Origin of the sequence: Streptosporangium sp. NPDC000095, assembly GCF_042899335.1 — a bacterium.
In the GTDB taxonomy this organism is placed as follows: domain Bacteria; phylum Actinomycetota; class Actinomycetes; order Streptosporangiales; family Streptosporangiaceae; genus Streptosporangium.
Window position 1 is genome coordinate 228,100 of sequence record NZ_JBIAZS010000003.1, and the last position, 57,408, is coordinate 285,507.

Consider the following 57,408-nt stretch of genomic DNA (forward strand, 5'->3'; position numbering starts at 1 on the left):
AAAGCATACCGACTGGTCGGTTACGTCGCCGGTGACTGGCGAATACGTGTTACTTGCGTCACCTTCGCGGCTCAGGGATGGCTGGAGCCCCCGGTTGGGTATTTCATAGTCTAAGGATCTTCAATGTGGCAGGTCCCCCCACCTTTCCTCTTATCGACCGTTCCAGCCATGGGGGGTTCGCTATGCCGGGCGGATCTATCTACGTGACGCCGGTTGACCAGGTCCACGGCCTGTCGCCGCAGGTCATGTACGAGCAGTTCTGGATCAAGGAAGTCGTCCACCGCAGGAAGGTGCGCGCGGTCAAGGCCGCGGCGGGCCTGGTGGTGGGCGTCGCGCTCGCCTACCGGTTCGGCCTGTCCCCGGTGATCCTCGGGCTGCTGGGCGGCCTGCTCGTCGCGGGCGCGGACACGTACTGGACCTGGAGGCAGTACGACGCCACCGCCGTCTGGCGCGGCAAGCGCAGGGGCGAGACCATCACCGCCAAGCTGCTCCGCCGCAAGCTGCGCAGGGCGGGCTACCAGATCCTCGAAGGCCGGGCGATACCGGGAAAGGCCTCGGTGGACCACCTCGTCATCGGCCCCGGTGGCGTCTGGGTGGTGGACAACGAGGCGTGGGACCCCGACACCGAGATCGCTCGCTACGGCGAGCGGTTGTTCCTGGGCGAGAAGTACGGCACGAAGGTGGCCAAGGCGCTCGTGGAGGTCGCCGATTCGCTGGCCGAGGTGCTCTCCCGCGAGTCGGGCATCCCCGTCACCATCGAACCCCTCATCGCCGTGCACGGCGGGGAGATCAGGCGGTCGGTCACCGCGGAGGGGATCACCCTTCTCAAGCCCCGCCTCGTCTCGCGCTGGATCCTGCAGGGTCCCCGGGCCGATTTCGACGAGGCCCAGGTCGAGGTCCTGGCCAGGACCGCGGCCCGGGTGCTGCGCCGGATGAGCTGAGCGCGCCCGGCCCGTTCTCCGGACGAGTTCCCGAGTGCGTCCGGCCTCTTCGGACAGGGTCCTCAACGCGCCCGGCCCGTTCTTCGCGCAAGGTCCTCAACGCGTCCGGTTCGTTCTTCGGACAAGGTCCTCAACGCGCCCGGCCCGTTCGTCAGACGAGGTCCTCGATGAAGGCCGCGAGCTGCTCGACGTTCCGGCACTCGTGCATCGGCACGACCCCGCCGTACGCCGTCGCCAGCGAGTCGCCGCTGTCCCACTGGTTGGTCGGCTCCGGATTGAGCCAGTAGGAGTGCCGGGCGCCGTCGGCCAGGCGCCGCAGCGTCTCCAGCGCGGGCGGCCGGTAGTTGGACCGGGCGTCACCCAGGATCAGCAGGGACGTCTTCGGCCCGACGGCGTCGCCGTACCGCTCGGCGAACACCTCCAGCGCGTGACCGTAGTCGGTCCGGCCGAACCGCACCATGTCGGCCTCCCGCGTGAGCCGGGTCATCGCCTCCACCACGTCCGCGCCCGGCACGAAGAACCGGGTGATCTCGTCCACGGTGTCCACGAACCCGAACGCGCGCACCTTGGTGAACTGCTCACGCAGCGCGTAGGTGAGCAGCAGGGTGAAGTGCGCGAAGGAGGCGACCGAGTCGCTGGTGTCGCAGAGGATCACCAGCTCGGGCTTGTGCGGCCGGCGTGGCCTGTTGAAGGTGGTGAGCGGCACCCCGCCGCTGGACAGCGAGGCCCGTACGGTCCTGCGGAAGTCGAGGCGGCCACGGTGGCCGAGCCGGTGCTTGACCGTGAGCCGGGCGGCGAGGCGGCGGGCGAGCGGATGCACCTCCCGGCGGAGCCTCGCCAGGTCGGCCTTGGTGATCCGCAGGAAGTCGAGCCGCTCAAGCGGCGGGCGTACGGAGGCGCGGGCGATCCGCTCGATCCCGGAGTCCTCGGCGATCCGGCGGCGCACCTCCCCTGAGACGGCCTCCTTGAAGCGCTCGGTGTTCTCGGTGATCCGCTGCCGGGCCACCTTCTCGGCGAGCCCGCCGCGTTCCCGGCCCGCGAGGACCTCGGCGAGCAGCCGCGCCATGAGCGTCTCGGGGGAGAGCGCCCGCATCACCGGGTAGGAGAACCAGTTCTGCCTGCCGGGACCGGCGGGCACGCGGCCGAAACGCTCCACCATCGCGCGTACGAACTCGTTCATGCCCTCGGCGCCCAGCAGCAGCTCGGCGAGCCGGTCGCGCAGCTCGGGAACCTCGGCGCTCTCCGGGGCCGGCAGGCCGGGCTCGGCCTCGCGCGGCGCGCGCAGGCCGGTCGTCGAGGCGGGGAACCACAGGTCGAACAGCGTGTCGAAGCCCGGCCGGTGCGAGGGCCGCTTGACCAACGTCGCGGCGTACGCGGCCCGCACCGACTCCCGTTCGGTCAGGTCGATCACCTCCAGCGCCCTGGCCGCGTCCAGTCCTTCGGCCGGTGACACCGGCAGCCCGGCCTCGCGCAGCGCGTGCACGAACCCCACATGCCGGTCGAGCAGGCTCACCCTCGGCCCCCCGCCTCGCGAAGAGCGCCGCCCACGCCGTGAGTCGAGCCTCTCGCGCCTCGCGCTCCGTGGAGCGGGTTTCCCGCGCCGTTTCTCGTGCCCTTCACAGAGCGAGCTCCTTGCGGGCGCGCGTCTGGTCGGAGGCGTGCTTGAGGACGACGCCGAGGGTCGCCCCGATCGCCTCCTCGTCCAGCTCGGTCCTGCCCAGCGCGAGCAGGGTGTTGGCCCAGTCGATCGTCTCGGCGATCGAGGGCGACTTCTTCAGCTCCAGGGTGCGCAGGGTGGCGACCGTGCGGGCGAGCTGCTCGGCGAGGCTCGCCTCGATCGCGGGCACCTGGGCCAGCACGATGTCGCGCTCGCGCTCCGGCGTCGGATACTCCAGGTGCAGATAGAGACAGCGCCGCTTCAGCGCCTCGGAGAGCTCGCGGGTCGCGTTCGAGGTCAGCACCACGTACGGCTTCCGTACGGCGGTGATCGTGCCGAGTTCGGGGATCGTCACCTGGTAGTCGGACAGGATCTCCAGCAGCAGCCCCTCCACCTCGACGTCGGCCTTGTCGATCTCGTCGATCAGCAGGACCGTCGGCGTCTCCGAGCGGATCGCCGCGAGCAACGGCCGCTCCAGCAGGAACTCCTCGGTGAAGATGTCGTCGTGCGTGGCGTCCCAGTCCTCGCCCTGACCGGCCTGGATGCGCAGCAGTTGCTTCTTGTAGTTCCACTCGTACAGCGCTCTGGCCTCGTCCAGCCCTTCGTAGCACTGCAGCCTGACGAGCCGGGCGCCGGTCGTCGCCGCCACGGCCTTGGCCAGCTGGGTCTTGCCCACCCCCGCGGGCCCCTCGGTGAGCAGTGGTTTGCCGAGTGCGCCCGCCAGGAAGACCGAGGTCGAGATGGAGTCGTCGGGGAGGTAGTCGGCGGCGTCGAGCCGCTCTCCGGCGTCGCTCGGTGAGGCGAACCACATGTGTGCTCCCAGGACAGGACCGAATGTTGTTCTACCTTAACCGGTGATCATCGTCGGCCGCCGTCCGCCCTCGGCCGGCGACCGTCACGATTTCAAGGCCACGCCCGATGTGCGCTATTGTTCAAGGGCTTCAAGCGCCGCTAGCTCAGTTGGTTAGAGCAGCTGACTCTTAATCAGCGGGTCCGGGGTTCGAGTCCCTGGCGGCGCACAGCGGTTCCGAACAGCGCATTCCTTGGTCATAAAGGGATGCGCTGTTCGCATTCAGCCCGCCCGTTCGCCCAGCTTCATCCGCGCATCCGGCACGAGGCCACCGCCGCGTGAAAGGATCGTGTCCATGCCCGCGCCCGGCGCCGCCCTGCCGCCCGCGCTCGAAGCACACACCCTCCTCGTCGCCGCCGTCATCGTCCACGACCAGACGCGGCAACGAGTCCTCCTCATACAGCGAGCGGCCGGAGCGAAGTTCGCCCCCAACCACTGGGACCTTCCCGTCGGCAAGGCGAGCAAGGGCGAAGTGATCACCCAAACCGCGGTCCGCGAGCTGAAAGAGGAGACCGGACTGGTCGTAGACCCCGCCGACCTGCGAGTAGCCGGTCTCATCCACTGCTCCTGGGGTGTCGAGGCGCCGAACGGCTTCGTCACCGTTGTCTTCGTCGCCGACACCTGGAGCGGCACCCCGGTCAACGCCGAACCTCGCAAACACGCACGCGTCGCCTGGCACCCGGCAGACCGGATACCTCAGGCATTCGTGTCCACCACTCGCACCGCGCTGATCAACTACCTGACAGGTGGCCCCATGGTGACCACCGAGGGATTCTGATCCCCAGTGATATCTCCTCCGGTCACAGGCCACCACTTACCGGAACGGTGACGCCTCCGCGTGCTGTCAGGCGGGCGGCGGCGAGTGGGCCTCGCCCGTTACCCGCACCGGGTGGTGTCGGCGGCATTGATCACCTTCAGGGCTCCGAGCCGCCCGGTCCGTGGCCTTCACACGGTGGTGCGCCGTTGTTTCCTTCGAGGGGGGCGAGTGTCCAGTGGTCGCCTCGCGAGGGGATGGACCTGATGGTTGAGTGTGTTCTGGTCGTCCGAAGGTCAACGCTGGACATAAACCAATCTAAAAGGTAGGAATAGTATGAAACGTCTCGCGCATCTTGAGGAGCAGCCATGACAGCCAAACTGATCGACCTGGCCGCGTACGTCCAGGAATGGCAGGACTGGCACCACCGGCACGAGAGAGCGCTGGCCGATCCCCACGGGTTCCTCGCCGTCACGAACCTGCACTGGCTGACGCCTGAACCGCAGCGCCTGCCGGATGCCCCAGGGGAGTGGTCGACCGGCGGCGAGGGCGTAGTTGTGACCCTCGGCGACGCGGAGGAGCTGGTCGTGGACGGCACGCCTGTGCGTGGCCGGTACGTGTTCGGCCACATCCCCGAACGCGCTTCGATCAATGCCGCCTGGGGTGAAGCGGTGATCGAGGTGGCCAAGCGGGGCGGGCATGACATCGTCAGGCCCAGACACCCGGATCACCCGCTGCGTGTCGCGTTCGCCGGCACTCCGGTGTTCCCTCCGGACCCGCGATGGTTGGTCGTCGGCCGCTACCTGCCGTTCGACGAGCCCCGGCCGACGGACGTCGGGGCGGCGGTGGAAGGGCTGAGGCACGTCTACGACGCGCCAGGGCGGGTCGAGTTCAAACTCGACGGGCAGACGCTGAGCCTGACGGTGTTCAACGGTCACGCGCCGGGCAGCTTGATCGCCCTGTTCACCGATGCGACCTCCGGCGTGACCACCTACGCCGCCAACCGCGTCCTGCAGCTCGGGGTGCCCGATGTCGACAACCAGGTGACCGTGGACTTCAACCGGGCCACGAACCTGCCGTGCGCCTACACCGACCTCGCCACCTGCCCGCTGCCGCCGGAGGAGAACCGGCTGCCGGTCGCGATCGAGGCAGGCGAGAAGATCCCCTACGAGCGCGGCTGACGTCCGGACGAGCGCGCCCGTGGCCTGCGTGTCCCCCGTGTCACCGGCGCCTCCGCGTCCCGTGTCACCGGAACGGCGACGCCTCCGCGTGCCGTCAGGACGGCGCGGAGGCGAGAGGGCGGCCGCCCGTTACCCGCACAGGGTGGTGTCGAGGGCCTTGATGACCTTCATGGCTCCGGCCTCGCTGCTGGGCAGGGCGGTCACCGCGAGCGCGGACGCCCGGCCGTCTGTGGTGGCGGCGTTGCGGGTCTCGTAGCCGTCGATGTCGCCGCCGTGGCCCCATCCGGTGTCGCCGCAGCTCAGCTTCATCTTGACCACGCCGAGCCCGTACCGCCAGCCCTCGGGGAGCCCAGGGGCCTTCACCGTCTTCTTCATCTCCGCCAGTTGCGCGGACTTGAGCAGTTTGCCGTCCAGGAGGGCGAGGAAGAAGGTGTTGAGGTCGTCCGGGGTGCCGATGAGCTGGCCGGCCGCGCCGCCCCAGGACGGGTCCATCGTGGTGACGTCGATGAACTTACCCTTGGGCTCGCTCACCGTGTAACCGCGGGGGTGCGGGCCCTTGACGGTCTGGTCGCCGACGCCCGGCCAGTAGGTGTCACGCAACCCGGCACGGTCGATGACCCGCTTGGTGACCTCTTCGGCGATCGGCCGGCCGGTGACCTTCTGCACGATCAGGCCGAGCAGCAGGTAGCCGGTGTTGCTGTACTCCCAGCTCTTGCCCGGCCTGAACGACGCCTTGTGGCGCAGCGACACGTCGATCATGTCCCTGGCCTCGACATAGCGATGCTGGATCTTGGAAAAGTCCCCGTGCATGTAGCGGGTGTAGTTGGGCAGGCCGCTGGTGTGCTGGAGAAGCTGGCGGACGGTGATCTTACGCCCATCGCCGGCCTTGCCGCGGATCATCCCGGGCAAGTACTTCTCGATCGGCCCGTCCAGCTTGATCCTGCCCTCGCCGACGAGCTGCAGCACGACGGTGGCGACGAACGGCTTGGTATTGCTGCCGATGCGCACCCGGCCGTCGGCCGGCACCTCCTCCCGGGTCTCCAGGTTCCCGACGCCCGCGGTGTAGTCGGTGACGCGCCCTTCGCGGCCGCGCACCGAGGCGAGCGCGCCGGGAAACTCCTTGCCGACCAGCCCGTCGAGCGCCTTCTGCACGCCGTCGTCGAGACCGGCGGCCGAGGAGACCGACGCCCCTGCCGAGGCCGAGGCGGCGACCGGCGCGGCAGCGGCACTTACGGCGATCAGCGCGGCGAGCCCGCAGGCGAGGAAGCGGGATCGGGGAGAGGAGGGGGTGAACATTGGAACTCCTTGTTCGAGGGGGTGCTTTCCGACCTCTGAAGCATGTCGCGAGGGAGGTCATCGCTTCGATCCCGCGAACTGGAGATCCTTGGTACAGCTGGTACTACCTCATGGCCCGTTCCGCGACCGCGGCGTCTATCCGCGCAATGCTCGCCGCGGCTCCGTTCTGGCGAGGTCTGCCGAGTCGTGGCGCACGGCATCGCTCGGCCGCGGGCTTCTGAACGTCTGCGTACTCACCGGGAGCGGCGCGCCGTCCACCTTGGGCGCGCAATCGGTTGTTCCCCGTCCCGGCTCGGCGTTCGTTCGAACGACGCCCACCCGGAAAACGATCGCGGGAACGACTCTGGATATGGGGAAAGGTAGCGCCGAGGGCGTGGTCGTCGAGCCCGCGCTCCGCGCCCCGGTTGTCGGCGAAAGCAGGCCGATATCGCGGATCGGCTGATTACGATGGTTCGATGACCGAACGTCGAGCGCTGCTCATCGGTGTCCCGGAATGCGATGACACGACTTTCTCGTCCATTTCCCAGGTGGTGCGGAACGATATCCAGAAAATGCGCTCGGCGCTGGCTTCTTCTGCCTACTCGATCGATTCGATCGGTAACGACGGACAGGACCCGAGCGGAAGCCGCGTTCGCGCCGCCATCAGGAAGGCGTGCGCCGGGGCTCCGGAGCGAAGCGTTCTGCTCCTTTACTTCTCCGGCCACGGCATCAGCATCAACGGCGTCGACTACCTGGTTCCCAGCGACGCGTACCGGGAGAACGGCGTGCTCGTCCCGGAGAGTCTCGTGCCGGTGATTCCCGACCTCAGCAAGTGCCGTGCCAAGCTGGTCGTCTTTTTCGTCGACGCCTGTCGTGACGACCCGGCCGGGCGGCCGTCCGAGGGGGCCTGGGGCGGCGTCTTGCACTATCCGGCCGGTGGCTCCCAGGTGATGGTCGCGGGGTGCGAGCCCGGACAGTTCTGCCGCTACGGCGAGGATGGCAGCGTCTTCACTCGGACACTCGCCAAAGTGCTCGACCGGCGCAATCCGGCCCGGACGCTCAGCGCGGTGCTGGCCGAGGTGAGAAAGGAGATGAGCCGGACGACCGGCCTCGGCGACGACCGTGTCCAGCTTCCGAACGCCTATCCGAAGGTTATGGCGCGCCATTCGGCCGACACGGTGATCTGTGAGGGCGATCAACTGGTTTCGGCGTGGCGTCGCGCCGCGGCCGGCAACAAACTCTGGAACCTGGCCGCCGATGCCTCCGAGTCGTTGCGGGAGAAGGTGGCGGCCCTCGCGGAGGACTGCGCCAGAAAACATCTCGAGGTCGCCGACCACCTCCGTGAGAAGACCGTAATGGTGGACCACTGGTTCGACCCGAACTATCCGGAGCGGGTCATCGACTTCACCGCGCAGCTCTTCGGGGAACATGTGCCGGTTAGGCCCGAAGAAGCAGCGGCGTTGATCGCCGCCCCTTTTCTGCGGGAAACGGTGCTCGCCGAGGGAGTGTGGCTGGCGGCCGGCATTCGGCCCGGCGATTTCAAGCGCAGCTATGAGACTGGCGAGCGCACCGACCTCGAACTCACTCATGAGATGTATCCGCAGGTGATCCGGCGCGCGGAAGGGCTCGCGCGCCGTGGCCAACAGGAGGCCGCGGAGACGCTCGTCATGTGGCTGGTCCATCGCTGGCTCACAGGGGTGGACGGCCTGTGGAAGTGCGATCGGTCAGAGCGGTTCATCGAGCGGGGAGCGTCCCTGCTGTCCGGTGCCGTCTCGGAGCTCAGCCTGCGCGAGTGCCGACGGCTGATGGAAACCCTCATGCGTGCGATCGCCGCAGCGCCGGTCGACCCGAAGCTCGAAGACAGGATCGGGCTGCTGCCGGAGAGCTGGCGCGGGCATGTCGGAGTGCTCTGGCTAGCGGGGACGCTGGCCGCAGACCCCCGGCGAATGCCGACGGTGATCGCCGATCACATCGGTACCGGGCTGGAGTTGCCACTCACCTCGGTCAAAAACGCCGCCGGGCTTCTCCGCATCCAGCAGCGCAAGAGCGCTCTCGACCTCAGCCTGATCTGCGAGCACCCGGCCCAGCACGCCGCGTTCGAGGCGGTGGCCGTCGCGGCCCAGCACATCCTCGGGCGCCTCCGCTGTCTGGGCCATCTGGGGCCGGTCGAGGACGCGCTTCCGGTACGGATCACCCATGAGGGGGTGCGGGCCGACCGGCCTAGCGCTGACGGCGCTCCCGTCTACCAGGTGCCGCTCACCCGGTTCAGGCTCTCCGAGGACAAGATCCGGGAATTGCTGATGGGTCGCCAGCTCTACGACGACCCGTCGCTGGCCATCCGCGAGCTCTACCAGAACGCCCTGGACGCCTGCAGATACCGCGACACCCGGCTCGAGGGGCTGCGTAGACGCGGCAGGCGACCGGCGGTGTGGGAGGGAGCGGTGACCTTCCGGCAGGGCTTCGAGAACGGCCGCGAGTACGTCGAGTGTGAGGACAACGGTGTCGGCATGGGCCGGGAGGTGCTGGAGCAGGTCTTCGCCCACGCAGGGGAGCGCTTCGTCCACCTACAGGAGTACCGCGCCGAGCACGCGCTCTGGCAGGAACTTGACCCGCCGCTGCGGATGGTGTCCAACAGCCAGTTCGGCGTCGGCGTCTTTAGCTATTTCATGATCGCGGATGAGATCCTGCTGGTCACCCGGCCGGTGGATCAACAGGGTATTCCCTCCCCCGAGGGATTCACCGTTCAGATCGCCAGCAGCGGCAGCCTCATGCAGGTGACCCCGTCGGAGGAGATGCTGGGCGGCGGCACCCGGATCCGGCTTTACCTGACCGGCGACGAGGAAGAGGAAAAGATCTCCGTCCTGCAGACGCTGCGCCGGCTGCTGTGGATCGCCGAGTATCGGGTGGTGGCCTCGGAGCACGACTCGGCCCCTGAGGAGTGGTCACCCAGGAAGCTCCGTTACCAGGACGAGTCCGCCGAGTCGCTCGAATACGACCGTGACCTGTGGTGGGTGTCCGGCGAAGGCGGGCTCGCGGCCGACGGCCTGCGGACCAACGAGGAGATATACGGACTCGTCGTCAACCTTCGTGACGAGCACCGCCCGCAGTTCACCGTCGATCGTAAGAAGCTCCGCACCTGGCACGAGCAGTGGGTCAACGAAAGGATTGACAAGTCACTGCCGATGCTCATGGACTGGCCGGGACTGTCGCTGTCCTGGTTGTGGGATGTCACGGAATCGACGCCGGAGGTGGCCCAGCGGGTCTTCGATCACCTGGTGAGGAGCGGGACCGAGATCCAGGCCGGTGGCGGCTGGGGGCAGGGCACGACGGTCCCGGCGGCACAAGTCGGTTGTGTGCCCGAGGACAGGGAACTGTTCGACCCGAAGAACTGGCACTCCTTCTACGCGGGCTGGTTCATGACCTGGCGGTCCGGTGTCTGGAAGCGCCTTGTCGGCGGCCAGCGTACTTTCAGGCGCATCCCGAGCGCCCTGTCCGTCGAGGGGTTTCCGGTCGCGGGCCCCATCGACGGTGCCCTTCTGAGCAGGCTGAACTGGAGCACCTACGACACCCCGGTTCCCGTGGAGGAGATCATTCTCGCGACCGCGCATCCGAAACAGCGGATGTCGGATCTGCTGCGGCGAATGCGCAGGTTCGCGATCACCGGTCTGGACCTACGTCATCTTCGCTGCTGTCCGCCTGTGTCCCGAACGTTCAAGGAGGAGGACGCGCCGCTCGCTGGCGCGTTGGCGGCATGGACCCTGCTGGGCCTTTCCCACGCGCCGATCGTCGCCGGGTGGCTCGTGAGGGCGTCCGCTCACCTGGACCAGCCGTTGAAGGAGGTTCTGCGGAGAGCCGCCGAGATCGCACCCCCCGGCTGGTCCGCGCCCGAACTGGATCTGGCGAGGTTGGGTGACGAGATATGCACGACGGCGGAGACTAAGCTCGTCTCGCGGCGTCTCAACGGCAGAGCGCCGTGGATCGAGGGGGAGCTCTCGCCCGACCACATCGCGCATGCGGCGGGCGAACTCGGGCGCGACATCTCGCAGATCCTTCAGATGTGCGACCGGCTCGGACCGCTCGGGGTCGCGGTGGCGGGCCGCGACCGCTATCCGGAGACCTTCGAGCGGGTGGAGGCGGAGGCGCTGCGGCACCTCCAACACGTCGGAGACCGGTTGACCCCGATCAAGCTTATGAACGTCGCGGGAGTGGCCGGAATGAGCGTCCAGGAGGCCAGGTCGGCACTCGCCTCGCTGGAGGAGCGAGGACTCCTCCGGCTCCCGGAGATTCCTGCCGAGCTGGACCTGACACTCGACGCCGACGTGATCGGGTTCATCAACTCGACGATGCGGGCGGTTCGCGGTTCGACCCGGCGACAGGATTTCGTTCTCCGGGAGCCGTGCCTGGCGGTGGCCGGGGCGCTGTCCGGCCGGTACTGGCGGCGAGGCCCGGTTGGCCCGATCAAGGATCTCGTTCCTTTCACCGCTCCGGAGACGGAGATCACCCATGTCGATATCATCCGTCTCGCCACGATGATCTATGGGTCGATCGGCGATGCGCGGCGTGCCTTCTCCGCGGCCTATCCCGATGTGCCCCTTCCCGAGGCGGATCGCAGTTGTGACGACCTGCAACCCTGGGTGCTCTCGGCCTACCTAATCACTCCGCTCTGGAGCTGGGCCCGGCCGGACTGGAGCCTGAGCGCGGGGCACATCGTCAAAGGCGCGATGGATCTCGGCGTCACCGTCGGGGAGTTCCTGGCACTCCTGGACCCCTACCGCCAGTTCGATGCCCCGATACCCGACCTCGAGCCGGAGGCGTCCGCCGAACTGGCCGACTGGCATCCCGATCCGTATGACGCCGACATGCTCACGATCCCCGATGTGGAAACGGCGTACTTCGACGACATTGGCTACCTGGCAGAGATCGACGCGCTGCGGCTGGTGCAGATCGCGGGGCGGCTCGGGATGACCTTGACCGATGCGCATCAGCGGCTCAGCAAGATGGTCCCCCTCGGCCTGCGGCTCGACTACGCAGCCGAGGCCGTCCCCGAAGGAATCGTGTGGTGGTACGACCTGCTGTTGCTGACCGTCTACTTGGACGGGCAGGCGCCCGCGGTGAGCGGTCGCGTCGATCAGGGGCATCTGCGGCGGGTCGCGGGGGAGACCGGAGAGTCGGTCGGGTGGCTGTCCGACAGATTGAGGATCTACGCGCCGTTGTTCTCGCTCACCCTGCCCGAGGAGTCCGTTGATGGCTGAGCATCGTCCTGTCCCGTTCACGGAGGCCGAGTTCGACGGGCAGGTCACCTTCACCGTCGCGGAGATCGACAAAGGGCTGGTCGTCACGGGGAACTGCCCAGGATGCGGGGCGCGGACCTCGACGACGTTCTCGCATGGGACGCCACAGGGGACCAAGGGGGGCCTCCGGCGGAAGCCGCCGGTGCGAGCCACGAAGGTCACCGTTTACTGCGAATGCGGTTATCCGCATCCGGAACGGCCGCCCGAGGTACCGGACACCGGGTGCGGGGCGTACTGGTCGGTTGACATCGGATGAGCATCGAGCGAAAGCGCTGGGCGCAGCGCGCCCAGGCACTACGGTTCGAGCAGCTCACGATTGTTCGGAAGCAGGCCGAGGGCTGGCGGATCGGGCTTAGCGGGTTGACCGCGTTACTGAGCGCCGTGCTGCTGGTTAAAGGCCGCGACACGGTGACCGGCCTGGAAGACTGGGCCAAGGTAACGGTCGCCATCCTGTTGACCGCCGCGTTCGCGGCGCTGGTCGCGGCGACCATGCTCGCGATCAGGGCCGCCTCAGGGACACCCGGTTCGGAGATCCTGCTGACGGGCGAGGATCTCCAGGAGTGGACGCGGCACGAGGTGCGAGCCGTCGGCTGGCGGATACGTGGTGCGGCGGCCTTGACCGTTCTGGCGCTGGCCATGCTGGTGACCGCGCTGGGGTTTACCTGGTTCGGGCCCGATGCCAAGGCCGTCAAATCGATGGTCGAGGTCGTCGGCCCGGCGGGAAGACTCTGCGGGGAACTGATCGGGAGCGCCGATGGCGAGCTGATCATCAAGGAGAGGGGGCTACGGCGCGTGACGTTGAGCCGGGTGATCTCCGTCAGCCCGGTCGAGAAATGCGAATAGAGGTCCTAGAGGAACAGACGTCCAAGAGTACGGAGAACGCCCGAAGGGCGGCGACGTCACCGGGCTGTCCCACGTGGAGCGTTGGCCGTGCCGCCGTCGAATCGTGGCAGGTCTGGAAGCCAGGGGGCGATGACGCGGGTGGGCGACCACCTGCCCGTCAGCTGATGGGCAGGTGGTCGAGGTAACCGCGGACGTTGCGGCGGGTCTCGGCCACCGAGTCCCCGGCGAACTTCTCCGCCACCGCGTCCGCCAGGACCAGCGCGACCATCGCCTCGGCGACGATCCCCGCGGCCGGGACCGCGCACACGTCCGACCGCTGGTGGTGGGCCCGCGCCGGGGCGCCGGTGGTGACGTCCACGGTGGCGAGGGCCCGTGGCACGGTCGCGATCGGCTTCATCGCCGCGCGCACCCGCAGCGCCTCGCCCGTGCTCAGACCGCCCTCGGTCCCGCCGGAGCGGCCCGAGGTCCGCCTCACGCCCTCGGGGGTCGGCACGATCTCGTCGTGTGCTCTCGACCCCGGCGTACGGGCGAGCGCGAAGCCGTCCCCGACCTCGACGCCCTTGATCGCCTGGATGCCCATCAGGGCGCACGCCAGCCTCGCGTCGAGGCGCCTGTCCCAGTGCACGTGGGAGCCGAGCCCCACGGGGACCCCGTACGCGAGGACCTCGACCACGCCGCCCAGCGTGTCGCCGTCCCGGTGGGCCCGGTCGATCTCGGCGACCATCGCCTTGCTCGCGTCCGCGTCCAGGCAGCGCACCGGGTCGGCGTCCAGCCTCCCGGCGTCCGCGGGGACGGGAAGGACCCCGTCGGGGGCCTTGGCCGAGGCGAGTTCCACCACGTGCGAGACGAGCTCGATCCCGGCCGTCTCCCGCAGGTAGGAGCGGGCCACCGCCCCCAGCGCCACCCGCGCGGCCGTCTCCCGCGCGCTCGCCCGCTCCAGGATCGGACGGGCCTCGCCGAAGCCGTACTTCTGCATGCCCGCCAGGTCGGCGTGGCCGGGCCTGGGCCGGGTCAGCGGGGCGTTGCGCGCCAGCCCTTCCAGCACCTCGGGGCCGACGGGGTCGGCCGCCATCACCTGCTCCCACTTGGCCCACTCGGTGTTGCCCACCACGATCGAGACCGGCGAGCCCAGGGTCAGCCCGTGCCGTACGCCGCCGAGGATGGTCACCTCGTCCATCTCGAACCGCATCCGCGCGCCCCGGCCGTAACCCAGCCGCCGTCTGGCGAGCGCGTCGGCCAGCATGCCGGTGGTGACCGGCACACCGGCGGGCAGCCCTTCCAGGGTCGCGACGAGGGCGGGGCCGTGCGATTCTCCCGCGGTCAGCCAACGCAACCTGCTCACCGGGCCACTCCTTCACTGCTGAGGCTGAGTTCGCGGAGGTCGTCGGACACCAGGTGCTCCCCGGACACGCCGAGGTCACCGGAGCCGAAATCGGAGCCCGAGCCGAAGTCCAGGCCGGATCCGAAGTGGCGGGCGCCGTGCAGCCAGGCCACCTTGTCGTGCAGGTCGTCCACCGTGAGGGAGGACAGCATCGCGTTCCGCGCCAGTGCCTCGGCGCCCGCCGGGTGATAGAGGCGTTCCCCCATCGCGCGGGCCACCAGCTGGGTTCTGGCCGTGCGTTCGCGGCGCTCGGCGTTGTACTTCTCCAGGCGCTGGGTGAAGGCGTCCTCGTCGCAGTCGAGCAGCCTGCCGATCACCACCGCGTCCTCAAGCGCCATGCACGCGCCCTGGGCGGCGTACTGCAGCATCGGGTGCGCGGCGTCGCCGAGCAGGGCGACCCGCCCGTCCGTCCAGCGGTCGACCGGGTCGCGGTCGCACAGGACCCAGGTCCGCCACTCCTCGCCCAGCTCCAGCAGGGCGCGGGCCGTCTCGCTCAGGCCGGGGAACTCGCCCAGTACGTGGGACCTGTCCGCGGGCTCGCCCGCCAGTTCCTCGCGGGCGCCGTCGTCCCGGGTGGCGGCGAGGTTCAGGAACCTTCCGCCGCCGATCGGGTAGTGGACGAAGTGCCACTTCGGGCCCGCCCAGAGGGTGACGGTGTTCCACCGCAACTCCGCGGGGACCTTCTCCATGGGGATGACCGAACGGTAGATGGTGTGCCCGGAGATCCGTGGCCTGCCGTCCCCGACGAGCTGACGGCGGACGGCCGAGCGGATGCCGTCGGCCCCGATGAGGGCGGCGCCGGTGAAGCGCTCTCCGGTGTCCGTGACGGCGGTGACGCCGGTCGGGTCCTGTTCGTAGCGGGTGACCCATCGGCTGCCGAGCAGTTCGATGTCGCCGGACGCGCGGCAGGCGTCGAGCAGCGACTGGTACAGGTCACCTCGGTGGACCACCGCGTACGGGTCGCCGAACCGGCGCCGGTAGCCGTCGGTCAGCGGCATGCTGGCCACCCGCTCGCCCGTGGTGCCGTCCATGAAGCGCAACTCGTCGATGAAGACCGCCCGCTCGCGTACGGCCTCGCCGACACCGAGGTGGCGGAGCGCGTGGAAGGCGTTCGGTGCCAGCTGGATGCCGGCGCCCAGTTCGGCGAACGTGGGTTGGCGTTCCAGCACGATCACCCGGTGTCCCCGATCGGCGACGCTCAACGCCGCCGCGAGACCGCCGATGCCACCACCGGCAATGAGAATCCTCGCCATGTCCTCGTCATCCCTCCAGGGCCAGGCCACGGCCCGCCAGTTCGGCGACGTCGAAGATGCCCTCGGTGGTGGCCTCCACATCGAAGACGGAGCGCTGGACGGGCGGGAATCCGATCAGTTCGGCGGCCCTGGCCGGCAGCGGGACCGCCGCGGCCTCCGCCGACTCCCAGAGCAGCACGGCGCCCCAGCGGTCGCTGCTCCGGTCGGAGATCCAGAACTTCAGGCGCAGCCCGGGAATCCCGGCGAAGCGGTCCACCGCCTCGTCGCGCAGGAACGCGCGGAGCGATTCGACGGTCTGGTCCGACTCCCGTAGGTCCCACCAGACGACGACGGCCTGCATGCGCTTGACACCTCCGGAATCAAATGCCTTTATGCCGTTGTCGCCGACGACGTTTTTCCCGCATAGGAAACGGGTTTCGACTCCGGTTTTACGGCCATTCTTGTGACTGTTGTCTATTACGGTAGGTCGCCGTTAAGGGCGGGACAACGGCCCTGCGATAAGGCATTCTTTTCAGGATGTGAACGATAAGCGGGGTCGCAGAAAAAGGTTGGCGGAACGAATGTGCGGGATCCGGGGGCCTAGACACGAGGACCGGCCCCGGCAAATGCCGGGGCCGGTCCTTTTTCAGCGGTGCAGTTTCACGGAAGTCGGCGGCTTCGTCGGCGCCGTTCCATGAAAATCAGGGGTCAGCCCTTCTGCGCCGCCGCGATGGTGCAGGCCATCCGCTCGATGCTCGCCTCGTCGAACAGGTCGTCGATGTCGGCGTCGACGTCGAAGGCCTCGCGGATCCGGTCGGTCAGGCGGGCCGCGCGCAGGGAGTCACCGCCCAGCTCGAAGAAGTTGTCGAGGATGCCGATGCCTTCGAGCTCCAGCGTCTTCGCCCAGATCTGCTGCAGGGTCCGCTCGATGTCGTTGCGCGGCTCCTGGTAGGGGCTGCCGACGTCCGGGCGGGACCGGGGCGGCTCGGGGAGCGCGGTCCGGTCGATCTTGCCGTTCGTCGTCGTCGGGAGGCCGCCGACCACGTACGCCGCCGGCACCATGAACGAGGGAAGCGTCTGGCGCAGCGCCGCTCGAAGGTCCCGCACCTCGGGGACGGGCCCGGGGCGCGGCTCGATGTAGGCGACCAGCTGGACGTCTCCCTGACCGTCCTTCCTGGCCAGCACCGCCGCCTGGCCGACACCCGGCTGTGCGGCCAGGACGGCCTCGATCTCGCCGAGGTGCACCCGGTTGCCGCGGACCTTGATCTGGTTGTCGGTACGGCCGACGATCTCGATGCTCCCGTCGGTCCAGTAGCGCGCCACGTCGCCCGTCCGGTACAGCACCGGGTGGCGGACCGGGTCCATCGGGTTGGCGAGCCACTTCTCCGCGGTGGCCTCCGGCCGGCCCAGATATCCCTCCGACAGGCTCTCTCCGGCCACGAAGATCTCACCGACGACTCCCGGCGGGAGGACCTCGAGGTTCTCACCGAGCACGTACGCCTTGACGTTGGGCGTCGGCCGCCCGATCGGGGGCAGGCGGTGGGCGCGTCCCTCCTCACCGAGGTCCACGCCGAGCTGGGTGATGTCGCACGTGGCCACCACCGTCGCCTCCGCGGAGCCGTACAGGTTGAAAACGTGGAAGGGAAGGTCGGCGGAGGGCCACGACTGCACGCGCTCGCCGCAGATCCTGATGTTGACCAGCTCGGTCTCGGCGGGCCAGTGAAGCGTCCACAGCCGTTCGGCCATCGCCTTCATGAGCAGGGTGTGGGTGATCCGCTCGGAGACGAGCCAGTCGCGCAGCCACTCGGGCGAGGTCACGACCGACGGCTCGGGGATGTGGACCGTGGCGCCCGCGGCCAGGACCGAGAAGCACTCGACCTCCACCATGCCGTAGCCGGGCGCCGCCAGCCACGTCCCTCGGGACTCCTCGGTGATACCGCAGATCACGCGCATGCTGTAGATGAGGTTGCGGGCCGCGCCGTGCGGCACCATCACGGCCTTGGGCACGCCCGTGGAGCCGGAGGTGTAGCAGATGTGGATGAGGTCTGATGCCTTCACCGGCTCGCTGACGGGGGTGGTGGGCTCGTCGCGCCAGTCGGTGCCGTCGAGCGAGAGCACCGGGCAGATCCCCGACACCTTGAACTCGTGGGCCCTCATGGTGAGCACCACCACGGCCGAGGCGTCCTCGATCATGAAGCGGACGCGGTCGTCGGGGAACTCGGGGTCCAGCAGGATCGCCGCCGCCGCCGTCTTGAAGCAGGCGAGCTGCGCGATCAGGCTCTCGGCGCCGCGTGGGAAGCAGACCCCGACCCGGTCGCGGGGGCGGACCCCCTGTGCGGCGAGTCGGTGGGCGAGCTGGTTGGCCTGGTCGTCGAGCTCGCGGAAGGTGAGTCGGCCACCGGGCCAGGCCACCGCGACCGTGTCGGGCGTCCGGCGCGCGATGTCCGCGACGACCTCGTGGAAGAAGAGGGCGGGTACGGGCTCGTCGGTCTGGTTCCAGTCGACGAGGATGCGCCGGGACTCCTCCTCGGTGAGCAGGGGGATGTCCCGCAGCGTGACGGCCGGGTCGGCGGCGAGGGCGTCGAGGACCCGTCCCAGGTGCAGCGCGTACTGGGCGGCGGCGTCCGCGTCGAACTCCGCCCGCGACATCACGAGGTCGAGGCCGTCGGCGTCCCGGGTGAACACGGTCAGCGCGGCGCGCGGCCCCGGCTGCTCACCGTTCGCGGAGACGGCACCGGCGGAGAGGCCGTTCGCGGAGACGTCACCCGCGGGGGCGCCGTTCGCGAGGGCGTCGCCGGTGGAGACGACGGCGTGGCAGGGCTCGCCGGTGGCGGGCTCCGCGGTGCCGGCCGCGATCGCGGCCAGCAGCTCCGCGGCGGTCGTGTCGCCGGACACCCGCACCCGGACGGTCTCGGCGGGACCCCGCCCCGCCCGCCCGATCAGCAGGTCGGTCTCGGCGGTGTAGCGGTGGAGCAGGCCCGCCAGGGCCGCGACCGCGAACGTCTCCCGGTGTGGCAGGGCCTTCTCCGGGACCGGGATGGAGTGCCGGTGCGGAACTCCGGGCGGGCCGTCACCGGCGGGACGGGCTAGGGGAAGCGACGAGTTGGTCGTTTCCATGAGAATCGTTCCTCTCGAAATAGCGGGTCGGAGGTCTCAGGCGAGAGCCGGCAGCGGGGTGGGGAGGGCGAGCTCGACCTGCGAGGAGATGCCCTCGGCACCGGCCCGCCGCAGGGCACGCCCGGCCTCGACGGCCTCGGCGAGTCCGTGGATCATGCGGGTGGTCTGGTCCCAGTCCACGCAGGCGTCGGTCACGCTCTGCCCGTACGCGAGGGCGTCCGTCCGGCCCAGGATCAGGTCCTGCCGGCCCGCGGCGAGGAAGCTCTCCAGCATGATCCCGGCGATGCCGGTCTCCCCGCCGGCGATACGGTGCGCGATGTCCGCGGCGACGAGGGGCTGCCGCATGTGGTCCTTGCCGCTGTTGCCGTGACTGGCGTCGATGAAGAGGCGCTGGGGCAGGCCCGCCTTCTTCAGCAGTGCGAGGGCGCCGGCCACGTCGGAGGGGCTGTAGTTGGGGGCCGTGCTGCCGCCGCGCAGGACGACGTGGCAGTCGGGGTTTCCGCTGGTGGAGACGATCGAGACGACGCCGTCGTCGTCGATGCCCGGGAACACGTGTCCCTTCGAGGCGGCGACGATGGCGTCGACCGCGTCCTCCACGTGGCCGCTCGTCGCGTTCTTGATGCCGACGGGCATGCTGAGCCCGCTGGTGAGCTGCCGGTGCACCTGGCTCTGGACGGTGCGGGCACCGATCGAGCCCCAGGACACGGCGTCGGCGAAGTAGCGGGGGGTGAGCGGGTCGAGGAACTCGCAGCCGATCGGCAGGCCGGTCTCCAGGATGTCCAGCATCAGCCCTCGCGCCAGGCGCAGCCCGCTGTTGAGGTCGTGCGAACCGTCGAGGTGGGGGTCGCTGATGAGACCCTTCCAGCCGAGGCGGGTCCGCGGTTTCTCCATGTAGACCCGCATGACGACCACGAGCGAGCCGGACACCTGCCGCGCGAGCTCGGAGAGCCGCTCGGCGTAGGTCAGGGCGGCGCAGGGGTCGTGGATGGAGCACGGGCCGGCGACCACGACGAGCCGGTCGTCCTCGCCGTTCAGCACCTGGGTGACCCCGTACCGGCCGCCGAGGACGGTCTCCCTGGCGGTGGAGGAGACCGGGATCTCCTCCCGCAGCGCCGAGGGTGAGAAGAGCCGGTCGACCGGGGTGACGCGGGAGTCGAGGGAGTCGATGAGGGAGGGCAGCACGTCGGGGGTGTGGGTGATGGTCATTGCGGGGTTCCTTCCGGTGGAGTGGTCAGGCGTTGTCCGCCGCGAGAACCGCCGCGGAGAAGGTGAATCCCATTCCGGTGCCGATGAGGAGCACCCGTGCTCCCGGCTCCAGCAGGTCCTCGTTCAACAGGTGGTGCAGGCCGTAGAGCTGGTCGGCGGGACCGAGGTGCCCGATCGTGAGCCCGAGTTCGGCCAGGGTGTTGCCGGGAATGCTCTTCAGGGGTCGTACGAAGCTCTCCCTGAACAGGGTCCGCCCGACGAACGGTGTGACGAGCCAGTCGATCTCGTCCATGGACAGGCCGGCGTCGGCCAGTGCCGTGGAGACGACGCCGGCGGTCCCGGCCGCCGACCTCGCGCGGACGTCGCGCAGCGACAGCTCGCCGCGCGTCAGGAACTCCCGGGTCCTGCGCCTCATGTCGGGGTGCGGTTCGGGAGCCGTACGGAACGGCTCGTCGCCGCGCGAGAGTCCTTCGAGGGCGGTGTCGGTCTGCGAGGCGCAGGACAGCAGCCTCAGCCGGCCACGGCCCCGGGTGACCACCGCCGAGGCGGCGCCGTCACCGAAGACCATGCCGGGGGAGAGGTACCAGCGGTCGGTGGGAGGGGCGAAGCGGTCCGCGACAGTGATGAGGGCGGAGGGGAGCTCGGGGCGTCCCGCCAGCATGCTCGCCGCGATCTCCAGGCAGGCGAGGGAACCGTTCGACGCCGCGGAGACGGTCATCGGCATCCCGGCCATCCGGGTGCCCAGCAGCTCCCCGCCGATCCAGCAGGCCGCGGGCCACATGTCGATGCCCTGGAAGTGGCTGTGGCTGTGCAGGTAGAGGGTGTCGGGGCCGATCTCCGTCCCGTGGGCGGCGGCCTCCTTGAGCGCCTGCCTGCCGGCGGTCACGGCCATCTCGGGGGGAGCCTGCGAGGACTGGGCGACGGAGATCATTCCGGTGCTCTCGGCGACCTCGGCCGAGTACGAGCCGTCCTCGACGGCCCGGGTTATGGGCACCCGGTCGCCGAGCGTGCCGCCCGTGCCGGAGATCCAGATGTCATCGAACCGCATCGCTGAGAGTCCTTTCCGTGCCGAGGCCTCGGGACGTTCCAGGGGGACGCGTGTCGCCGGTGATCTGCCTGCCGCCGATGCGGGCGGGGTGGACCTCGGTCGTCACGTCGTTTCCCTTCGCGCTCCGGAACTCGCGGTTGGCCGTTTCTCGGTTACCAGCAATTACGCTAAGGCGGTAACAGGAGTAGGGCAACGGGGGTGTGATAAGAGCTCCTTTTCGGGATGCGAACGTCGCATGTTGAGGAAAGGAGGGGATCCTGCTTCGTGAGTCCTGTCGGATCGCCGTTAAATCATCGGTAGCGCACTACCGGCAAAGGTAGTTCAATAGTAAAATTGTCAGGATGAAGCGACAACCGGGAGACAGGGCCGTGGCACCGGGCCCGCTCGCACTGGTGCAGGCGTTCGTCAACAGCGTGAACGTGGAGTTCGGGCCTGACTATCTGGCCACCGTGGAGGGTCTCACCATCTGGCTGGAGCGCAACGGCCTCGGTGACCCGAGGGTGGAGCCGGGCGAGCTCGACCGCCGCGACGCCGTGACCCTGCGGGAGGCGTTGCGCGCGCTCCTGCGGGAGAACAACGGCGGCCCCCCCGACCTCCAGGCCCGCCGCACGATCGAGCACATCGCGCGTGACTGCCCGCTCGTCGTGGGGTTCGAAGGGGAGACGGGGGAGCTCGGCCTGCGGCCCGCGCTCACCGATGTGCGCGGAGCCCTGGCCAGGGTGCTCGCGGCCGTCGCCGGCGCCGTCGCCGACGGTTCCTGGCAGCGTCTCAAGGCGTGCGGCGAGCACCGATGCGAGTGGATCTTCTACGACCGGTCGCGAAACAAGGGCAGCCGCTGGTGCTCGATGGCGGTGTGCGGGACGCGGTCCAAGATGCGCACCTACCGCGAGACGAAGCGGGTCCACAGCGAGAGCGGCTGAGCCGCGCGGACCACGTGGTCCCCTGCCGGGTACGTCCGGCGCGTCACCTCGCGCGTGGGCCGGGAACGGCGATACGCCCGGGTCAGGCGGCATCACCTCGCGTGCAGGTCAGGCATGTCCGAGTCCGCCGATGTCACCTCGCGTCCGACTCCGACGGCGTCACTTCGCGCGAGGGCAGGGGGACACGTCCGACTCCGACGGCGTCACCTCGCGTGCAGGTCAGGCATGTCCGGGTCAGGTGGCGTCACCTCGGGCGTGGGCCGGGAGCGGGAACACGTCTCGGGAGCCGTGGGACGACACCGGCCCGCCGCGACGCCCGCGATCATGCCGGTGGGGGCGGTCCGGCCGCCCCCACCGGTCGTGTCGTCCGGGAGTCACGGCGCGTTCTCCCGGCCGAGGAGCTTCCTCGCGACGACGAGCTTGGTGGCCGCCGCGGTGCCGTCCGCGAGCTGGAGGCCGATGACGTCCCTGAGCCGCTGCGCGATCGGCCCGTCCTCGGCCCAGCCGAGGTGGCCCATGGTCAGCAGGGACTGGTGGACGGCCTCCATCGCCGCCTTCGGCGCCCACCACTTGGCCATGTTGGAGGGGATCCGCGGGTCCATGCCGTTGTCGGCGCGCCACAGCGCCTCGAAGGACACCAGCCGCGCCGCGTGCAGCATGGTCGCGTGCTCGACCAGGGGGAAGGCGACCGCCTGGAAGGTGCCGATGGGCCGGCCGAACGCCTCTCTGGCGCCCGCGTGGGCGATGGCCTCGTCGAGCGCGGCCTTGGCGACCCCGAGCGCCATCAGCGAGATGTACGCCCGCGAGACGCCGAACCCGCGCATGACCGCCGCGAAGCCGAGTCCCGGCTGCCCGACCACGTCCTCGGGGCCGACGCGGACGCCGTCGAAGACGAACCTGCCGCGCCCGCCGGACCGGCAGCCAAGGTCGGGGAGGGTCTCGCGGCTCACCCCGGCCTGGTCGAGCCGGATGTAGAAGGCGGTGATGCCGTGCGCTCCGGCCTCCCCCGTACGCGCGAAGACGAGGCCGTGCGTGGCGTAGGCGGCGATCATGATGGAGGTCTTCTCGCCGTTCAGCACCCATCCGTCGCCGTCGGGCTCGGCGCGCATCTCGATGCCCGCGGCGTCGGTGCCGTGACCGGGCTCGGTGAGGCAGAGCGCGACGATCGACTCGCCGCGGGAGATCGGCGGCAGCCAGCCCGCCAGCTGCTCCGGAGCGCAGTTCGCCGCGAGGACACCGCCGATGAGGGCGGCGTTGAGCACGGGATAGCAGACGGACAGGTCCGCCGCCGCCAGTTCCTCAAGGGCGATGCCCGCGCTCGTCGCGTCGAGCCCGAGCCCTCCGTACTCCTCGGGCATCCGGAGCGCGAACAGACCCTCCTCGCCCAACTCGGCGAGGAGCCCCGGACGGTATTCGCGCCGCACGTCGCTCTCCCGGCGGTACGGGGCGATCCTGTCGGCCGCGAACTCCCGCACCCGCTTGGCGAGCGCCTGCTGATCACTGGTGAATTCGAAGTCCATGTGGTGTCCTAAGCCCGGAGCCGGTCGCGCAAGGCGAATTTCTGGATCTTCCCGGAGGGGGTTCTCGGCAGCGACGGCACGATCTCCAGCCGCTCGGGCCAGTACTGCTTGGCCATGCCGAGGCCGGAGAGGTGGCCGCGCATGTCGTCGAGGGTGAGCGGGGAGGCCGCCGAGGAGTCCGCCGTGACGAGGATCGCGCAGGCGCGCTCGCCCAGCCGCCGGTCCGGGTAGCCGACGACCGCGACGTCCTTGACGGAGGGGTGCCGCAGCAGGGCCGCCTCCACCTCCACGACGGGGATGTTCTCCGCGCCGCGCATGATGACGTCCTTGACCCGGCCGGTGATCCGGATGCCTCCGTAGCCGTCCTCGCGGGCCAGATCCCCGGTGTCGAACCAGCCGTCCTCGGTGAGCGACTCGGCGTACACCTCGGGGCGGCGGAAGTAGCCGAGGCACTGGGCGGCGCCGCGGACCTGGAGCAGGCCGGGCTGTCCCGCGGCCACCGGCTCGCCCCCTCGGCCGACGATCCGGACCTCCATCCCCGGTACGGGGGTGCCGTCGCTCTCGGCCGCGCGCATCGGCGGGTCCTCGGGACGGGTGATCGTCACGCAGCCGTTCTCGCTCATGCCCCACAGGGCGTACACCCGGCAGCCGAGGACCTCCCGCGCGTCCTCCACCAGGAGCGGCGCGATCGGCGCGCTGCCGGTGGCGAACGTGAGCAGCGCCGACAGGTCCCTCGGACCGGTGCGCTGCGCCTCGATGAGGTCGGAGAGGAACGTGGGCGCGCCCATGAAGAACGTGACCCTCCGCTCCTCCAGGATCCGCAGCATCACGGCCGGGTCCCACGCGTCCACCTGCACGGCCGTCGCGCCGAGGATGAGCGGCATGAGGAAGTTCCAGGTGTAACCGGCCTGGTGGGTCGTGGGGGACCCCATCGCCGTCACCTCGTCGCCGGTGAGGTGAAGCACGTCGGCCTGTGCCCTGTTCATCGAGTACAGGGTGTTGTGGCTGTGCACGACGCCTTTCGGCTCACCGGTCGTGCCCGAGGTGAACACGACCTGGGCGGGGTCGTCCGGGCCGGCTTCGAGGGCGTCGAGGGCCTCGATCTCCTCGGCGGTGGGCTCGGGGCCGAGGAGGTCGCGGTCGAAGTCCAGCGCCCCGCCCCTACCGCCGTCGCCCTCGCCGCTGCCGGCACCGCCGCCGAGCAGCACCCGGTGGCGCAGGCTCGGGACGGCGCGGGCGACCTCGGCGCTCATGTCCGCGTACGAGAAGCCGCGGAACTCCGTCGCCGCGATGTAGACCGGGCTCTCGGTGAGCCGGGTCATGAACTCGACCTCGCGCCTGCGCATGATGGGGACGACCGGCCCCGCCACGGCGCCGATCCGCGCGCACGCGAGGATCGACGCGACGAGCTGCCAGGAGTTGGGCAGCTGCAGGGTCACCACGTCACCGCGTCCCACGCCCAGCCGCACCAGGCTCGCCGCGAGGCGGTCGACGCGCCGGGCGAGCTCGGCGTAGGTCACCGTCTCCGCGGCGCCGTCCCGGTAGCAGACGAGCGCAGGCTTGTCCGGGTGGTTCGCGACGGAACGCCGTAGGTCGTCGAGGACGGTCTCGTCGCGCCACTGGCCCGAGCGCCGGAAGTCCTCCTTCATCGGCTCCTCCTCGTTCTGCCCAGGGCGGTCCTGGCCCGCGCGGCCACGGCCTGGGGCGTGATGCCGCCCCGCTCCAGGAGGTACTTCTGGCTCCCGGCGACCGGGACGAACGCGTCGGGCATCGCCACCCGGCACACCCTGACCGGCAGGATCTCCGAGAGGTTCTCGGCGACCGCGGCGCCGAAGCCGCCGGCGCGCCAGTGCTCCTCGACCGTGACCACGACGCCGGTCGCGCCCGCCGCGGCGGCGAGCGTCGCCGTGTCCAGCGGCTTGACCGTGTGTACGTGGATCACCGACGCCGCGATGCCGTCCCGCTCCAGCAGGTCCGCGGCGTCGAGGGCGGCGAGCACCGGGTACGGGCCGCAGGCGGCGAGCGTGACGTCGCCGCCCTCCCGCAGGATCTGGGCCTGCCCGATTCGCACGGGCGGCCCTTCCGGGAGGTCGGGGGTGGCGTTGCGGCCCAGCCGGAAGTAGACGGGACCCGGCAGGGCGAGGGCCTGGCGGAACAGCTCGTCCGTGGTGGCCTCGTCCGCGGGGACGACGACGGTCATGTTCGGCAGGTTCCGCATCACGGCCAGGTCCTCCAGCGAGTGGTGGGTGGGGCCGAGATGGCCGCCCGACACTCCGGAGTGGGTCGCGGCGATGCGGACGGGCAGGTTGTTGAGCGCGATGTCGACTTTGACGGCCTCCAGCGCCCGGGTGGAGGCGAACGCCGCCATCGTGTTCACGACGGGCACCCGCCCCTCCTTGGCGAGCCCGGCGGCGGCGCCCATGAGGGTGTGCTCGGCGATGCCCAGGTTGAGGTACCTGTCGGCCGCCTCGCCGAAGTCGACCCCGCCGAACAGGCCGGTGTCGCTGTCCAGGCAGACCAGCCGCTCGTCGTCCGGCATGAGTTCCACGAGCACGTCGCGGTAGACCTCGCGGGACGAGCGCGTCTTGAGGGTGGTGGCGGTCATCGCCGTTCTCCTTCCGGGGTGGCACGCAGGGCGGAGAGCGCGCGGCGGTGCTGGCGGTCGCCCAGCTTGGCGTAGTGGCTGCGTGCCTGGCCCTCGATGAAGGGCAGGCCCTTGCCTTTGACGGTGTGGGCGATGACCAGGGTGGGACGTCCCGGCTCGGGCGGCGCGGTGAGCGCCTCGGTCAGCGCGGCGACGTCGTGGCCGTCCGCCTCCCTGACGTGCCAGCCGAAGGCCCGCCACCGGTCGGCGAGGGGTTCCAGGTTGTTGACGAAATCCGTCGCGCCGGTGATCTGGAGGCGGTTGCGGTCGACCACGGCGGTGAGGTTCTCCAGCCCGTGGCTCGCGGCCACGCTCGCCGCCTCCCAGACCGAGCCCTCCTGGAGCTCGCCGTCGCCCATGACCACGAAGCACCGGCGGTCGGAGCCGTCGAGCCTGGCCGCGAGCGCCACCCCGACCCCCAGCGCGAGGCCGTGACCGAGGGAGCCGGACGGCATCTCCACACCGGGGACCTCGGCGTGGGGGTGGGCCATGAAGGCGCTGCCCGGCCGCGCGTAGTCGGTGAGCCGCTCTGAGGGGAAGAAGCCGGCCTCGCAGAGGGTCGCGTACAAAGCGATGCCCGCGTGCCCCTTGCTCAGCAGCAGCATGTCGCGGTCGGGCGAGCCCGGATCCCGGGGGTCGATTCGCATGATCCGGAAGTACAGGGTGGCGAGGACCTCGACGAGGGACATGGAACCCCCCAGGTGCCCGCCCTCGGGACTCGCGCACATGTTCACGATGTGTTCCCTGATCCGGCCGGTCATCGCGGCCGGATCGGCCTTCTGCCCGGCTCGGATCGCACCCGGCAGGGTGGAGATGCCGCTCATGTCTACTCCTTTCGCCTCGGTCAGTTCGGATGCAGGCCGGTGAAGTCGAGCCCGAAGGGCTCGGGCAGGCCGAGCCGGATGTTCATGCACTGCACCGCGTTCCCGGAACCGCCCTTGACCAGGTTGTCCAGGGCCGCGATCACCGTCACGTCGGACGCCCCCGGGTCCAGGGCGAAGCCGACGTCGCAGAAGTTGGAACCGGACAGGATCTTCGCGTCGGGGAACCGGTGCAGGCCACGCCGCTGGGCGACCACCCGGACGAACGGCTCGTCGCCGTAGCGTCCCCGGTAGGCGGAGCGGATGTCGCGCTCGGTGACGCCGTCGGCGAGGCGTGCCCTGCAGACCAGCTGCACTCCTCGTACGGCCTCCACCCCGGTCGCGGTCATCCGGACCGGGAGCCCGGTCGCCTGGGAGATCTCCGCCTCGTGCCGGTGTCGCGTCGGGGCGAAGACCCTGAGCGCGCCACTGCGTTCGGCGTGCAGGTTCTCCGAGCCCGCGGTCGCGCCGGCACCGCTGGAACCGGTCCTGGCGTCGACCGTTATCTCGTCCCTGATCAGCCCGGCCTCGGCCAGCGGAGTGAGCGCGAGGATCCCGGCGTTCGCCATGCAGCCGGGCACGCTGATCCGGTCGGCCGTCCGCAGGCGGTCCCGGTGGAACTCCGGTATGCCGGGTACGAAGGTGCCGAGCAGGTCGGTGGCCTCGTGCGGGAGCCCGTAGTAGCTCTCGTAGGTGTCGGTGGACCGCAGCCGGAAGTCGCCGGACAGGTCGATGACCGTGTCGGCCATGTCGAGGAACTCCGGCATCCGGCGCATCGTCTCCCGATGCGGGGTGGCGAGGAACAGCACGTCGTAGTGGTCGAGCCGGTCCTCGGGGCAGAAGGTGAGCCGGGTCCTTCCCCTCAGGTTCGGGTGGACGCCGTCGATCTGGCGGCCTTGCAGGCGCCGCGAGGTGGCGGCGGCCAGCTCGACCTTCGGATGGGTGGTCAGGATGCGCAGGAGCTCGCCGCCGATGTAGCCGGCGGCCCCGACGACCGCGACGCGTGTCATGTCTCCCCCCTCGCGATGAGATGGGCCGCGATGGCGTCCGCCACGTCGACCCTGGAGCCGTGGGCCTGCTGGAAGCCCCGGAACTCCACCCGGTCGTTGACTTCGAGCACGGTGAGGTGCCCGTCCATGTCCTCGATGAGGTCGACGCCCGCGATGTCGGCGCCGACCGCCTCCGCGGCGGCGACCGCGAGCTTGACGTGGTCGGGGCCGAGCGGGCAGTACTCGCTCACCGCGCCCCTCGCCACGTTGGTACGCCACTCCTCTCCCTTGCGGTAGGTCGCGCCGAGCGCCTCGCCGCCCACGACGAGCACGCGGATGTCGCGGTCGGCCTTGGGCACCTGTTCCTGCAGGTAGATCACGTGCGACTGCGGCGAGGGCAGTGCGGCGACGTGTTCGAGCACGGCCGTCGCCACGGCGCGGTCGGTGACCCTGGTCACCAGCCGGCCCCAGGAGCCGACGAGTGGCTTGATCACGGCCGGGTAGCCGATCGTGTCCAGGGCCTCCAGCGCCGCCTCCGACGTCATCGCCAGCGCGGTCCTGGGCGTCGGCAGCCCGCTTTTCAGCAGGGCCGCCGACGTGTGCCACTTGTCGCCGCTGAGATGCGTGGCGGCGGCGCTGTTGAGCACCGTCACCCCCGCCGACTCCAGGGCGCTCGCCGCGTACAGGGCGCGGAAGTGCCCGACCTCGCGGTTGAGGACGAGGTTCGGTCCGCTCCAGGGGGAGCCGTTCGCGACGAACAGCGACCTGGGATCCAGATGTTCGAACCTGGCGCCGCGCCGTTCGAGCGCGGCCATGATGTTCTTCTCCTCGAACCGCACTCGCGAGGCGAGGACGGCGAGGTGGGGTGCTACGGAATCCACGGCACAGCTCCCTGTGTCACTCGCCCCAGTCTTCTTCGACGTCCGGTGCGAGCATGAGCGTCGGCGGCTGGACGGAGGCGATCTCCAGCTCGCTCCGGCAGTCCAGGCACTCGACGATCTCGCTCACCCGGGCGTCCCCGTCGATCGGCACCTCGGCCGAGCACTCGGGGCACTCCGGACCGTTCAGAACTTTCTGCATGGGCTCATCCCTGTCGGTTGATGTGAGTTATTTCTCGCATAAACCGTAACCCGATTCCGCATAAAACATCTAATAAGCGCTTTTGTTCGGAATGAATGTGCTCGCTTATAGGACGATCTCATAACTATCGGGCTATTACCTCATAAGCATCGCTTCTTGGCTAGGGGCCGAAAATGTCCATGTCGGATGATTAAGCTCGCTAGTGATGATTATTTCCGGCTTTTTCCTCATCGCCGGCACACCAGGCGAACGTCCGGAGCACCGACGCAGGGCGTCTCCGGAACAGCTCCAGAAGGAGGGGTAATGCGAGGAATCGCAGAGAGTCCTGCCGTCAACGGCAACGGTGCCCACCCGGCTCCATCCGATCTTGAATTCGACCTCGGAACCGTGGCGCGCACCCCCGGCGAGGAGTTCGCGGCGGCCGTGGGCGTGGCCCGCGACCGTGCCGACACCGACGAGCGCGAGGACCTGGTGGTGTCCTTCGGCACGCACCTGCCCGCGTCGTTCCCGCTCTTCGCCTCCCGTCCCCGCTATCCGGTACGCCACCTGCTGAAGACCGCGCCCGTGGCCGGCGACCCGGCGCCCTACGTCTACGAGCCCCCTCGGGGAGCGGTGAGCGAGTCGGGCGTCTCCTACGCCGCCACCCCCGAGGCGGCCTTCGCGCCGAGGCTGGAGGAGGCGCGGCTCACCGACCTCACCGTCTCCGTTCCGCTCCCCGAGGGAATCCTCGACAAGCCCGCCCTGCTCGCCCCGTACGTCGACTACCGCGTGCTCGTCCGGCTGTCGGTGGCGGAGAACGAGGCGTTGCTGCACGGCACCGGCGACGGCGCGATCACCGGGCTGCTCCGGCTGCCGGGCACCCGCCACCGTGAGACCGACCTCGCCCTTGAGGAGGCGGTCACCCAGACCGCCGCCGAGGTGGAGGAGACCGGGGGCTCGTGCGACGGCATCGTCGCCCACCCCGCCGTCTACTGGGAGATGGTGCGGACGGGCATGCTCGCCCGCCTCGCCGTCGCCGGGATCACCGTGTCGAGGACACGCATGATCCCGAAGGACACCCTGCTCATGGGAGACTTCCGCGCCGCGTTCACCCTGCTGCTGCCGGGCGTCTCCTCCATCACGCTGCGACGCGGCGCCGGGAGCGACGGCGCCGACCTCGTCGAGGCGAGCAGCCGCGTCGGCCTCGCCGTGCACCTGCCGCAGCACCTGATCACGCTCTCGTGGGGTGGTCGCCGTGGGTGACCCGCGGATCCTGTACATCACCGGGTGGATGCGCAGCGGCAGCACCCTGCTCGGCAACGTCCTCGGCGAGCTTCCCGGCGTCCTGCACGCCGGCGAGCTGCACTACCTGTGGCAGAACGGCGTGCTGAACGCCGGGACGAACTCCACCTGCGGCTGCGGCAGGGACCTCACCGCGTGCGACGTCTGGTCCCCGGTCCTCGGGGACGGCGATGTGGCGGGGATCGGCGCCGCGCGCCGGATGACGATCCTGCAGCGCTCCCTGCTGCGTACCCGCCACACCCGCGACCGCCTCGCTGAGGCGAGGGGGAAGGCGAGGACGGCGCCCGGGGTCGAGGAGGCGCTCGGACGCACCGCCTCCATCTACCGGACGCTGGCGGAGCGAGGCGGCGAGCGCCTGATCGTGGACGGCTCGAAGTATCCCGCCGAGGCCGCCGCGCTGCTGGGACGCGCGGACCTGGACGTCCGGGTGCTGCACATGGTGCGAGACCCCCGCGCGACGGCCTTCTCCTACAAGAACGCCAAGGACTACATCGACCCGATGAGCCCCGCCCGCAGCAGCGGGTACTGGAGCGCGTTCAACACCGCCTCCGAACTCGTCGGAGCGGTCGCCCCCGACCGCTACCTGAGGGTCGTGCACGAGGCCCTCTGCGCCCGGCCGCGAGAGGTCCTGGCGCGGGTCATGCGCTTCGCCGGGCTGGCGGGAGAGCCGCCGGTCGACGAGACCGGCCTGGTCTCGCTCGGGGAGAACCACACGGTGACCGGCAACCCCGACCGGCTGTCCAAGGGCGACACGGTGATCCGTTCCGACGAGCGCTGGCGCACCAGGCTGTCCGCGCGGGAGATCGCCGCCGCGACCGCGCCCGCCTTGCCGCTGCTCACCCGCTACGGGTACCCGATCCTGCCGACCAGGTAGGCACGAGAATTAGGGAGCCATCTCATGGACCTTCGGCTTAAAGGGCGCGTGGCACTGGTGGCGGCTTCGAGCAGCGGGCTCGGGCTGGCCGTCGCCAAGGCCCTCGCGGCGGAGGGAGCGAACGTCTCGATCTGCGGTCGTGACCCCGCGAGGCTCGCCCTCGCCCACGTCGAGGTCAACGCGATGGGAACGGGCGAGGTGCTCAGCACCCCGGTGGACCTGTGCGACGAGCGGGCCGCCGCCGAATGGGTGCGGCGGACCGCGGACACGTTCGGCGGTCTCGACGTCGTGGTGACCAACACCGGCGGGGTCCCGTTCGGCCCCGTCGACAGCTTCCAGGTCGCCGACTACCGCGCGGCGATCGACGGGAACCTCCTGCCGCACGTGAGCATCACCCTCGCGGCGCTGCCCTTCGTCAAGGAGGGCGGCTGGGGGCGTATGCTGATGATCGCCTCCGAGTCCGTGCGCCAGCCCCACCCCGAGAGCGGGTTGTCGTCGGTGGCCCGGCTGGGCCTGCTCGGCTACATGAAGGGCCTGGTGCACGCGCTCGGCGCGAACGGGGTCACGGTCAACATCCTCGCCCCGGGTTTCCACCGCACCCCCATCCTCGACGAGCAGTTCGGCGCGGACGTGGAGACGGAGATCGCCCGCGTCGCCGAGCGGATCCCCCTCGGCAGGATCGGGAACGTGGCGGATTTCGGCGCGCTGGCCGCCATGCTCGCCAGCGACCAGGCCTCGTACGTCACGGGCACGGTTTTCGTGGCCGACGGAGGCAACACCCGCGGCATCGGCTGAAGGCGCCGGCCGAACGCCGACGGAGCACGCCGACAGGACACGCCGATGGAAGACGCCGACAGGACACGTCGACGGAAGACGTCGGCCGGAGGCGCCGACCGAAGAGTCGGCCGAAGGCATCGGACGGAAGCACCGGTCGAAGACATCGGCTGAAGGGCCGGAAAGCTGAGGAGGAGCGAAAGATGTCCGTACTCGGACACGTCGCCAGCACGCGCAAGGCGGCACTCTACGTAGTCAAGATAGGGAGCGCGAGTCTCGGCCACGACGCGCTCTTCGACGAGGTGGCCCTGCTGCGCCGCCGTGGCGCCCGCGTGCTCCTCGTCGCGGGCGGCGCGGCCGGCATCGCGCGGCACTACGCCGACATCGGCCGTCCCGTCAGGACGCTGAGCCTGCGAGGCGACAGCGCGGTGCGCTACTGCCCTCCCGAGGAGATGCCGCACATCGTGGACGCGTACGAGCGGGTGACGCTGCCGCGCGTGCGCGACGCGCTCACCGCGCGCGGACTCACCGTCTTCACCTCGGTCGCGCGGGACGGGGCACTGGTGAGCGCCCTGGCCAACCGGCCGCTGCGGGCCGTGGTGGACGGCAGGACGACGGTGGTCCGCGACCACCGGGCCGGCACCGTGACCGACGTGGCCGTGGACCGCGTCCAGGCGCTGCTCGACGCGTTCGACGTGGTGTGCCTCTCGCCGCCCGTCGCCGACGGCGCGGGCGGTTCCGCGCTCAACGTCGACGCCGACGTCCTCGCCGCCGAGCTGGCCAACGCCCTCGACGCCGACCACCTGCGCCTCGTCACCGGCACACCCGGCCTGCTCGGCGATCCCGAGGACCGGGCGAGCCGCCTCGTCGACGTGGTACGCGGCGAGGGGGAACGGTTCGCGCGCGGCAGGATGCGGCAGAAGGTGCGCGCGGCGGAGATCGCCCTCGACGGGAGCGCCGACGTCGCGATAACCGGGCCGCACACCCTGTCCCCCGCGTCGGGGACGCGCTTCTGGCGCGTCCGGCCACCCGCACCCGACCTGTCGCTCCTGTCGCGAACCGTGGAGATCTCCTCGGTGTCGGCCGACGAGCGGGAGCTCGCCGAATACCTGGTGGAGTGGTGCGCCGAGCGCGGCGTCCACGCGGAGATCGACGCGGCCGGCAACCTCGTGGCCACCCGCGGCTCGGGCGACCGGCGGCTGCTCATGCTCGGACACCTCGACACCGTGCCGCACCGGTGGCCGGTGCGCTGGGACGGGCTCACGATCAGCGGCAGGGGCTGCGTCGACGCCAAGGCGAGCCTCGTCGCCTACCTGGAGACCCTCGCGGAGATGGACGTGCCGAGCTGGGCGCAGGTGCGCGTCATCGGCGCGGTCGAGGAGGAGGTCACCTCGGCGGGGGCCTTCCACGCCAGGGACCACTACCCGGCGGACGCGGTGATCGTGGGCGAGCCCAGCGGCGAGAAGGCCCTCACCATCGGCTACTACGGCCTGTGCAAGGTGCGGCTGCGGGTCGGCCACAGCGTCGGGCACACCGCGGGGCAGGGGGTCACCACCGCCGCCGACCGGCTGGTGGACGTGCTGAGCCGGCTCCGCGACGAGATCGGCGCGGCCGACCCCCAGGCGCTGGTGGCCGTGCTCGGCATCCACGCCAGGAACGGCGGGGACGTCCAGGTGGGCGAGGCCGTCATCGACGTGCGGGTCCCGCCGACCCTGGACCTGGAACACCTCGTCGACCTCGTCCACCGGGTCGCGGGGCCGGTCGCCGTGCAGGTGCTCCGCGCCACGCCAGGAGTGATCACCTCCCGTACCAGCCCGCTCGTGAAGGCCTTCTCGCGCGCCTTCAGGGAGGAGGGCGTGGCCCCGAGGTTCCTCGCGAAGAAGGGGAGCAGTGACATGAACACCCTCGCCACCACCTGGCGGGGAGTGCCCATGGTCGCCTACGGCGCGGGGGACGCCGCGCTCGACCACACACCGGACGAGCACCTCGACGCCGAGGAGTTCCGGCGCTCCAGGACCGTGCTGGCCAGGGCGGTCGCGAACTGGGTGGCGGAGGGCCGCCCGCGGGCCACGCCGTCCGCCGCCGAAGGAACCGCGGACATCCGAACCGTGGGAAGCACCGGAGCCGCGGGAGGCCCGGGAAGCCCGGGAAGCCCGGGAAGCCCGGGAGGCGCTGCGGGCGTCAACGGCGCCCGGCCCGTCGAAGCCGCCGAGACCGCGAACGGAACCGGCACCTTCGAGGACGTCGAAGCCGCCGCCCTCGTGACCGTCGCGGCCGCCGCAGGAGAGAGGACATCACGATGACAACGATCGCCGTCGACGAGACCGTCGGCCACACCTACCAGCTGTCCCACCTGGCCGCGCTGGAGTCGGAGGCCGCCCACATCTTCAGGGAGACGGCCGGGGAGTTCGACCGGCCGGTCATCCTCTTCTCCGGGGGCAAGGACTCCATCGTCATGCTCCACCTGGCGCGCAAGGCGTTCGCCCCCGCGCCGGTGCCGTTCCCGCTGCTGCACGTCGACACCGGCCACAACTTCCCCGAGGTCATCGCCTACCGGGACCGCGTCGTCGCCGAGTACGGGCTGCGGCTGAAGGTCGCCTCGGTCCAGGACTACATCGACCGGGGTGAGCTGGCCGAACGGCCCGACGGCTCACGCAACCCACTGCAGACGGTGCCGCTGCTCGAAGCCATCGAGAAGAACCGCTTCGACGCGGTCTTCGGCGGCGGGCGGCGGGACGAGGAGAAGGCCCGCGCCAAGGAGCGGGTGTTCTCGCTGCGCGACGACTTCGGCGGCTGGGACCCGCGACGGCAGCGGCCCGAGCTGTGGAACCTCTACAACGGCCGCCACTCGCCCGGCGAGCACGTCCGCGTCTTCCCGCTGTCGAACTGGACCGAGCTGGACGTGTGGCAGTACATCCTCTCCGAGGGCATCGAGCTGCCGCCGATCTACTTCGCGCACGAGCGCGAGGTCTTCTCACGCCGGGGCATGTGGCTCGCCCCCGGCGCGTGGGGCGGCCCGAGGAGGGACGAACGCCTGGAGCGGCGTCTCGTGCGGTACCGCACGGTCGGCGACATGTCGTGCACGGGCGCCGTCGACTCCGGCGCCGCCACCCTGGAGGAGGTCATCGAGGAGATCCGCTCCTCACGGCTGACCGAGCGAGGGGCCACCCGCGCCGACGACAAGCTGAGCGAGGCCGCCATGGAGGACCGCAAACGGGAGGGGTACTTCTGATGACCACCACACTGCTTCGCTTCGCCACCGCCGGATCCGTGGACGACGGGAAGTCCACCCTCGTGGGCCGGCTGCTGTACGACTCCAAGTCGATCCTCGCCGACCAGCTGGAGGCGGTGGAGAGCGCCTCGCGCAAGCAGGGACGGGAGACCGCCGACCTCGCCCTGCTCACGGACGGCCTGCGCGCCGAACGCGAGCAGGGAATCACCATCGACGTCGCGTACCGCTACTTCGCCACCGCGCGCAGGCGCTTCATCCTCGCCGACACGCCGGGACACGTGCAGTACACCCGCAACATGGTCACCGGCGCCTCGACCGCGGAGCTGGTGCTCATCGTCGTCGACGCCCGCAACGGCGTCGCCTCGCAGACCAGGCGGCACGCCGCCGTCGCCGGGCTCCTGCGGGTGCCCCACGTCGTGCTGGCCGTGAACAAGATGGATCTCGTCGGCTGGGACGAGGAGGTGTTCGCGGCGATCGCCGAGGAGTTCACCCGGTACGCCTCCGGCCTCGGGATCGGCGAGGTGACCGCGATCCCGATCTCCGCGCTCACCGGCGACAACATCGTCACCCCCTCGCCGAACATGGACTGGCACACCGGGCCCACCATCATGGAGCTCCTGGAGACCGTGCGGGTGGGCACCGATCCCTCGGGGACGCCCGCCCGGCTTCCCGTCCAGTACGTGATACGGGCGAACGGCCGCCGTGCCTACGCCGGCCAGATCTCCAACGGCGTCCTGCGGGTCGGCGAGCGGGTCACGGTGCTCCCCGGCGGGCAGACGTCCACGGTGGAGGCGATCGACGTGCTCGGCGAGCCGGTCGACACGGCGTGGGCGCCGCAGTCGGTCGCCGTGCGCCTGCGTGACGACATCGACGTCTCAAGGGGTTCCCTCATCGTGCCGGAGGACGCGGCGCCCGCCCTCACCTGGGAGCTTCGGGTGACCACCTGCCACCTGCACGAGCGCGCCCTGCGCGTCGGGGAACGGGTGCTGGTCAAGCACACCACCAGGACGGTCCAGGCGGTCGTCGAGGACATCGTGCCCTCCGCCGCGCTCGGGGAGCTCACCTGCGCCCCGGGCGCGGACAGCCTCGCCGTGAACGAGATCGCGAGTGTCGTGCTGCGCACCACCGAGCCCCTCGCGGTCGATCCCTACGCGCACTCCCGTACGACGGGCTCCTGCCTGCTGATCGACCCGGCGGACGGGACCACCCGCGCGGCGGGGATCATCGAGGCTTCCTGAGCGGTGAGGTCCTCGCCCCGGGTGGAGGAGACGAGGAGGTCAGCGAGGAGACGCCGCCGGGGTGGGGCCACCCGGCGCCATCGGGGTGATTCATCCGGCATCTTCAGGATGAGTCACCCGGTGGGAACCTTCGGGGACGGGGCCGGCCGGTCGGTCGGCCAGGGACGGGAACAGCCGATTCGGTCGACCGGGGGCAGGGCCGGCCGGTTCAGGGCCGCTCGGTGGTGCCGGTGGGTGCGAGGGGCTCGGTCGGCCTGGTCGGTTCGGTGGTGTCATCGGGTCCGACGGGCCCGGCCGGTTCGGTGGGGGCAGGGGTTCGGTCGCCTCAGCCGGCGAAGGGGTAGTCGCGCAGTGACTGCTGGAAGGCCTTGCGGGCGATCGGGACGTACCCCGAGGACGCGGCGGCGGTGGACAGGGCCATGGTCACCGGCAGGGGGCCGGGCGGGGAGGGAAGGGTGAGCCTGGCAGCCTTGGGCAGGCCCCAGAGCTCGTCGCCGTTGGCGACGAGGCACGCCACGCCCAGGCCGGCCTTGGCGGCCGCGCGCAGTCCGACGAGTTCGGCGCCCTCGTAGCCGACACGCCACGGGACGGCCGACTCGTCGAGCGCCTCCACGATGCGGCCGCGCAGCGTGCACGGCTCGGTGAAGAGCGTGAGCGGGAGCGCGGCGCCCTCACCGTGGGCCGGGCGCCCGAACCAGTCCATCCGCATGTGGCCGAGCTCCTGGCTGGTGGCGCCGCTCCGGTGCGGTCTCGTCTGCAGGAGCAGCGCGAGATCCAGCTGGCCGGTGCTCACCCGGCTCTCCAGGGATTCGCTCAATCCCGTCTGGACGCTGACCTGGGTGTGCGGCATGCCCTTGGTGAGCAGCCGCAGGATCTCGGGAAGCGCCTCCGCGAGCTGGTTGACGATCCCGATGGACAGCCGCTGGTTTCCCGGAGGGGGGATGAAACGGCCCACCGCCTCGTCGTTGAGTGCGACGAGACGGCGGGCGTAGCCGAGGAGCTCCTCGCCCTGCGGGCTGAGCATCAGTTTCCTGCCGGTCGAGGTGAATATGGGGCCCTTGATGAGGCCGCTGAGCTGGCGAATTTGCTGGCTGATGGCGGGCTGCGTTATGTGCAGGGCCTCGGCGGCCCTTCGGAAACCGCCGACATCGACTACGGTGACCAGCGCTCTCAGCCGATTTATTTGCAGGTCGTGGTACATTTTTCCTCTTAAGCTAACCTAGTAGGAAAGTGTCAAGCCATTTGGTTGGCATGGCTCTTGAGGCAAGAGGTCGCTCGTTTTCCGGATATGCGCGGCCGTGCCCTAGTAGGGCAGGTAGACCCCGCTGGGAGTGCGGGTGTCGATGGTGTGGCGAGAGTCGGCCGCGCGCTTCTTTTTCTGCCGGGGGACCCGGATGAGCTTTTTCTGCGGCCGGCGGATTTGCTTCTGCTCCATGATCTCCTCCAGTCTCCTGGTCCGGATGCGGTCAGCGTAGACCGGCGGGAGCGGGAAGTCCTACACACGGCGCCACGAGTGCGATGTGAGACTTTCACGTTCGTTTGGTGACGTGAAAACTGTTCCCCTCTCCAGGTCGAGCGCACAATTCCCTTATTCGAACTCACGCAGATCGAGGAGACCGCGATGGCGACCATGAACGCTTCCCTGGCCGACCGGGTGAATGAGCAGGACCTGAGCTTCACCGAGTTCCTCATGAGGACCTGGACCGGGTCCGAGAACGCCGGCGGGCACGCCGGTGACCTCGGAGGCACCGCGTTCGCGGGGTTCGGCGTCCTCCTCGGCGGCGAGGAGACGGCCGGGCCGCGTACGGGGATCGTGGAGCGCGCGCTCCTGGAAGACCTCGTCATCGAGGACCTCGACCACCCCGCTCCCGTCGTTGCCGCTTGGACCTACTGCGGATGAACCACTTCACTGAGAACGGGGCGAACTCACCGCTGATCGGATTCAAGCGCCACCTGCGGGCGGTGACGGTTCCGGGGGAGGCGGTCTATCTCACCTCGGCACGGGGGACGGTCGCCCTGTCCGGTGAGCAGATTCAGACGCTCGCGCCGCTACTGGACGGTAATCACAGCCTGGCCGAGGTGCGCAGGCGGGTGGCGCCCGGGATCCCGGCCGCGCAGCTCGGCCGGCTCCTCGGCCGGCTGGCGGAGGCGAATCTCGTCGGGCCTCGCCGCCCGGAGCCCTCCCCGAGGGCCGACGCCGCCGCCGAGGCGTACTGGGACCTCGGGCGGCTGGACGCGGACCGGGCCGCGTCGGGGCTGGCGGAGTCGTCCGCCCACCTCGTCTCCCTGGGGGGAGTCGACACCAGGCCCACGGCCGAGGCGCTGCGGTCGATGGACGTCACCGTCGAGGAGGACGGTGACGGGTCCGCGACCCTGTTCCTCGTGCTCTGCGACGACTATCTCGACCCTGAGCTCGAACGGTTCAACGAACGGAGACTGGCGGACGGGCGGCCCTGGCTGCTCGTCAAGCCGGTCGGCGCCGACCTGTGGATCGGCCCGATCTTCCGCCCGAGGGAGGGACCCTGCCTGTCCTGCCTGACCACGCGGTTGCGTGCGCACCGGCGCGGGGAGACACGGCTGCGGAGCACGCCGGAGACGGGGGCCGTCAGGCCGCCCGAGGCGTCGCTGCCCCTCACCCGCGCCCTCGGGGCACGGTTCGCGGCGCTGGAGGCGGTCAAGTGGCTGGCCGGATCGCGCGACGAGCACCAGGACACGGTGTGGACGCTGGACACCTTCTCACTGCAGGGGGTGCGGCACCCCGTGGAGAGGCGCCCGCAGTGCTCTTCCTGCGGAGACCCCGGGCTGGTCGCGGAACGCGTCGGCAGGCCCGTCGCCGTCGCGTCCAGGAGTAAGGCGGCGGTGGGCGGCAACGGGCATCGCGCGCTGGAGACCGAACTGGTCTGGGAACGCTACCGCCATCTGGCCGACCCCCTCACCGGGATCACGGACGTGATCCAGCGCGACCCGCGCAGCCCCTCCTTCCTGCACTGCTACCTTTCCGGGCCGAACCTCGCCCTCACCGACGACAGTCTCTCCGCGATGAGGGCCGGCCTGCGCCGGCAGAGCGGGGGCAAGGGGAGCACCGACCTCGAGGCGAGGGTGGGCGCGCTCTGCGAGGCGGTGGAGAGACACTGCGGATCGCGGCACGGGGACGAGCCGACGGTGCGCGGCAGCCTCCGCGGCCTGGGTGAGCGGGCCGTGCGCCCCGACGAGTGCCAGCACTTCCACCGGCGCCAGTTCGAGGACCGGCACCGCTGGAACGCCGAGAGTTCGGCTTTCCAGCACATCCCCGAGCCGTTCGACGACGAGGAGGTCGTCGACTGGACCCCGGTGTGGTCGCTCACCGAGAAGCGGCAGCGCCTGCTCCCCACCGACCTGCTCTACTTCACCAGGGGCGGTCATCCTTCGCTGCGCGCGACCTCCAACGGGAACGCCGCGGGCTCCAGCGTGGAGGACGCGATCGTCCAGGGGTTCCTCGAACTGGTCGAGCGCGACGCGGTGGCCATCTGGTGGTACAACCGCACGCGTCAGCCCGCCGTGGACCTCGACTCGTTCGGCGACCCGTGGATCGCCGACCTGCGCTCGCGCTACGAGGGCATCGGCAGGGAGTTCTGGGTCCTCGACGTCACCTCGGATCTGGGCATCCCCGTGATGGCGGCGATCTCGCGGCGCGTCGACAAGCCGGCCGAGGACATCATGCTCGGGTTCGGTGCCCACTTCGACCCCCGGATCGCCGCGCGGCGCGCGCTGACCGAACTCGGGCAACTGCTTCCTGCCGTCGCCGGGGCACGCGCCGACGGGACGGGATACGGTGAGACAGATCATCACATCCAGGACTGGTGGCTCAGGGCGACGACGGAGAACCAGCCCTATCTGCGTCCGGGCGGGGATCGGGGGCCGCGGGCGCTGAGTGACTACGCCTACATTCCCCGAGATGACCTGCGGGAGGACGTCGAGCACATCGTCACACTGGCCGGGCGGGCGGGCCTGGAGGTTCTCGTCCTCGACCAGACGCGTCCCGACATCGGGATGCCGGTCGTCAAGGTGGTCGTCCCCGGTCTACGGCATTTCTGGGCGAGGTTCGGCCCCGGGCGGTTGTACGACGTCCCCGTCCGGCTCGGACGTCTTGACAGGGCGACGGCGTACGAGGATCTCAACCCGATTCCCCTGTTCATGTAGCCATTTTCCCGTCCCAACACGGATCAGGAGTCAACAGGATGGTCGGCGGCCAAGGCAATGATGCCGGTTCGCTCCAGATATTTCCCCAGTGGTCGTTCCGGGAGGACGTCTACATCGAACCGGAGCCGCACAGCGGAAGCGTGGTGGTGCACAGCCGCTGGGAGGACGTGATCCTGCCGTCCCCCGGACCCGCCGTGCTGGAGGCGATGCGCCGGATGAGCCTGGGGCCCATCCTGCTCGACAACGTCATCCGCGAGGAGGACGAACGGCGGGAGCTGGAGGCGATCCTCGACGGTCTCCAGCACATGGTGGTGCGCTCCTTCGGCTTCGATCCCGAGCAGCCGACGCTGTCGGTGATCCCGCTCACCCAGCGGGCGCGGTTCCGGCTGCCGGCGGTCCCTCTGCTCCACCCGATCCGCCTGTCGAGGTTCGCGCTGATCAGAACCGACGGCAACAACTACCACGTCGAGTCGCCGCTCTCGCTGCACCGCGTCATCCTGCACCGGCCCGACGCGATGGCCGGTGTCGGGTCGCTGATCCGCCCGGTCGCCCCCTCGGCGATCGGGCCGGAGTCCTGGCCCGTGGTCGCCTACCTGATGGCGGCGGGGATGGTGGTGCAGGCCGTGGAGGAGGACCCCTTCCAGCCGATGGTGTTCGAGGAGGACGTCGACCCCGCCCTCGTCGCCTGGACTCCCGTCGATCTCATGTTCCACACCCGTTCCACCCTCGGCAGGCACGATCACGACTTCGGGGCGACGTACCCGATGGGGGATCAGTGGAGCGTCGAGCCCGTCGTGAAGCCGGGGCCTCCGGAGGTCCCCGTCGGCGCGGAGCCGGCTCCCGTCGCGCTGCCCCGGCCGAAGTGGGGTGAGCTGCTCGCGGCGGATCCGCCGCTCACCGCGGTCGTCGAGGCGAGCAGGCACACCCGGCACTACGGCGAGCGGCAGCTGACGGCCGGTGAGCTGGGGGAGTTGCTGTACAGGACGGCCCGGGTCCGCTCGCTGGTCGGCTCGCCCGACGAGTCCTCGACGACCGCGACGAGCGATCGCCCCTACCCGAGCAGCGGGAGCTCTTATGAGCTTGAGCTCTACGCCACGGTGGACAGGTGTGCCGACGTGCCCCGGGGCATCTACCACTACGATCCGCTGCGGCACCGGCTGGAGCCGATCGGGTTCGACCCGGCGGACGTGGACGAGTTGCTGGAGACGGGCAAGGTGGCGGCGAACCTGGACGCGACGCCGCCCGTACTGATCACCATCACCGCGCGGTTCCGCAGGCTGTCGAGGAAGTACAACGGGCTGAGTTACTCGCTGGTCCTCAAGAACGTCGGGGCGCTGACGCAGACGCTCTCCCTGGTCTGCACGGCGATGGGGCTGGCGGCGTGCAGGCTGGACAGCGGCGACATCGAGGTGACGGGACGCGTCTTCGGCCTCGACTGGCGCGTCGAGTCGAGTGTCGGCGGGTTCGTCGTCGGCCACCGTCTCGTTCCCGAGCCGAGTCGGCTTTCCGGGCGATACGCGGCGAATGATGCCGAATGGGTTGTTCAGGCGAGGGCGGCACTCTCGTAATCCGATAGTTCGCCTTTCCCGTCGTTTCGCGGAGGGGATGAGGGCACGCACGGCGAGAGTCCGGTGAGCACCGCCCTCTCGCCGGACGTGCTTGAATCATGCGGTACGGCGACAACGCATGGTTTTCCACTGCTAGTCCCTGTCGATTCACCCAGAGCTACGCAAATAGGTCTATCTAAGCTTATTTAGCTGATATAGATTGCTTCAGGGTCTCGGGATGAGTGGGGACGGGAAACCGGTCGGGCTTCGAAGGAGACGATCGATGACGGTTGACGCCGACTCCCCGCAGGGCTGGCGCGGACTCGCCAGGTCGCTGCCCGGTTCATCTCGGAGAACCCGGAGAAAGCGGCACAGGGAGGGCGGACTCGCCGCCCCCAGGGTGGCACGCGCGATCATCGTCGCCGTTCTGTACGGCTACGTGTTCAACGCACTGATGTTCGTATGGGGAAGTGGCCTGCCGAGCACCGAACTGTCGGGCTTCGCCGGCTGTCTGCTGGCCGCGCTTTTCCTGCAACTTTCACATTCGACACAGGAGGCTCTGAGCTGGCCCGTACCGCTCCGTGTTCTCACACTTTCGGTACAGGCCATTGTTACTTTTCTGCCTTTCACATGGGTCGGCCCGCAGGCGGGATCCATCGCGGGATTTCTCGCCGGGTCCATGCTGCTGGTGGTGGCGGGGCCGTGGCGCTGGGGACTCTTCTTCGCCGTCGCGGCCGGTGTCGGCGTGCTGCTCGCGCTCAGGGAACAGCACCTGATGGTGGTGGACGTCGTCTACAGCGTGTACTTCACCCTGCTCACCGGGCTGATGGTGTACGGGGTCAGCTCGCTGGCGTCCCTGGTGCGGGCGGTCCACGCGGCGCAGGGGGAGTTCGCGCGGATGGCGGTGGCGCGGGAACGGCTGCGGGTGGCGCGGGATCTGCACGACCTGCTGGGCTACAACGTCTCGGCGATGACACTGAAGAGCGAACTGGCCTACCGGCTGCTGCCGGGGGCGGCCGAGCGGGCGCGCAGCGAACTCCGCGACGTCCTGGTGGTCGCCCGCCGCGCGCTGGCGGAGGTACGGGTGGTCGCGGGCGGGTATCTGCCCATGTCGCTGACGGCGGAGGCGGAGTCGGCGAAGGCGATGCTTTCGGTCGCCGAGATGCGGGCCCGGGTGAACGTTTCACAGGAGGGCCTGCCGGAGGCGCTGGACACGGTGCTGGCGATCGTGCTGCGGGAGGCGGTCACCAACGTGCTGCGGCACAGCAAGGCGCAGCACTGTGAGATCGAGGCGTCTGTGGAGAAGGGCCGGGCGCGGCTTCGGGTCTGCAACGACGGGGTCGAGCCGGAGCTGGGGGCGCGTTCGTTCGAGGCCGGTACCGAGCCGAGGGCACGTTCGTTCGAGGCCGGTACGGGGCTGGGGAATCTCAAGGGCCGGCTGGAGGCGGCGGGCGGACGACTGTCGGTCACGGTCGACGACGAGTGGTTCCGGCTGACCGCAGAGGCCCCCGTGGCGCCGGTCACCGCGAGGGCCGCGGTTTCCCAGGCACCGGGGATGTCCGGCACGCCGCAGGGCGAGTCCGCGCGACCGGACGCGCGGGATGACGGGCCACCGGGCAGGGGCCCGGCGCGGGCGTGGCATCTGCGGGTGGCCCGCTTCATCGCCGTGCTGGTGCTGTCGGGGTACGGCCTGCTCATCGTGGTCAACGTGCTGGCGCGGCCGACGAGCCCGCTCGAACTGGCGGGATTCACCGCCTGTGTCGCCGTGCTGGTCGGCGTGCAGATCGTCGACTCCCTGGGGGAGCCGCGTTCGTGGCCGGCGTGGCTCAGGAGGGCGACCCTGGTGGTGCAGACCGTCGCCACGCTCCTGCCGCTGCTGTGGATCGGCGCGCCGTGGGGTTCGATGGGCGGCTTCCTCGCGGGGGCGGTGCTGCTGATGGTGGCGAGCTTCTGGCGGTGGGTGCTGTACGCGGCGATCGGCGCCGGCGTGCTGCTGCTGTCCGTGCTGCAGGGCGACACGGTGGAGTGGACCGCGTACCTGGTGATCTCCACGCTGCTGACCGGCCTGGTGGTCTTCGGCATCGGCTCGCTGTCGGACCTGGTGGCGCGGGTGGACCGGGCGCGAAGGGAACTGGCGTGGATGGCGGTGACCCAGGAGCGGCTGCGGGTGGCGCGGGATCTGCACGACCTGCTGGGTAACGACCTCTCGGTGATGATCGCCAAGAGCGAGCTGGCGTACCGGCTGCTGCCGGGGTCGGCGGAGCGGGCGAAGTGCGAGGTGGCGGAGGTGCTGGAGATCGCGCGGCGGGCGGTCGCGGATGTCCGGGCGGTGGCCGGTGGATACCGGCACATGTCGTTCGGCGCGGAGTCGGACCTGTTGGTCTCCACACTCGCCGCCGCCGGAATCGACGTCGAGGTGAGGATCCCCGAGGACGTGGCCCCGGGGAATCTGGACGCGGTGCTCGCGGTCGTTTTGCGGGAGGCGGCCACGAACGTGCTGCGGCACAGCAGGGCGCGGCACTGCGTGGTCGAGATGGCCGTGGACGAGGCCGGGACGCGGCTGTGCGTGACCAACGACGGGGTGCCGCCGGGGACGCTTCCCGACGTCCGCGACGGCTCCGGGCTGGGGGACCTCACGGAGCGGCTGCGTGCCGTCGGCGGGCGGCTGACGGCCGAGGTCGTCGACGGCACGTTCCGGCTGGTCGTCGTCTTCCGTGCGGAGAAGCCGAGGGACATGCCCGGAGGCGTGCGGGAGGACGGGTCCGATGCCCTGTCCGGGGACATGCCGAGGGATGTGGAGGGAACGGACGGCGACGGGGGGTGATTCGGCCGGATCGTTCTGACTGACAAGTCAGAGTAAGCAGCTGTCAGATTCCGCTGGCATTGCCAAACGTAATTGACTGGGTACTATTCGGATCAAGATCGGTGGATCCAGTAAGCTTGATCGAACAGTGGTGAGGCGTACATGGAGGGGAGTCGCCTCGCGAGGTCGATCGAGAGACTGGTCACCGAGCCCCCCGTGACGACGATCGCGGGATCACCCGCGAGATCGAGAGCCCCTGTCGCGTCCGGGTGTCGTTTCTCGCCCTGAAGCCGAAGTCCGGACAGGAGTGCCGCTGTGCTGAAGATCCTCCTCGCCGAGGACGTACCGATGGTGCGCGGAGCGCTGGCGGCCCTCCTCGACATCGAGCCCGACCTCACGGTGGTGGCCCAGGTGGGCAGCGGGGACAGGATCGTGCCCACCGCGCTCGAGACGCGCCCCGATGTCGCGATCATCGATGTCGACCTGCCCGTGCTCGACGGTCTCTCCGCGGCGGAGGAGCTGCACGCGAAGCTGCCCACCTGCCGGACGCTGATCCTGACCGGCCTTGGAAGGCCCGGCACCCTTCGCCGCGCCCTGTCGGTCTCGGTCTCCGGCTTCCTGCTCAAGGACACGCCCTCGGAACGCCTCGCCCAGGCGGTCCGCGAGGTGGCCGCGGGGCGTCGCATCGTCGACCCGCAGCTCGCGCTGACCGCGTGGGACGTCGGGGAGAACCCGCTGTCCGGACGTGAGGTCCAGGTCCTGAGGCTGGCCGCGGGCGGCGCCGAGCCGCCGGAGATCGCGGCCATCATGCACGTGTCCGTCGGGACCGTGCGCAACTATCTCACCAAGACGGTCACCAAGCTGAACGCGAGGAACCGGGTGGACGCCATCCGTATCGCCACCGAGGCCGGCTGGATCTGACCGGCCTCCGACCGGCCGGGGTCGGGACCGTGCGCGACCATCTCGGCAAGACGGTCACCAAGCCGAACGCGGGGAACCGGGTGGACGCCGTCCGTCGGCTGGATCTGACCGGCCTCTGACCGATCAGGGCCGGCTGGGTCTGAACCGGCCGCGACCTCGCGTTTCTCCGGTCCTCCCGCCCTTTTCCCGGTCGACTGCCCGGTCGCTGTTTCGTCTCTCCCGTTTTCTTCCTCGCCATTCCGTCTTCGCATCCTGAAAAGCATGTCTTATCGCGGGCCCATTGTCCTGATTTTGTTACCAGCTTAGCGTAATTGCTGGTAACAAAAAGAGCCGGCTTCCCACGGCCAGGAAAGGATGCCCGCAGATGAGTTCCAACAGGTGGCTGCACTACTTCGAGACGCAGGTTCCCCTCTCAGAGGAGCCGCCGAGGGTCGCGGCCAGGCTCGCCGCCTCCGGCCCGTACGCGGAGTACGTCGTGTACGAGAGCGGCGGCAAATGGTCCTACGCGGCAGGCGCGCGGGCCGAGGTCACGCTGGACCGCACCGGTGCCCGGCTGACCCAGGAGAACGAGCCCGACGTCGTCCTGCCCTGGAGCGACCGGCCGCTGCACCAGGTGGCCCGGCTGCTCGACATCGTGAAGGTCCCCGCCTGGCGCGCCTACGGCTGGGCGACCTTCGAGCTCTCCTACGCCAAGGACGGCAGGCTCGACCACGTCGGCGACAACCGGCTGCTGCACCTCGTGGTGCCGAAGGCCGAGGTCCGCATCGAGGACGGCCACGCCCACCTGCGCGCCGCCGACCAGGAGACGCTGACCGCGCTGCTGGAGACGATCTCCGGCCCCGCGGTCACCTCCGAGGCGCAGCCGAAGCCGCTGGACGTGCGCGAACGCGGCGAGGACGCGTACCGGACGGCGGTGCGGCTCGCGGTCGAGGAGATCAACCGGGGCGACCTGCACAAGGTCATCCTGTCGCGGGTCGTCGACGTCGACGAGGACATCGACCTGATCGCCACCTACCTCGCGGGACGCCGGGGCAACAACCCCGCGCGGTCGTTCCTGCTCAACCTCGGTGGCGTGGAGACGACGGGGTTCAGCCCGGAGATCGTGGTCAAGGTGTCCGCGGACGGCCGCGTGGTGAGCCAGCCGCTCGCCGGGACGAGGGCGCTCACCTCCGACCTGCTGGAGAACGAGAGCCTGCGCGCCGACCTGCTCGCCTCCGCCAAGGAGATCTACGAGCACGCCATCTCGGTGAAGGTCGGCACCGACGAGCTCGTCGACGTCTGCGTGCCCGGCTCGGTCGAGGTGCCGGAGTTCATGGCGATCCGCGAACGCGGCAGCGTCCAGCACCTCGCCTCCCAGGTGTCCGGCAAGCTCGCCCCCGGCCTTCGGGCGTGGGACGCCTTCGGCGCGGTCTTCCCCGCCGTGACCGCGTCCGGCGTGCCCAAGGAGGCCGCGTACACCACGATCCGCAGGCACGAGCCCGAGTCGCGGGGTCTGTACAGCGGGGCCGTGCTCACCGTCGACCACAACGGCGAGATGGACGCGGCGCTCGTGCTGCGCAGCGCCTACCGCCAGAACGGCCGCACCTGGCTGCGCGCCGGGGCCGGCATCGTCGGGCAGTCCACTCCCGAGCGGGAGTTCGAGGAGACCTGCGAGAAGCTCGACAGCGTGGCGCGCTACCTGGTTCCCGCCGGCGGGAGAGGCGCCCTGGCGGCCGACTTCGCCGCCTCCGCCGGCCTGGACGCGGGCCTGGTCCCCGCCGCAGGGGGAGGCGTCCTGGCTGACGACTCCGCCGACCTGCTCTCCGCCGTGGGGGGAAGCGCGCGATGAGGGTCGACGACATCTACCTCGCGGGGGTGGGCACGTACCTGCCCCCCGTGGTGACCACCGAGCACGCGGTCGGAAGGTCCTGGTACGACCGGGCCGACCGCGAGGCCTCCGGGATGGAGGCCGTGATGGTGGCCGGCGAGACGCCGGCACCGGAGATGGCGGCCCGCGCGGCCCAGGTCGCGCTGCGCCGCTCGGGCCACGGCCCCGACGACTTCGGCGCGCTGCTGCACAGCGACAGTTACCACCAAGGGCCGGACGGTTGGTCGGCGCCGCACTACGTGCTGCGCAGGACGCTGGACCGGCCGATCACCGCCCTGGAGATCCGGCAGGGCTGCCTCGGCATGATCGCGAGCCTTGAGATGGCCGCGCACCGGCTCATCGCCGACCGTGGCAGGGACCGCAAGGACGCGGTGCTGCTGACCGCGGGCGACAACTTCTCGGCCCCGGGGGTGGACCGGTGGCGGGCCTCCAGGATGTTCCTGCTCGCGGACGGCGGCGCCGCCGCGGTGGTCTCGCGGCGCGGGGGCTTCGCCAGGGTGCTCGCCTTCGGGACGGTCTCCAACCCCGGGATGGAGGAACTGCACCGGGGCGGGGAGGTCATCTTCCCGCCCGGCGTCACGATCGGCCGCTCGCTGAACTTCGAGGAGCGCAGCGACTACTGGCGCAGGCAGTGGGCGGCGGGCATCGCACCCCCCATGGGGCACTTCGGCGAGTGCGTCGCCGAGGCGGCCGACCGGGCGCTGGAGGAGGCCGGGATCTCCATGGAGAAGGTCACCCGCGTCTGCCACACCGCCTTCGCGCGGAACTCCCTGGAGGCGATGTTCCTCGACCCCCTGGAGATCGACGCGGACCGGGGCCTGTGGGACTTCACCCGGAGGATCGGGCACGCCGGCGCCGCCGACCCGTTCATCGGCCTGGAGCACCTGTGGACGAGCGGACAGGTCGTCCCCGGAGACCACGTGCTGCTCATCGGCAGCGCCCCCGGCATGGAGGCCGGATGCGTGGTCCTGGAAATCATCGCCCCGTACGAGCCCGGCGACCGCGGGTCTGAGAGCGACGAGGCAGCGAGCCGTGGAGCCGAGAGCCACGAGCTCCAGAACGACGACCACGAGCCCGAGGACCAGGAGATCCAGCACGACGACCACAGACGCCCGGGGCACGAGCCGCGAGACGGCGACCAAGGGCCCGAGAACCGCGAGCCGGAGAACGGAGGCCGGTAGATGCTTGACGGATGCACACCGTGGCCCGAGGAGTTCGCCACCCTTTACCGGAGTGAGGGCCTCTGGCGCGGAGAGCGCCTCGGCGACCTCCCGCGGACCTGGGCCCGCACCTTCGGAGACCGTACGGCACTGGTCGCCGGAGATCTGCGCCTGTCCTACCGGGACCTGGAGAACCGGATCGACCGGATGGCGGCGGGATTCCACCGCCTCGGGGTCGAGCCCGGCGACCGGATCGTCCTGCAACTGCCCAACGTGCCCGAGTTCGTCATCGTGGCCTTCGCGCTCTTCAGGGCGGGCGCCAAACCCGTCTTCTCTCTCGCGTCGCACCGGGCGAACGAGATCAGGCACCTGTGCGAGCTGTCCGGCGCGTCCGGATACGTCGTCCCCGGCGTCTATCGCGGGTTCGACCACACCGCGCTCGCCCTGCGGATGGCCGACGAGGTGGCGAGCCTGCGCCAGATCTTCGTCCTGAACGCGGAAAACGGCGAGGAGAGCGACGCGGGGAGCGGCGCCGAGACCGGCACGGCCGGTGCGACGGTGATCCCGCTCGCGCGGGTGGACGCCGACCCGGTCCCGCTTCCCGGCAGCGACCCCTCGGACGTGGCGTTCTTCCTGCTCTCCGGCGGGACGACCGCGCTGCCCAAGCTGATCCCGCGTACGCACGACGACTACGTCTACCAGACAGGAGCGGTGGCCGAAGTCTGCGAGCTCGGCGCGGACGACGTCTACCTGGCGGCGCTGCCGGTGGAGTTCAACTTCACCTGGGGTTGCCCGGGGGTCGTCGGCACGCTCGGCCAGGGCGGCACGGTCGTGCTCGTCGAGACCCCGGTCGCCGAGGACTGCTTCCGCGCGATCGAGCGGGAGCGGGTCACCGTCACCTCGGTCGTCCCCACCGTGGCGCAGCTCTGGCTGGAGGAGGCGGCGTGGGGGGAGGCGGACCTGTCCAGCCTGCGCGTGCTGCAGATCGGCGGGGCGAGGCTCCAGCCGGAACTGGCCGCGCGGATCGAGCCCGAGCTGGGCTGCCGCCTCCAGCAGGTGTTCGGCATGGCCGAGGGACTGCTCTCCATGTCCAGGAAGGGCGACGACCCCGAGTCCGTCGTACAGACCCAGGGGCGGCCGATCTCACCGGCCGACGAGGTGCGGATCGTCGACGAGCACGACGCCGAGGTGCCCCCGGGCGTCACCGGCGAGCTGCTCACCCGCGGCCCGTACACCCTGCGCGGCTACTACCGCGCCGAGGAGCACAACCGGCGGGCCTTCACCGAGGACGGCTTCTACCGCACCGGCGACCTGGCCAGCCTCACCCCCGAGGGGAACCTCGTCATCGAGGGGCGGCTGAAGGACGTCGTGATCCGCGGCGGAGACAAGATCTCGGCCGGAGAGGTGGAGGGTCATCTGCTCACCCACCCCTCGGTCGCGAGGGCGGCGGTCGTACCGGTGCCCGACGAGTTCCTCGGCGAGCGGATCTACGCGTTCGTCGTCCACCGGGGCGAGAAGCCGGCGCTGGCCGAGCTGAAGCGGGCGCTGCACGAGCGCGGGCTGGCGGAGTTCAAGCTGCCGGACCGGGTGGAGTTCGTCGAGGACTTCCCGCTCACCCCGCTCGGCAAGATCGACAAGAAGGTGCTCGCCGCCGCGGCGAAGGACCCGGCCCTGTCCCGCGACTGGGCGCCCGCGCCGTCCACCCCCGACCCCCGGGACATCCCCGACCACGAGAAGACCCTCGTGCGTCCGCTCGCACGTCAGGAAAGGTGAACCAGACATGCAACGCGACATCTCGGCACCGCCCACGACCGACGACCTGCGGCGGGCCATCGCGACGATCGTCGGGACCGAACCCGGCGAGATCACCGGCGACGCCAATCTCGTCTACCTCGGACTGGGATCCCTGGAGATGATGCGGCTCGTCACCCGGTGGCGCCGGCAGGGCATCGCCGTGGAGTTCGGCGAGCTCGCCGCCGAGCCGACCGTCGACGCCTGGCAGAGGCACCTGCGCGCGGCCTGGGAGGCCGGGCAGGTGAAGACGAAAGAGGCCGCCCGATGAGCGCGCTGCTGATCAGGGGCGGCTGCCTCTACCCGGCCGACGCCGAGGCGAGCGTCGTCCCCGACGGCTCCGTGCTCGTCGAGGGCGAGCGGATCGTCGCCGCGGGGAGCACCGAGGAGGTCGAGGCCGCGCTGGAGCCCCGGCACCGCGAGAACCTGCGCACGATCGACGCCAGGGGGAAGATGATCCTGCCCGGCTTCGTCAACGCGCACTGGCACGACCTGTTCGCGATGCGGTTCCCCTTCAAGGGCGCGCTGCGACCCGCCGCCGACCGCGACGACAAGCCCGTGTTCATGGCGCTGGGCGGCGACCTCCGGCAGATCTCGATGGTCTTCGACTCCTTCCACGACCAGATCGACCGGCTCACCCCCGAGGAGGCCGAGGCGATCGCCCGCTACTCGATGTGGACCCAGCTGCGCTCCGGCGCGACCACCCTCGGGGACGTGGGCTCGTTCAACCGGCCGGAGGCACTCGCCTCGGCCGCCCGCCACCTCGGCATGCGATGCTCGGTCAGCACCTGGGCGAGCGACGCGGTGTGCGCCCCCGGCGAGTCGCGGTTCCGCAGGACCCGCGACGCCGACGTGGTGCTGCGGCGGATCGAGGACCTGCTGCGCGCCTGCGAGCAGGACACGAGCGGGCTGGTACGGGCGAGGCCGACCTCGGTCTACGGGGTCACCATGACCGACGAGCTCGGCGCCGGTCTCGCCGAACTCGTCGCCAGGTACGACGTGCCGTTCGCGACGCACGTCGGCGCGCTGCGCAACGAGGCCGAGGTGATGCGGAGCTACTACGGCACGACCCCGGTCCGCAGGTTCGCCGACCTCGGCCTGCTCTCCGACCGGTTCATGGCGGTGCACTGCGCGTTCGCCGACGAGGACGAGCGCAAGATGCTCGTCGCGGCGAACGCGCACATCAGCCACTCGCCGGCGAAGTACGGCCCCGCCGGGGAGTCCTCGCTCACCGAGACCCGGGTGATCCCGGAGTTCCGGCGCGCCGGGCTGGACGTCTCGCTCTCCACCGACGGCGCCGCGCTGCCGATCGGCGGCATGGCCGAGGCGATGCGGGTCACCTGGCAGATCTACAACGAGATGTACGCCGACCCGACCGAGGTGCTTCCGACCGACGCGCTGGCGATGGCCACCCGGATAGCGGCCCAGGGGCTGGACTGGGCGGGGGAGATCGGCAGCGTGGAGGCCGGCAAGCAGGCCGACCTGCTGCTCGTCCCCGCCGACGACTGGCGCTACCTGCTCAATCCACGCCCGCTGGAGAGCTTCCTCGCCCTCGGCGGCTCGGCGGACGTGGACACCGTGATCGTCGCGGGCCGGACCCTGGTGGAGGGCGGCAGGGCCACCGGCCTCGACGAGGACGAACTCGAAGCCGACTACCTTGAGGCACTCGGAACCTTCTCTGTGCGCTGTCTCGGTGTCGATCCCGACCTGGTCGCCACGCTCACCCGTGCGGCACGAAGATGAGGAGGCACGACCGATGCGCGATAAAACAGCTCTGGTCACCGGGGCGGCAGGCGGTATCGGCGAGGCGGTGGTGCGGGCGCTGGCCGCCGAGGGCATCGCCGTCGCGGCGATGGACGCGAACGCCGAGGCACTGAACACGCTCGTCAAGGAACTCGCCGAGGCCGGGCACCGCGTCCAGGGCTTCGTCGCGGACGTCGCCTCCAGCGCCGAGGTGGACGCCATGGTGGAGCGGGCGGAACGCGACCTGGGACCGATCGACTACCTGGTCAACGCCGCCGGAGTGCTGCGCGTCGGCGCGGGGGCCTCGCTCAGCGACGACGACTGGGACACCACGTTCGCGGTCAACGCGACCGGCGTGTTCCACGTCAGCAGGGCGGTGGCGAACCGGATGATCCCCCGGGGTTCCGGGGCGATCGTCACGCTGGCCTCCAACGCGGCGAGGACCCCACGCTGGAACATGGCCGCCTACGCGGCGTCCAAGGCGGCGGCGAGCAGCTTCACCAAGTGCCTGGGGCTGGAACTCGCCAAACACGGGATCCGGTGCAACGTCGTCGCCCCCGGCTCCACCGACACACCGATGCTGACCTCGCTGTGGAACGGAGACGACGCGCTGCGGATCTCCATCGAGGGCGCGCCGGAGACCTTCCGGGTCGGCATCCCGATGGGACGGCTGGCGCGACCCGCCGACGTCGCCGACGCGGTGCTCTTCCTGCTCTCCGACCGCGCCGCGCACATCACCCTGCAGGACCTCACGGTCGACGGCGGCGCCGCCCTCGGCAACTGAGCACGACCCCGGCCCGCCGAGGCCGGAACCCGGTGGGAACGACTTCGGTCCGTCCAGGCGAATCCGATGAGCACGACCCCGGCCCGCTCGGGCGAACCCGATGAGCACGACCCCGGCCCACCGAGGCCGGAACCCGGTACTTCACGAAGAACGGAGGCACACCATGGCGATCCCGGCGATCGACTCCTATCCCATGCCGACCGAGGACGAACTGCCTGAGAACATCGCGCGCTGGACCGTCGATCCCGATCGCGCGGTGCTGCTCGTCCACGACATGCAGAACTACTTCCTGAGCCCGTTCCCGCGCGGCCAGGCCCCTACGACCGACCTGGTGGAGAACGTCGTGGCCCTGCGGACGCGCTTCGCCGCGCTCGGCGCGCCGGTCGTCTACACCGCGCAGCCGGGAGGGATGACCGACGAGCAGCGCGGCCTGCTCAAGGACTTCTGGGGCTCGGGAATGAGCGCCGACCCCGAGCACCGGATGATCCTGGACCGGGTGGCCCCCGCCGGACCCGACGTCGTGCTCACCAAGTGGCGGCCCAGCGCGTTCTGCCGCACCGGCCTGCTCGACCTGTTGCGCGAGCGGGGGCGCGACCAGTTGGTGATCTGCGGGGTGTACGCCCACGTCGGAATCCTGATGACCGCTCACGAGGGTTTCTCCCAGGACATCCAGACCTTCGTGGTGGCGGACGCGGTGGCCGACTTCTCGCGGGAGTACCACCGGCAGGCGCTGGACTACGCGGCGTCGCGATGCTCGGTGACGCTGTCCACCCGGTCCGCGCTGGCGATGCTGGACGAGGCGGTCGCGGACAAGGTGGCGTTGAACGAGGTGGCGTTGCACGAGGCGGCCCTGGAAGGAGCGGGACGGTGACCGGGCCGGCGACCGGCACGGGGACCGTTCCGCCCTCCCGGACAGGGGCCGCACCGACGACCCGGACGGAGGCCGGAGTGATGACCGGAACGACAGCCGACGCGAGGAACGAGACGACCCTGCTCGACCGGATCCTCGGTCCGGACGCACCCCCGTTCGCCCTGCTGCACCGTCCCGGCTCGACCGGCGCGGACCGGCTCGACCTGCTCGTCGGGGAGACCACCGAGGTGAGCCGCATCGCGGACATCCCGCTTCCCCCCGAGAACGCCGACGACGACGCCCGGGGCGCCGGTGCCCGGCACGAGGTGCTCGCGATGCTGCCGTACCGGCAGATCGGCGAGCGCGGGTACGCGTTCCCCGACGACGAGGCCCCGCTGCTCGCGATGACCGTCGTCGACCAGGCCGTACTGCCGATGAGCGAGATCCTCGACCGGCTCCCCGACGGGCCGATCGAGCTGGGCGAGGGAGACTTCGACTCCGACGACGAGGAGTACGCGGCCACCGTGCGCCGGGTGCTGTCGGAGGAGATCGGCCGGGGGACCGGCGCGAACTTCGTCATCAAGCGGTCGTTCTCCGCCGAGATCACCAACTGGTCGACCCGCACGGCGCTCGCGTTCTTCCGGCGGCTGGTCGGCAGGGACCCCGGCTGTCACTGGACCTTCGTGATCCACACCGGCGGGCGTACCTTCGTGGGCGCCTCGCCGGAGCGGCACATCACCCTCGACGCGGGCACCGTGGTGATGAATCCGATCAGCGGCACCTACCGGTATCCCGCGGACGGCCCCGAGGTGTGCGGGGTGCTCGGCTTCCTGTCCGACAGCAAGGAGGCGAACGAGCTCTACATGGTGCTCGACGAGGAGCTGAAGATGATGGGCCGGGTGTGCGACCTCGGTGGCCGCACGGTGGGTCCGTACCTCAAGCAGATGGCGCGCCTGGCGCACACCGAGTATCTGATCGAGGGGCGCAGCTCGCTGGACGTGCGGGACATCCTGCGCGAGACCATGTTCGCGCCCACGGTCACGGGCGGCCCGCTGGAGAGCGCCTGCCGGGTGATCAGCCGCTACGAGCCGGAGGGCCGGGACTACTACGCGGGCATGGTCGCGCTGATCGGCCGGGACGAGACCGGCGCGCGGGCGCTGGACTCCGCGATCGTCATCCGTACCGCCGACATCGACGCGTCGGGCCGGATGCGGATCTCCGTCGGCGCCACGCTGGTCCGCGACTCCGACCCGGCCTCCGAGGCGGAGGAGACCCGGACGAAGGCGGCAGGGCTGCTGGAGGCGCTGCGCCACGCGCCGGGCGGCGGCATCGGCGCCTCCGCCCCGGTGGTGGACATGAGCGTCCACCCGAAGGTGCGGCGGGCGCTGATCGAGCGGAACGCGCCGCTCGCCGGGTTCTGGTTCGAGGGACCGGACAGCAGGAGGCACCTGGTGCCGAGACTGGTCGGCCGCAGGGTGCTGGTGATCGACGCCGAGGACACCTTCACCGCGATGGCGAGGCACCAGCTCGCCGCGCTGGGGTGCGAGGTCAGCGTGCGCCGGTTCGACGAGGACTACCGGCTGGAGGAGCACGATCTGGTCATCGTCGGCCCCGGTCCGGGGGACCCCAGGGACCACGCCGATCCCAAGATCGCTCATCTCAGGGAGACGACGCTGCGCCTCCTTGAGCTGGGCATCCCCTTCATGTCGGTCTGCCTCGGCCACCAGGTGCTCAGCACGCTGCTCGGGCTGGAGATCAGGCGGAATCCGTTCCCCAACCAGGGGGTGCAGCGGAAGATCGAGTTCATGGGGCGGACGGAGCTGGTGGGCTTCTACAACACCTTCGCGGCCCGCAGCTCCGCCGACCGGTTCCCCTGCCTGGAGCGCGAGGGCACGGTGGAGGTGTTCAGGGAGGCGTCGAGCGACGAGGTCCACGCGTTGCGCGGCCCCGGCTTCGTCTCGGTGCAGTTCCACCCCGCGTCGGTGCTCACCAGGAACGGCGTGGAGATCCTCGGCGAGGTCCTCAGCGACCTGCTGGTGCACGCCGAGCGTCCCGTCCCGGCCGGGGCGGGAGTCTCCCGGTGAGTTCTCGCCCGTGCGGGTCCCGGCTCCTGCGATGAGCCCTCGTCCCGTACGGGCTCTCCCGTTTCGTCGGGGTCTTCCGGTGGGTTCTCGCCCGTGCGGGTCCCGCTCCTGCGGTGAATCCTTGTCCCGTACGGGCTCTCCCGGTGAGCTCCCGTCCCGTGCGGGTCGGGGCTCTCCCGGCGAGCGTGCCAGCGAGACGGAACGGCGGAAACGGTCAGGGGCGGGGGAGGGCCTCGATGGTCTCCATGTGCGACTCGCCCCAGTCGCCGAGCGGGATGAGCGCGGTGTTCAGCGAGTGGCCGAACTCGGTGAGCGAGTACTCCACCTTCGGCGGAACCTGGTGGTATACCTCCCGGTGCACCAGGCCGTACGACTCCATCTCCCGCAGCTGCTGGATCAGCATCTTCTCGCTGATGCCCGACACGCTTCGCCTCAGCTCTCCGAACCGGAGCGGGTTGTGGTGGAGGGCCCACAGGATCAGCGCCTTCCATTTGCCACCCACGACGTCGATGGCGGCGTCGAGCCCGCACGAATAGGTCTGTTTCTTCATCCCACTCTCCATACTTACAAAAAGGTTAGTACCTGACAAAATAGTAGGTACTTGAGGAAGTTTCAGCGGCGCGACAGCATCGAAACGTCCCAGCCCCGGGGTCACAACGAAAATCCGGGCCTGGGACCTTCGCATGCCGACACCGTATGAAACAGGGGGATAAATGAATATCGACGGCCGTCCGCCGGTGACAGTCATCGGCCTGGGGGCGATGGGAAAGGCGCTCGCCGGAGCCTTTCTGGACAACGGCCATCCCACGACCGTCTGGAACCGTACGGCCGGAAAAGGCGGGGAGCTCGTGGAGCGGGGCGCGACCGAGGCGGCCACCGCCGCCGAGGCGATCGCCGCGAGCCCGCTCGTCGTGGTCTGCGTGCTGGACGACGCCGCCGTACGCGCCACCCTCGGCGCACCGGCCGCGCCCGGCGCGTCCGACAGCGCGGACATCCCACACGCCCCAGGCCCGTCCGGCCTCGCGAACACCCCCGGAACCACCGGCGGCCCCGGCACTTCCACCGGCCCCGGCACCGCGTCCGAAGCCCTGGCGGGCCGGACCCTGGTGAACCTCACCAACGGCACCCCCCGCCAGGCGCGCGAACTGGCCCGCTGGGCCTCCGCCCAAGGCACCGACTACCTCGACGGCGGCATCATGGCGGTGCCCCCGATGATCGGGCGTCCGGGATCGCTCGTCCTCTGCAGCGGATCGCCCCGGGCCTTCGCCGCCCACGAGGAGACCCTGTCGGCGACGGGCACCGTCAGCTACCTGGGCGAGGACGCCGGCCGGGCGGCCCTCTACGACATCGCCCTGCTCAGCGCGATGTACGGGATGTTCGGCGGCTTCCTCCAGGCCGTCGCCCTGGCCGGCTCGGAGAAGGTCCCGGCGACGGAGTTCACGCCGATGGTGGTCTCCTGGCTCAACGCCATGATCGCCGGCCTGCCCGAGA

General features: G+C 70.3%; 46 protein-coding genes and 1 tRNA gene (1 of these 47 only partly in view). 28 read left to right on the top strand and 19 right to left on the bottom strand.

Annotation, left to right across the window (positions count from 1 at the left end; genetic code table 11):
• Positions 1-203 precede the first annotated feature (203 nt).
• Positions 204-941, top strand: a complete 738-nt coding sequence (locus ACFY3V_RS09345) for a nuclease-related domain-containing protein (protein ID WP_389771706.1) — start codon at positions 204-206, stop codon at positions 939-941.
• Between the two features lie 151 nt (positions 942-1,092).
• On the opposite strand, the gene ACFY3V_RS09350 is transcribed toward ACFY3V_RS09345, so the two are convergent.
• Both ACFY3V_RS09350 and ACFY3V_RS09355 read right to left on the bottom strand, forming a co-directional pair.
• Positions 1,093-2,454 carry a VWA domain-containing protein gene (locus ACFY3V_RS09350; protein ID WP_389771709.1) on the bottom strand — a complete coding sequence of 454 codons (1,362 nt, stop codon included), beginning with the start codon at positions 2,452-2,454 and terminating at the stop codon, positions 1,093-1,095.
• Between the two features lie 103 nt (positions 2,455-2,557).
• The gene (locus tag ACFY3V_RS09355; RefSeq protein WP_362901784.1) at positions 2,558-3,409 is read right to left on the bottom strand and encodes a MoxR family ATPase; all 852 of its coding nucleotides are present in this window, start codon (positions 3,407-3,409) and stop codon (positions 2,558-2,560) included.
• 134 nt (positions 3,410-3,543) lie between these two features.
• On the opposite strand from ACFY3V_RS09355, the gene ACFY3V_RS09360 reads away from it, so the two are divergent.
• From ACFY3V_RS09360 to ACFY3V_RS09370, 3 genes are all read left to right on the top strand, one after another.
• A tRNA-Lys gene (locus ACFY3V_RS09360) sits at positions 3,544-3,617 on the top strand.
• A gap of 126 nt (positions 3,618-3,743) precedes the next feature.
• Positions 3,744-4,226 carry an NUDIX domain-containing protein gene (locus ACFY3V_RS09365; protein ID WP_389771713.1) on the top strand — a complete coding sequence of 161 codons (483 nt, stop codon included), beginning with the start codon at positions 3,744-3,746 and terminating at the stop codon, positions 4,224-4,226.
• A gap of 344 nt (positions 4,227-4,570) precedes the next feature.
• On the top strand, positions 4,571-5,383 hold the full coding sequence (locus ACFY3V_RS09370) for a DUF1684 domain-containing protein (RefSeq protein WP_362901788.1): 813 nt from the start codon (positions 4,571-4,573) through the stop codon (positions 5,381-5,383).
• A gap of 129 nt (positions 5,384-5,512) precedes the next feature.
• Here the strand turns inward: ACFY3V_RS09370 and ACFY3V_RS09375 are convergent, their stop codons facing one another.
• Positions 5,513-6,679, bottom strand: a complete 1,167-nt coding sequence (locus ACFY3V_RS09375; RefSeq protein WP_389771718.1) for a serine hydrolase domain-containing protein — start codon at positions 6,677-6,679, stop codon at positions 5,513-5,515.
• 455 nt (positions 6,680-7,134) lie between these two features.
• Here ACFY3V_RS09375 and ACFY3V_RS09380 point away from each other — a divergent pair, with 455 nt between their 5' ends.
• Genes ACFY3V_RS09380 through ACFY3V_RS09390 form a run of 3 tightly spaced genes read left to right on the top strand, consistent with a single transcriptional unit; the run spans position 7,135 to position 12,792 of the window.
• Entirely contained in the window at positions 7,135-11,910 is a 4,776-nt protein-coding gene (locus ACFY3V_RS09380) for a caspase family protein (RefSeq protein ID WP_389771722.1), read from the top strand.
• A complete protein-coding gene (locus ACFY3V_RS09385) occupies positions 11,903-12,205 on the top strand; it encodes a hypothetical protein (RefSeq protein ID WP_362901794.1) in 303 nt (100 codons plus the stop codon). Before ACFY3V_RS09380 ends, ACFY3V_RS09385 begins: the two co-directional genes overlap by 8 nt.
• The gene (locus tag ACFY3V_RS09390) at positions 12,202-12,792 is read left to right on the top strand and encodes a hypothetical protein (protein WP_362901796.1); all 591 of its coding nucleotides are present in this window, start codon (positions 12,202-12,204) and stop codon (positions 12,790-12,792) included. Before ACFY3V_RS09385 ends, ACFY3V_RS09390 begins: the two co-directional genes overlap by 4 nt.
• A gap of 157 nt (positions 12,793-12,949) precedes the next feature.
• Here the strand turns inward: ACFY3V_RS09390 and aroC are convergent, their stop codons facing one another.
• The 6 genes from aroC to ACFY3V_RS09420 form a co-directional block, all read right to left on the bottom strand.
• Positions 12,950-14,125, bottom strand: coding sequence for a chorismate synthase (aroC, locus tag ACFY3V_RS09395; RefSeq protein WP_362901866.1), 1,176 nt, complete (start codon positions 14,123-14,125; stop codon positions 12,950-12,952).
• Positions 14,126-14,130: 5 nt separating this feature from the next.
• Positions 14,131-15,426, bottom strand: coding sequence for a 3-hydroxybenzoate 6-monooxygenase (locus ACFY3V_RS09400; RefSeq protein ID WP_362901798.1), 1,296 nt, complete (start codon positions 15,424-15,426; stop codon positions 14,131-14,133).
• Positions 15,427-15,433: 7 nt separating this feature from the next.
• A complete protein-coding gene (locus ACFY3V_RS09405; protein WP_350945172.1) occupies positions 15,434-15,766 on the bottom strand; it encodes a hypothetical protein in 333 nt (110 codons plus the stop codon).
• Between the two features lie 347 nt (positions 15,767-16,113).
• Positions 16,114-18,522 (bottom strand): amino acid adenylation domain-containing protein, encoded by a 2,409-nt coding sequence (locus tag ACFY3V_RS09410; protein ID WP_350945173.1) that lies wholly within the window; start codon positions 18,520-18,522, stop codon positions 16,114-16,116.
• Between the two features lie 36 nt (positions 18,523-18,558).
• Positions 18,559-19,728, bottom strand: coding sequence for a 3-deoxy-7-phosphoheptulonate synthase (locus ACFY3V_RS09415; protein ID WP_350945174.1), 1,170 nt, complete (start codon positions 19,726-19,728; stop codon positions 18,559-18,561).
• A 25-nt stretch (positions 19,729-19,753) separates the two neighbouring features.
• Complete coding sequence (locus tag ACFY3V_RS09420; protein ID WP_362926139.1) at positions 19,754-20,776, bottom strand: ketoacyl-ACP synthase III family protein; 1,023 nt, start codon at positions 20,774-20,776, stop codon at positions 19,754-19,756.
• Between the two features lie 341 nt (positions 20,777-21,117).
• On the opposite strand from ACFY3V_RS09420, the gene ACFY3V_RS09425 reads away from it, so the two are divergent.
• Positions 21,118-21,696, top strand: coding sequence for a CGNR zinc finger domain-containing protein (locus tag ACFY3V_RS09425; protein WP_350945176.1), 579 nt, complete (start codon positions 21,118-21,120; stop codon positions 21,694-21,696).
• A 374-nt stretch (positions 21,697-22,070) separates the two neighbouring features.
• Here ACFY3V_RS09425 and ACFY3V_RS09430 read toward each other — a convergent pair whose 3' ends face one another.
• The 7 genes from ACFY3V_RS09430 to ACFY3V_RS09460 are packed head-to-tail and all read right to left on the bottom strand — an operon-like array spanning position 22,071 to position 28,789.
• A complete protein-coding gene (locus tag ACFY3V_RS09430; RefSeq protein WP_350945177.1) occupies positions 22,071-23,216 on the bottom strand; it encodes an acyl-CoA dehydrogenase family protein in 1,146 nt (381 codons plus the stop codon).
• A gap of 8 nt (positions 23,217-23,224) precedes the next feature.
• Complete coding sequence (locus ACFY3V_RS09435; RefSeq protein WP_362901808.1) at positions 23,225-24,865, bottom strand: AMP-binding protein; 1,641 nt, start codon at positions 24,863-24,865, stop codon at positions 23,225-23,227.
• Positions 24,862-25,821 carry a transketolase C-terminal domain-containing protein gene (locus ACFY3V_RS09440; protein ID WP_362901810.1) on the bottom strand — a complete coding sequence of 320 codons (960 nt, stop codon included), beginning with the start codon at positions 25,819-25,821 and terminating at the stop codon, positions 24,862-24,864. Before ACFY3V_RS09440 ends, ACFY3V_RS09435 begins: the two co-directional genes overlap by 4 nt.
• Positions 25,818-26,684, bottom strand: a complete 867-nt coding sequence (locus ACFY3V_RS09445; RefSeq protein ID WP_389771732.1) for a transketolase — start codon at positions 26,682-26,684, stop codon at positions 25,818-25,820. Before ACFY3V_RS09445 ends, ACFY3V_RS09440 begins: the two co-directional genes overlap by 4 nt.
• A gap of 20 nt (positions 26,685-26,704) precedes the next feature.
• Positions 26,705-27,730 (bottom strand): N-acetyl-gamma-glutamyl-phosphate reductase, encoded by a 1,026-nt coding sequence (argC, locus tag ACFY3V_RS09450; RefSeq protein ID WP_389771735.1) that lies wholly within the window; start codon positions 27,728-27,730, stop codon positions 26,705-26,707.
• On the bottom strand, positions 27,727-28,590 hold the full coding sequence (locus ACFY3V_RS09455) for a RimK family alpha-L-glutamate ligase (RefSeq protein ID WP_350945182.1): 864 nt from the start codon (positions 28,588-28,590) through the stop codon (positions 27,727-27,729). The genes argC and ACFY3V_RS09455 overlap by 4 nt, the downstream gene beginning before the upstream one ends.
• A 16-nt stretch (positions 28,591-28,606) precedes the next feature.
• Positions 28,607-28,789 carry a lysine biosynthesis protein LysW gene (locus tag ACFY3V_RS09460; RefSeq protein WP_350945183.1) on the bottom strand — a complete coding sequence of 61 codons (183 nt, stop codon included), beginning with the start codon at positions 28,787-28,789 and terminating at the stop codon, positions 28,607-28,609.
• 303 nt (positions 28,790-29,092) lie between these two features.
• Between ACFY3V_RS09460 and ACFY3V_RS09465 the strand changes: the two genes are divergently transcribed.
• The 6 genes from ACFY3V_RS09465 (at position 29,093) to ACFY3V_RS09490 (ending at position 36,188) form a co-directional block, all read left to right on the top strand.
• Positions 29,093-30,031 (top strand): family 3 encapsulin nanocompartment shell protein, encoded by a 939-nt coding sequence (locus ACFY3V_RS09465; RefSeq protein ID WP_362901815.1) that lies wholly within the window; start codon positions 29,093-29,095, stop codon positions 30,029-30,031.
• On the top strand, positions 30,024-30,944 hold the full coding sequence (locus tag ACFY3V_RS09470) for a sulfotransferase (protein WP_389771740.1): 921 nt from the start codon (positions 30,024-30,026) through the stop codon (positions 30,942-30,944). The genes ACFY3V_RS09465 and ACFY3V_RS09470 overlap by 8 nt, the downstream gene beginning before the upstream one ends.
• Positions 30,945-30,968: 24 nt before the next feature.
• Positions 30,969-31,739: an SDR family oxidoreductase gene (locus ACFY3V_RS09475; RefSeq protein WP_350945186.1), complete on the top strand. Its 771-nt coding sequence runs from the start codon at positions 30,969-30,971 to the stop codon at positions 31,737-31,739.
• Between the two features lie 182 nt (positions 31,740-31,921).
• Positions 31,922-34,021, top strand: coding sequence for a M20/M25/M40 family metallo-hydrolase (locus ACFY3V_RS09480; RefSeq protein WP_389771745.1), 2,100 nt, complete (start codon positions 31,922-31,924; stop codon positions 34,019-34,021).
• Positions 34,018-34,950 carry a sulfate adenylyltransferase subunit CysD gene (gene cysD, locus ACFY3V_RS09485; protein WP_350945188.1) on the top strand — a complete coding sequence of 311 codons (933 nt, stop codon included), beginning with the start codon at positions 34,018-34,020 and terminating at the stop codon, positions 34,948-34,950. The genes ACFY3V_RS09480 and cysD overlap by 4 nt, the downstream gene beginning before the upstream one ends.
• Positions 34,950-36,188 (top strand): GTP-binding protein, encoded by a 1,239-nt coding sequence (locus tag ACFY3V_RS09490; RefSeq protein WP_350945189.1) that lies wholly within the window; start codon positions 34,950-34,952, stop codon positions 36,186-36,188. Before cysD ends, ACFY3V_RS09490 begins: the two co-directional genes overlap by 1 nt.
• A gap of 325 nt (positions 36,189-36,513) precedes the next feature.
• Here the strand turns inward: ACFY3V_RS09490 and ACFY3V_RS09495 are convergent, their stop codons facing one another.
• Together ACFY3V_RS09495 and ACFY3V_RS09500 are read right to left on the bottom strand one after the other, a co-directional pair.
• Entirely contained in the window at positions 36,514-37,389 is an 876-nt protein-coding gene (locus ACFY3V_RS09495) for a LysR substrate-binding domain-containing protein (protein WP_350945190.1), read from the bottom strand.
• A 102-nt stretch (positions 37,390-37,491) separates the two neighbouring features.
• Positions 37,492-37,623, bottom strand: a complete 132-nt coding sequence (locus tag ACFY3V_RS09500; protein WP_350945191.1) for a hypothetical protein — start codon at positions 37,621-37,623, stop codon at positions 37,492-37,494.
• A 186-nt stretch (positions 37,624-37,809) separates the two neighbouring features.
• Between ACFY3V_RS09500 and ACFY3V_RS09505 the strand changes: the two genes are divergently transcribed.
• The 13 genes from ACFY3V_RS09505 (at position 37,810) to ACFY3V_RS09565 (ending at position 55,917) form a co-directional block, all read left to right on the top strand.
• Positions 37,810-38,088 (top strand): hypothetical protein, encoded by a 279-nt coding sequence (locus tag ACFY3V_RS09505; RefSeq protein WP_350945192.1) that lies wholly within the window; start codon positions 37,810-37,812, stop codon positions 38,086-38,088.
• Positions 38,085-40,367, top strand: a complete 2,283-nt coding sequence (locus tag ACFY3V_RS09510; protein WP_350945193.1) for a TOMM precursor leader peptide-binding protein — start codon at positions 38,085-38,087, stop codon at positions 40,365-40,367. Before ACFY3V_RS09505 ends, ACFY3V_RS09510 begins: the two co-directional genes overlap by 4 nt.
• A gap of 38 nt (positions 40,368-40,405) precedes the next feature.
• Positions 40,406-41,935 (top strand): SagB family peptide dehydrogenase, encoded by a 1,530-nt coding sequence (locus tag ACFY3V_RS09515; RefSeq protein ID WP_350945194.1) that lies wholly within the window; start codon positions 40,406-40,408, stop codon positions 41,933-41,935.
• Between the two features lie 262 nt (positions 41,936-42,197).
• Positions 42,198-44,738, top strand: a complete 2,541-nt coding sequence (locus ACFY3V_RS09520; protein ID WP_389771753.1) for a sensor histidine kinase — start codon at positions 42,198-42,200, stop codon at positions 44,736-44,738.
• Positions 44,739-45,032: 294 nt separating this feature from the next.
• On the top strand, positions 45,033-45,638 hold the full coding sequence (locus ACFY3V_RS09525) for a response regulator transcription factor (protein WP_350945196.1): 606 nt from the start codon (positions 45,033-45,035) through the stop codon (positions 45,636-45,638).
• A gap of 364 nt (positions 45,639-46,002) precedes the next feature.
• The gene (locus tag ACFY3V_RS09530) at positions 46,003-47,466 is read left to right on the top strand and encodes a salicylate synthase (protein WP_389771756.1); all 1,464 of its coding nucleotides are present in this window, start codon (positions 46,003-46,005) and stop codon (positions 47,464-47,466) included.
• Positions 47,463-48,686, top strand: coding sequence for a ketoacyl-ACP synthase III family protein (locus ACFY3V_RS09535; RefSeq protein ID WP_389771759.1), 1,224 nt, complete (start codon positions 47,463-47,465; stop codon positions 48,684-48,686). The genes ACFY3V_RS09530 and ACFY3V_RS09535 overlap by 4 nt, the downstream gene beginning before the upstream one ends.
• Positions 48,687-50,438, top strand: a complete 1,752-nt coding sequence (locus ACFY3V_RS09540) for a (2,3-dihydroxybenzoyl)adenylate synthase (RefSeq protein ID WP_389771762.1) — start codon at positions 48,687-48,689, stop codon at positions 50,436-50,438. It begins immediately after the preceding gene.
• Positions 50,439-50,445: 7 nt separating this feature from the next.
• Positions 50,446-50,727, top strand: a complete 282-nt coding sequence (locus ACFY3V_RS09545) for a phosphopantetheine-binding protein (RefSeq protein WP_350945200.1) — start codon at positions 50,446-50,448, stop codon at positions 50,725-50,727.
• Positions 50,724-52,199 carry an amidohydrolase family protein gene (locus ACFY3V_RS09550; protein WP_350945201.1) on the top strand — a complete coding sequence of 492 codons (1,476 nt, stop codon included), beginning with the start codon at positions 50,724-50,726 and terminating at the stop codon, positions 52,197-52,199. The genes ACFY3V_RS09545 and ACFY3V_RS09550 overlap by 4 nt, the downstream gene beginning before the upstream one ends.
• A gap of 13 nt (positions 52,200-52,212) precedes the next feature.
• Complete coding sequence (locus ACFY3V_RS09555) at positions 52,213-52,983, top strand: 2,3-dihydro-2,3-dihydroxybenzoate dehydrogenase (protein WP_362901844.1); 771 nt, start codon at positions 52,213-52,215, stop codon at positions 52,981-52,983.
• 163 nt (positions 52,984-53,146) lie between these two features.
• Positions 53,147-53,854 (top strand): isochorismatase family protein, encoded by a 708-nt coding sequence (locus ACFY3V_RS09560; protein ID WP_362901846.1) that lies wholly within the window; start codon positions 53,147-53,149, stop codon positions 53,852-53,854.
• An 80-nt stretch (positions 53,855-53,934) separates the two neighbouring features.
• On the top strand, positions 53,935-55,917 hold the full coding sequence (locus ACFY3V_RS09565; protein ID WP_389771768.1) for an anthranilate synthase family protein: 1,983 nt from the start codon (positions 53,935-53,937) through the stop codon (positions 55,915-55,917).
• A 214-nt stretch (positions 55,918-56,131) separates the two neighbouring features.
• On the opposite strand, the gene ACFY3V_RS09570 is transcribed toward ACFY3V_RS09565, so the two are convergent.
• A complete protein-coding gene (locus ACFY3V_RS09570; protein WP_362926149.1) occupies positions 56,132-56,467 on the bottom strand; it encodes a helix-turn-helix domain-containing protein in 336 nt (111 codons plus the stop codon).
• A 187-nt stretch (positions 56,468-56,654) separates the two neighbouring features.
• On the opposite strand from ACFY3V_RS09570, the gene ACFY3V_RS09575 reads away from it, so the two are divergent.
• A protein-coding gene (locus ACFY3V_RS09575) for an NAD(P)-dependent oxidoreductase (RefSeq protein WP_389771771.1) crosses the window boundary here: on the top strand, positions 56,655-57,408 show its 5' portion. Its footprint extends 263 nt past the window's final position; the window shows 754 of its 1,017 coding nt (coding positions 1-754); it begins with the start codon at positions 56,655-56,657; the stop codon falls past the right edge of the window.

Excerpts from the sequence above, each read along its gene's own strand:
- ACFY3V_RS09355 (WP_362901784.1), bottom strand. The coding sequence starts at position 3,409 with ATGTGGTTCGCCTCACCGAGCGACGCCGGAGAGCGGCTCGACGCCGCC.
- ACFY3V_RS09365 (WP_389771713.1), top strand. The coding sequence starts at position 3,744 with ATGCCCGCGCCCGGCGCCGCCCTGCCGCCCGCGCTCGAAGCACACACC.
- ACFY3V_RS09370 (WP_362901788.1), top strand. The coding sequence starts at position 4,571 with ATGACAGCCAAACTGATCGACCTGGCCGCGTACGTCCAGGAATGGCAG.
- ACFY3V_RS09375 (WP_389771718.1), bottom strand. The coding sequence starts at position 6,679 with ATGTTCACCCCCTCCTCTCCCCGATCCCGCTTCCTCGCCTGCGGGCTC.
- ACFY3V_RS09380 (WP_389771722.1), top strand. The coding sequence starts at position 7,135 with ATGACCGAACGTCGAGCGCTGCTCATCGGTGTCCCGGAATGCGATGAC.
- ACFY3V_RS09385 (WP_362901794.1), top strand. The coding sequence starts at position 11,903 with ATGGCTGAGCATCGTCCTGTCCCGTTCACGGAGGCCGAGTTCGACGGG.
- ACFY3V_RS09390 (WP_362901796.1), top strand. The coding sequence starts at position 12,202 with ATGAGCATCGAGCGAAAGCGCTGGGCGCAGCGCGCCCAGGCACTACGG.
- ACFY3V_RS09400 (WP_362901798.1), bottom strand. The coding sequence starts at position 15,426 with ATGGCGAGGATTCTCATTGCCGGTGGTGGCATCGGCGGTCTCGCGGCG.
- ACFY3V_RS09405 (WP_350945172.1), bottom strand. The coding sequence starts at position 15,766 with ATGCAGGCCGTCGTCGTCTGGTGGGACCTACGGGAGTCGGACCAGACC.
- ACFY3V_RS09410 (WP_350945173.1), bottom strand. The coding sequence starts at position 18,522 with ATGGAAACGACCAACTCGTCGCTTCCCCTAGCCCGTCCCGCCGGTGAC.
- ACFY3V_RS09415 (WP_350945174.1), bottom strand. The coding sequence starts at position 19,728 with ATGACCATCACCCACACCCCCGACGTGCTGCCCTCCCTCATCGACTCC.
- ACFY3V_RS09420 (WP_362926139.1), bottom strand. The coding sequence starts at position 20,776 with ATGCGGTTCGATGACATCTGGATCTCCGGCACGGGCGGCACGCTCGGC.
- ACFY3V_RS09425 (WP_350945176.1), top strand. The coding sequence starts at position 21,118 with ATGAAGCGACAACCGGGAGACAGGGCCGTGGCACCGGGCCCGCTCGCA.
- ACFY3V_RS09430 (WP_350945177.1), bottom strand. The coding sequence starts at position 23,216 with ATGGACTTCGAATTCACCAGTGATCAGCAGGCGCTCGCCAAGCGGGTG.
- ACFY3V_RS09435 (WP_362901808.1), bottom strand. The coding sequence starts at position 24,865 with ATGAAGGAGGACTTCCGGCGCTCGGGCCAGTGGCGCGACGAGACCGTC.
- ACFY3V_RS09440 (WP_362901810.1), bottom strand. The coding sequence starts at position 25,821 with ATGACCGCCACCACCCTCAAGACGCGCTCGTCCCGCGAGGTCTACCGC.
- ACFY3V_RS09445 (WP_389771732.1), bottom strand. The coding sequence starts at position 26,684 with ATGAGCGGCATCTCCACCCTGCCGGGTGCGATCCGAGCCGGGCAGAAG.
- argC (WP_389771735.1), bottom strand. The coding sequence starts at position 27,730 with ATGACACGCGTCGCGGTCGTCGGGGCCGCCGGCTACATCGGCGGCGAG.
- ACFY3V_RS09460 (WP_350945183.1), bottom strand. The coding sequence starts at position 28,789 with ATGCAGAAAGTTCTGAACGGTCCGGAGTGCCCCGAGTGCTCGGCCGAG.
- ACFY3V_RS09465 (WP_362901815.1), top strand. The coding sequence starts at position 29,093 with ATGCGAGGAATCGCAGAGAGTCCTGCCGTCAACGGCAACGGTGCCCAC.
- ACFY3V_RS09475 (WP_350945186.1), top strand. The coding sequence starts at position 30,969 with ATGGACCTTCGGCTTAAAGGGCGCGTGGCACTGGTGGCGGCTTCGAGC.
- ACFY3V_RS09480 (WP_389771745.1), top strand. The coding sequence starts at position 31,922 with ATGTCCGTACTCGGACACGTCGCCAGCACGCGCAAGGCGGCACTCTAC.
- cysD (WP_350945188.1), top strand. The coding sequence starts at position 34,018 with ATGACAACGATCGCCGTCGACGAGACCGTCGGCCACACCTACCAGCTG.
- ACFY3V_RS09490 (WP_350945189.1), top strand. The coding sequence starts at position 34,950 with ATGACCACCACACTGCTTCGCTTCGCCACCGCCGGATCCGTGGACGAC.
- ACFY3V_RS09495 (WP_350945190.1), bottom strand. The coding sequence starts at position 37,389 with ATGTACCACGACCTGCAAATAAATCGGCTGAGAGCGCTGGTCACCGTA.
- ACFY3V_RS09500 (WP_350945191.1), bottom strand. The coding sequence starts at position 37,623 with ATGGAGCAGAAGCAAATCCGCCGGCCGCAGAAAAAGCTCATCCGGGTC.
- ACFY3V_RS09505 (WP_350945192.1), top strand. The coding sequence starts at position 37,810 with ATGGCGACCATGAACGCTTCCCTGGCCGACCGGGTGAATGAGCAGGAC.
- ACFY3V_RS09510 (WP_350945193.1), top strand. The coding sequence starts at position 38,085 with ATGAACCACTTCACTGAGAACGGGGCGAACTCACCGCTGATCGGATTC.
- ACFY3V_RS09515 (WP_350945194.1), top strand. The coding sequence starts at position 40,406 with ATGGTCGGCGGCCAAGGCAATGATGCCGGTTCGCTCCAGATATTTCCC.
- ACFY3V_RS09520 (WP_389771753.1), top strand. The coding sequence starts at position 42,198 with ATGACGGTTGACGCCGACTCCCCGCAGGGCTGGCGCGGACTCGCCAGG.
- ACFY3V_RS09530 (WP_389771756.1), top strand. The coding sequence starts at position 46,003 with ATGAGTTCCAACAGGTGGCTGCACTACTTCGAGACGCAGGTTCCCCTC.
- ACFY3V_RS09535 (WP_389771759.1), top strand. The coding sequence starts at position 47,463 with ATGAGGGTCGACGACATCTACCTCGCGGGGGTGGGCACGTACCTGCCC.
- ACFY3V_RS09540 (WP_389771762.1), top strand. The coding sequence starts at position 48,687 with ATGCTTGACGGATGCACACCGTGGCCCGAGGAGTTCGCCACCCTTTAC.
- ACFY3V_RS09545 (WP_350945200.1), top strand. The coding sequence starts at position 50,446 with ATGCAACGCGACATCTCGGCACCGCCCACGACCGACGACCTGCGGCGG.
- ACFY3V_RS09550 (WP_350945201.1), top strand. The coding sequence starts at position 50,724 with ATGAGCGCGCTGCTGATCAGGGGCGGCTGCCTCTACCCGGCCGACGCC.
- ACFY3V_RS09555 (WP_362901844.1), top strand. The coding sequence starts at position 52,213 with ATGCGCGATAAAACAGCTCTGGTCACCGGGGCGGCAGGCGGTATCGGC.
- ACFY3V_RS09560 (WP_362901846.1), top strand. The coding sequence starts at position 53,147 with ATGGCGATCCCGGCGATCGACTCCTATCCCATGCCGACCGAGGACGAA.
- ACFY3V_RS09565 (WP_389771768.1), top strand. The coding sequence starts at position 53,935 with ATGACCGGAACGACAGCCGACGCGAGGAACGAGACGACCCTGCTCGAC.
- ACFY3V_RS09570 (WP_362926149.1), bottom strand. The coding sequence starts at position 56,467 with ATGAAGAAACAGACCTATTCGTGCGGGCTCGACGCCGCCATCGACGTC.